The organism is Natronococcus sp. A-GB1, from assembly GCF_029688845.1.
GTDB lineage: Archaea > Halobacteriota > Halobacteria > Halobacteriales > Natrialbaceae > Natronococcus.
The window spans coordinates 112,392-169,522 of record NZ_JARUKW010000011.1; the positions used below are offsets into that span (position 1 = coordinate 112,392).

53 protein-coding genes and 1 tRNA gene (2 of these 54 cut by a window edge) are annotated in these 57,131 nt (G+C 64.4%); 32 read left to right on the forward strand and 22 right to left on the reverse strand.

Features of this window, described 5'->3' with window-relative positions:
* Window positions 1–160 carry the beginning of a DMT family transporter gene (locus tag QA600_RS13940; protein ID WP_005558186.1) on the reverse strand. Its footprint begins 266 nt before the window's first position, so 160 of the gene's 426 nt are visible here — the first part of the coding sequence; its start codon is at window positions 158–160; the stop codon falls past the left edge of the window.
* Between the two features lie 513 nt (window positions 161–673).
* Between QA600_RS13940 and QA600_RS13945 the strand changes: the two genes are divergently transcribed.
* Window positions 674–1,339: a helix-turn-helix domain-containing protein gene (locus QA600_RS13945; RefSeq protein WP_345782032.1), complete on the forward strand. Its 666-nt coding sequence runs from the start codon at window positions 674–676 to the stop codon at window positions 1,337–1,339.
* 81 nt (window positions 1,340–1,420) lie between these two features.
* Here QA600_RS13945 and QA600_RS13950 read toward each other — a convergent pair whose 3' ends face one another.
* The 3 genes from QA600_RS13950 to QA600_RS13960 are packed head-to-tail and all read right to left on the reverse strand — an operon-like array spanning window position 1,421 to window position 4,406.
* Window positions 1,421–2,437: a hypothetical protein gene (locus tag QA600_RS13950; protein WP_278292552.1), complete on the reverse strand. Its 1,017-nt coding sequence runs from the start codon at window positions 2,435–2,437 to the stop codon at window positions 1,421–1,423.
* Window positions 2,434–2,946 carry a hypothetical protein gene (locus tag QA600_RS13955; protein ID WP_278292553.1) on the reverse strand — a complete coding sequence of 171 codons (513 nt, stop codon included), beginning with the start codon at window positions 2,944–2,946 and terminating at the stop codon, window positions 2,434–2,436. The genes QA600_RS13950 and QA600_RS13955 overlap by 4 nt, the downstream gene beginning before the upstream one ends.
* On the reverse strand, window positions 2,943–4,406 hold the full coding sequence (locus QA600_RS13960) for a DUF58 domain-containing protein (RefSeq protein ID WP_278292554.1): 1,464 nt from the start codon (window positions 4,404–4,406) through the stop codon (window positions 2,943–2,945). The genes QA600_RS13955 and QA600_RS13960 overlap by 4 nt, the downstream gene beginning before the upstream one ends.
* Before the next feature lie 92 nt (window positions 4,407–4,498).
* On the opposite strand from QA600_RS13960, the gene QA600_RS13965 reads away from it, so the two are divergent.
* Both QA600_RS13965 and QA600_RS13970 read left to right on the forward strand, forming a co-directional pair.
* Window positions 4,499–6,601 carry a hypothetical protein gene (locus QA600_RS13965; protein ID WP_278292555.1) on the forward strand — a complete coding sequence of 701 codons (2,103 nt, stop codon included), beginning with the start codon at window positions 4,499–4,501 and terminating at the stop codon, window positions 6,599–6,601.
* A 50-nt stretch (window positions 6,602–6,651) separates the two neighbouring features.
* Entirely contained in the window at window positions 6,652–7,740 is a 1,089-nt protein-coding gene (locus tag QA600_RS13970) for a DUF1616 domain-containing protein (protein WP_278292556.1), read from the forward strand.
* 377 nt (window positions 7,741–8,117) lie between these two features.
* Here the strand turns inward: QA600_RS13970 and QA600_RS13975 are convergent, their stop codons facing one another.
* From QA600_RS13975 to QA600_RS13985, 3 genes are all read right to left on the reverse strand, one after another.
* Entirely contained in the window at window positions 8,118–9,431 is a 1,314-nt protein-coding gene (locus tag QA600_RS13975; RefSeq protein ID WP_278292557.1) for a polysaccharide deacetylase family protein, read from the reverse strand.
* Between the two features lie 146 nt (window positions 9,432–9,577).
* Window positions 9,578–10,447 (reverse strand): UbiA family prenyltransferase, encoded by an 870-nt coding sequence (locus tag QA600_RS13980; protein ID WP_278292559.1) that lies wholly within the window; start codon window positions 10,445–10,447, stop codon window positions 9,578–9,580.
* Window positions 10,448–10,662: 215 nt separating this feature from the next.
* Window positions 10,663–10,785, reverse strand: a complete 123-nt coding sequence (locus QA600_RS13985) for a hypothetical protein (protein ID WP_015322074.1) — start codon at window positions 10,783–10,785, stop codon at window positions 10,663–10,665.
* 161 nt (window positions 10,786–10,946) lie between these two features.
* Here QA600_RS13985 and sucC point away from each other — a divergent pair, with 161 nt between their 5' ends.
* From sucC to bioD, 7 genes are all read left to right on the forward strand, one after another.
* A complete protein-coding gene (gene sucC / locus QA600_RS13990) occupies window positions 10,947–12,098 on the forward strand; it encodes an ADP-forming succinate--CoA ligase subunit beta (RefSeq protein ID WP_278292560.1) in 1,152 nt (383 codons plus the stop codon).
* Window positions 12,095–12,967 (forward strand): succinate--CoA ligase subunit alpha, encoded by an 873-nt coding sequence (gene sucD / locus QA600_RS13995; protein ID WP_278292561.1) that lies wholly within the window; start codon window positions 12,095–12,097, stop codon window positions 12,965–12,967. The genes sucC and sucD overlap by 4 nt, the downstream gene beginning before the upstream one ends.
* Before the next feature lie 1,030 nt (window positions 12,968–13,997).
* On the forward strand, window positions 13,998–14,153 hold the full coding sequence (locus tag QA600_RS14000) for a hypothetical protein (protein ID WP_278292562.1): 156 nt from the start codon (window positions 13,998–14,000) through the stop codon (window positions 14,151–14,153).
* 129 nt (window positions 14,154–14,282) lie between these two features.
* Complete coding sequence (bioB, locus tag QA600_RS14005) at window positions 14,283–15,404, forward strand: biotin synthase BioB (protein WP_278292563.1); 1,122 nt, start codon at window positions 14,283–14,285, stop codon at window positions 15,402–15,404.
* Window positions 15,405–15,432: 28 nt separating this feature from the next.
* Window positions 15,433–16,497: a transcriptional regulator gene (locus QA600_RS14010; protein WP_278292564.1), complete on the forward strand. Its 1,065-nt coding sequence runs from the start codon at window positions 15,433–15,435 to the stop codon at window positions 16,495–16,497.
* 78 nt (window positions 16,498–16,575) lie between these two features.
* Window positions 16,576–17,784 carry an 8-amino-7-oxononanoate synthase gene (locus tag QA600_RS14015; protein WP_278292565.1) on the forward strand — a complete coding sequence of 403 codons (1,209 nt, stop codon included), beginning with the start codon at window positions 16,576–16,578 and terminating at the stop codon, window positions 17,782–17,784.
* The gene (gene bioD, locus QA600_RS14020; RefSeq protein WP_278292566.1) at window positions 17,781–18,467 is read left to right on the forward strand and encodes a dethiobiotin synthase; all 687 of its coding nucleotides are present in this window, start codon (window positions 17,781–17,783) and stop codon (window positions 18,465–18,467) included. Before QA600_RS14015 ends, bioD begins: the two co-directional genes overlap by 4 nt.
* Window positions 18,468–18,474: 7 nt before the next feature.
* Here bioD and QA600_RS14025 read toward each other — a convergent pair whose 3' ends face one another.
* The 4 genes from QA600_RS14025 to QA600_RS14040 all read right to left on the reverse strand — a co-directional run bounded on the left by QA600_RS14025 (window position 18,475) and on the right by QA600_RS14040 (window position 20,898).
* A complete protein-coding gene (locus QA600_RS14025; RefSeq protein WP_278292567.1) occupies window positions 18,475–18,660 on the reverse strand; it encodes a hypothetical protein in 186 nt (61 codons plus the stop codon).
* Window positions 18,661–18,758: 98 nt separating this feature from the next.
* Window positions 18,759–20,249, reverse strand: coding sequence for a replication factor C large subunit (locus QA600_RS14030; protein ID WP_278292568.1), 1,491 nt, complete (start codon window positions 20,247–20,249; stop codon window positions 18,759–18,761).
* A 43-nt stretch (window positions 20,250–20,292) separates the two neighbouring features.
* The gene (locus QA600_RS14035; RefSeq protein WP_278292569.1) at window positions 20,293–20,667 is read right to left on the reverse strand and encodes a PIN domain-containing protein; all 375 of its coding nucleotides are present in this window, start codon (window positions 20,665–20,667) and stop codon (window positions 20,293–20,295) included.
* Window positions 20,668–20,898: an AbrB/MazE/SpoVT family DNA-binding domain-containing protein gene (locus tag QA600_RS14040; protein ID WP_278292570.1), complete on the reverse strand. Its 231-nt coding sequence runs from the start codon at window positions 20,896–20,898 to the stop codon at window positions 20,668–20,670.
* A 530-nt stretch (window positions 20,899–21,428) separates the two neighbouring features.
* On the opposite strand from QA600_RS14040, the gene QA600_RS14045 reads away from it, so the two are divergent.
* From QA600_RS14045 to QA600_RS14060, 4 genes are all read left to right on the forward strand, one after another.
* On the forward strand, window positions 21,429–22,685 hold the full coding sequence (locus QA600_RS14045) for a S8 family serine peptidase (RefSeq protein ID WP_278292571.1): 1,257 nt from the start codon (window positions 21,429–21,431) through the stop codon (window positions 22,683–22,685).
* Window positions 22,686–22,785: 100 nt separating this feature from the next.
* Window positions 22,786–23,541: a molybdopterin-binding protein gene (locus tag QA600_RS14050; RefSeq protein WP_278292572.1), complete on the forward strand. Its 756-nt coding sequence runs from the start codon at window positions 22,786–22,788 to the stop codon at window positions 23,539–23,541.
* A 79-nt stretch (window positions 23,542–23,620) separates the two neighbouring features.
* On the forward strand, window positions 23,621–24,331 hold the full coding sequence (locus tag QA600_RS14055) for a helix-turn-helix domain-containing protein (RefSeq protein ID WP_278292573.1): 711 nt from the start codon (window positions 23,621–23,623) through the stop codon (window positions 24,329–24,331).
* A 3-nt stretch (window positions 24,332–24,334) separates the two neighbouring features.
* Window positions 24,335–24,523, forward strand: coding sequence for a hypothetical protein (locus tag QA600_RS14060; protein WP_278292574.1), 189 nt, complete (start codon window positions 24,335–24,337; stop codon window positions 24,521–24,523).
* Here the strand turns inward: QA600_RS14060 and gcvH are convergent, their stop codons facing one another.
* The 3 genes from gcvH to QA600_RS14075 form a co-directional block, all read right to left on the reverse strand.
* Entirely contained in the window at window positions 24,524–24,907 is a 384-nt protein-coding gene (gene gcvH, locus QA600_RS14065; RefSeq protein ID WP_278292575.1) for a glycine cleavage system protein GcvH, read from the reverse strand.
* A 2-nt stretch (window positions 24,908–24,909) separates the two neighbouring features.
* The gene (gcvT, locus tag QA600_RS14070) at window positions 24,910–26,007 is read right to left on the reverse strand and encodes a glycine cleavage system aminomethyltransferase GcvT (protein ID WP_278292576.1); all 1,098 of its coding nucleotides are present in this window, start codon (window positions 26,005–26,007) and stop codon (window positions 24,910–24,912) included.
* A 106-nt stretch (window positions 26,008–26,113) separates the two neighbouring features.
* A complete protein-coding gene (locus QA600_RS14075) occupies window positions 26,114–27,712 on the reverse strand; it encodes a S8 family serine peptidase (protein ID WP_278292577.1) in 1,599 nt (532 codons plus the stop codon).
* Window positions 27,713–28,093: 381 nt separating this feature from the next.
* Here QA600_RS14075 and QA600_RS14080 point away from each other — a divergent pair, with 381 nt between their 5' ends.
* The 6 genes from QA600_RS14080 (at window position 28,094) to dpsA (QA600_RS14105) (ending at window position 33,055) form a co-directional block, all read left to right on the forward strand.
* Window positions 28,094–28,549, forward strand: coding sequence for an NYN domain-containing protein (locus QA600_RS14080; RefSeq protein WP_278292578.1), 456 nt, complete (start codon window positions 28,094–28,096; stop codon window positions 28,547–28,549).
* 72 nt (window positions 28,550–28,621) lie between these two features.
* Entirely contained in the window at window positions 28,622–29,473 is an 852-nt protein-coding gene (locus tag QA600_RS14085) for a TatD family hydrolase (RefSeq protein WP_278292579.1), read from the forward strand.
* Window positions 29,474–29,548: 75 nt separating this feature from the next.
* Window positions 29,549–30,130, forward strand: coding sequence for a DUF2150 family protein (locus QA600_RS14090; RefSeq protein WP_278292580.1), 582 nt, complete (start codon window positions 29,549–29,551; stop codon window positions 30,128–30,130).
* Between the two features lie 187 nt (window positions 30,131–30,317).
* Window positions 30,318–31,655, forward strand: coding sequence for a hydroxymethylglutaryl-CoA synthase (gene hmgB / locus QA600_RS14095; RefSeq protein WP_278292581.1), 1,338 nt, complete (start codon window positions 30,318–30,320; stop codon window positions 31,653–31,655).
* 253 nt (window positions 31,656–31,908) lie between these two features.
* A complete protein-coding gene (gene dpsA / locus QA600_RS14100; RefSeq protein WP_278292582.1) occupies window positions 31,909–32,484 on the forward strand; it encodes a DNA starvation/stationary phase protection protein DpsA in 576 nt (191 codons plus the stop codon).
* Window position 32,485: 1 nt separating this feature from the next.
* Entirely contained in the window at window positions 32,486–33,055 is a 570-nt protein-coding gene (gene dpsA, locus QA600_RS14105; RefSeq protein ID WP_278292583.1) for a DNA starvation/stationary phase protection protein DpsA, read from the forward strand.
* Window positions 33,056–33,073: 18 nt separating this feature from the next.
* On the opposite strand, the gene QA600_RS14110 is transcribed toward dpsA (QA600_RS14105), so the two are convergent.
* Entirely contained in the window at window positions 33,074–33,289 is a 216-nt protein-coding gene (locus QA600_RS14110; RefSeq protein ID WP_278292584.1) for a hypothetical protein, read from the reverse strand.
* Window positions 33,290–33,504: 215 nt separating this feature from the next.
* Between QA600_RS14110 and QA600_RS14115 the strand changes: the two genes are divergently transcribed.
* From QA600_RS14115 to gcvPB, 5 genes are all read left to right on the forward strand, one after another.
* Window positions 33,505–34,302: a sulfite exporter TauE/SafE family protein gene (locus QA600_RS14115; RefSeq protein WP_278292585.1), complete on the forward strand. Its 798-nt coding sequence runs from the start codon at window positions 33,505–33,507 to the stop codon at window positions 34,300–34,302.
* Between the two features lie 3 nt (window positions 34,303–34,305).
* The gene (locus QA600_RS14120) at window positions 34,306–36,780 is read left to right on the forward strand and encodes a cation-translocating P-type ATPase (RefSeq protein ID WP_278292586.1); all 2,475 of its coding nucleotides are present in this window, start codon (window positions 34,306–34,308) and stop codon (window positions 36,778–36,780) included.
* Window positions 36,781–36,915: 135 nt separating this feature from the next.
* The gene (locus QA600_RS14125; protein ID WP_278292587.1) at window positions 36,916–38,169 is read left to right on the forward strand and encodes an AI-2E family transporter; all 1,254 of its coding nucleotides are present in this window, start codon (window positions 36,916–36,918) and stop codon (window positions 38,167–38,169) included.
* 131 nt (window positions 38,170–38,300) lie between these two features.
* Window positions 38,301–39,638, forward strand: a complete 1,338-nt coding sequence (gene gcvPA / locus QA600_RS14130; protein ID WP_278292588.1) for an aminomethyl-transferring glycine dehydrogenase subunit GcvPA — start codon at window positions 38,301–38,303, stop codon at window positions 39,636–39,638.
* Window positions 39,635–41,125, forward strand: a complete 1,491-nt coding sequence (gcvPB, locus tag QA600_RS14135) for an aminomethyl-transferring glycine dehydrogenase subunit GcvPB (RefSeq protein WP_278292589.1) — start codon at window positions 39,635–39,637, stop codon at window positions 41,123–41,125. Before gcvPA ends, gcvPB begins: the two co-directional genes overlap by 4 nt.
* A gap of 7 nt (window positions 41,126–41,132) precedes the next feature.
* On the opposite strand, the gene QA600_RS14140 is transcribed toward gcvPB, so the two are convergent.
* Window positions 41,133–41,975: an acyl-[acyl-carrier-protein] thioesterase gene (locus QA600_RS14140; protein WP_278292590.1), complete on the reverse strand. Its 843-nt coding sequence runs from the start codon at window positions 41,973–41,975 to the stop codon at window positions 41,133–41,135.
* Between the two features lie 249 nt (window positions 41,976–42,224).
* On the opposite strand from QA600_RS14140, the gene QA600_RS14145 reads away from it, so the two are divergent.
* Window positions 42,225–42,746, forward strand: a complete 522-nt coding sequence (locus tag QA600_RS14145; RefSeq protein ID WP_278292591.1) for a VTT domain-containing protein — start codon at window positions 42,225–42,227, stop codon at window positions 42,744–42,746.
* A gap of 25 nt (window positions 42,747–42,771) precedes the next feature.
* Here QA600_RS14145 and QA600_RS14150 read toward each other — a convergent pair whose 3' ends face one another.
* Window positions 42,772–44,469 carry an inositol monophosphatase family protein gene (locus QA600_RS14150; RefSeq protein ID WP_278292592.1) on the reverse strand — a complete coding sequence of 566 codons (1,698 nt, stop codon included), beginning with the start codon at window positions 44,467–44,469 and terminating at the stop codon, window positions 42,772–42,774.
* A 129-nt stretch (window positions 44,470–44,598) separates the two neighbouring features.
* Window positions 44,599–44,763 carry a hypothetical protein gene (locus QA600_RS14155; protein WP_278292593.1) on the reverse strand — a complete coding sequence of 55 codons (165 nt, stop codon included), beginning with the start codon at window positions 44,761–44,763 and terminating at the stop codon, window positions 44,599–44,601.
* Window positions 44,764–44,874: 111 nt separating this feature from the next.
* Here QA600_RS14155 and QA600_RS14160 point away from each other — a divergent pair, with 111 nt between their 5' ends.
* The 5 genes from QA600_RS14160 to QA600_RS14180 all read left to right on the forward strand — a co-directional run bounded on the left by QA600_RS14160 (window position 44,875) and on the right by QA600_RS14180 (window position 51,068).
* Entirely contained in the window at window positions 44,875–45,408 is a 534-nt protein-coding gene (locus QA600_RS14160) for a cob(I)yrinic acid a,c-diamide adenosyltransferase (protein WP_278292594.1), read from the forward strand.
* A gap of 65 nt (window positions 45,409–45,473) precedes the next feature.
* Window positions 45,474–45,548: transfer RNA gene (locus QA600_RS14165), tRNA-Val, on the forward strand.
* A gap of 301 nt (window positions 45,549–45,849) precedes the next feature.
* Entirely contained in the window at window positions 45,850–46,728 is an 879-nt protein-coding gene (locus QA600_RS14170) for a hypothetical protein (RefSeq protein ID WP_278292595.1), read from the forward strand.
* A 970-nt stretch (window positions 46,729–47,698) separates the two neighbouring features.
* Window positions 47,699–48,265 carry a hypothetical protein gene (locus tag QA600_RS14175; protein ID WP_278292596.1) on the forward strand — a complete coding sequence of 189 codons (567 nt, stop codon included), beginning with the start codon at window positions 47,699–47,701 and terminating at the stop codon, window positions 48,263–48,265.
* A 1-nt stretch (window position 48,266) separates the two neighbouring features.
* Window positions 48,267–51,068, forward strand: a complete 2,802-nt coding sequence (locus tag QA600_RS14180) for a DNA primase family protein (RefSeq protein ID WP_278292597.1) — start codon at window positions 48,267–48,269, stop codon at window positions 51,066–51,068.
* A 1,873-nt stretch (window positions 51,069–52,941) separates the two neighbouring features.
* On the opposite strand, the gene QA600_RS14185 is transcribed toward QA600_RS14180, so the two are convergent.
* The 4 genes from QA600_RS14185 to QA600_RS14200 all read right to left on the reverse strand — a co-directional run bounded on the left by QA600_RS14185 (window position 52,942) and on the right by QA600_RS14200 (window position 55,419).
* Window positions 52,942–53,178: a hypothetical protein gene (locus QA600_RS14185; protein WP_278292598.1), complete on the reverse strand. Its 237-nt coding sequence runs from the start codon at window positions 53,176–53,178 to the stop codon at window positions 52,942–52,944.
* A gap of 332 nt (window positions 53,179–53,510) precedes the next feature.
* Complete coding sequence (locus QA600_RS14190; RefSeq protein WP_278292599.1) at window positions 53,511–53,855, reverse strand: hypothetical protein; 345 nt, start codon at window positions 53,853–53,855, stop codon at window positions 53,511–53,513.
* 744 nt (window positions 53,856–54,599) lie between these two features.
* Window positions 54,600–55,064 carry a hypothetical protein gene (locus QA600_RS14195; RefSeq protein ID WP_165161553.1) on the reverse strand — a complete coding sequence of 155 codons (465 nt, stop codon included), beginning with the start codon at window positions 55,062–55,064 and terminating at the stop codon, window positions 54,600–54,602.
* Between the two features lie 28 nt (window positions 55,065–55,092).
* Window positions 55,093–55,419 (reverse strand): hypothetical protein, encoded by a 327-nt coding sequence (locus tag QA600_RS14200; protein ID WP_165161552.1) that lies wholly within the window; start codon window positions 55,417–55,419, stop codon window positions 55,093–55,095.
* Window positions 55,420–56,069: 650 nt separating this feature from the next.
* Here QA600_RS14200 and QA600_RS14205 point away from each other — a divergent pair.
* Window positions 56,070–57,131: the 5' portion of a restriction endonuclease gene (locus QA600_RS14205; protein WP_278292600.1), read on the forward strand. Its footprint extends 885 nt past the window's final position; the window shows 1,062 of its 1,947 coding nt (coding positions 1–1,062); it begins with the start codon at window positions 56,070–56,072; its stop codon lies beyond the right edge, outside the window.

The window sequence follows — 57,131 nt, forward strand, 5'->3', positions numbered from 1 at the left end:
ATCCGAGCGCGAGGGGTCCCGCAACGAGATAGGAGATCGCGGCGGCCGTCCTCGGGTCGATAGACTCCGACGCAGCGTTGCCCAGGACGACCCAGATCCCCCACGTTACCATCGTAATCGAACCGAAGAATACGGCCGAATCTATCTCAGGAAGCCCCATTATGACGACTCAGCGTAACGACTGAACAGTGTCGCCCAGAGACGCTCGAAGTGACTGGCGTAGAACGGTGGGGTATCCCCGGCGGGGAGGTAGAAGCTCGGTTCAGTGTCGCCGCCTCGGTCGTCGGCATGATGTCTCTGTCCCATACGTACTCCGTACCACCTATACCCGGATCGGTCTCTCTCTTAATCGAATAATCCATTTATATCGGGTCCAAAAGATTTCGTACACTCCTGACTGCTTTCGACGGTTGCTCGGTGGCTGTAGTGAGGCCGACCGGCGCACGCAAAACGGGGACGTATCGCCCGACAGCTCCACGAAAGACGTTCGACACGCGTTCGTCCGCGTCTCGAGTAGTGTTCCCGACTCCTCCGGACCCCTGCTTGTACCGTTCCTACCAGCCTCCGTTCCACTGAGTGCAAACGTCGCATGCGACAAACCCGTTCTGAGCGGGACGACTGGCTTCACCAGATATACATGCTCATATATTATAGACGCCTATTCCGTAGAACAGTGACTGACATCAAAGCGGTTGTCCGAATCGAGCATCCCGACATCGTGCTCACGAAGACAGTCACTCACGACCAGAGCGCGAACGTCAAGTCTGTGTTAGAGGCAGGAACCGACCCTACGTCGGGGAAGTTCTTCTACCGCATCCGGTCGTCCGATTTTCACCGGTTCGAGGACGGATTGCGGAGCGATCACACCATCGGCGAGTTCGAACGAGTGATCGAGACCAGAGACGAGAAGGCGATCTACAGCTTCGAGTATACCGACGAAGCGAAGATCATCTCGCCGATCATTTCGACCGCGAACGGCGTCATACTCGATATGAAGAACGACGGCAACGGATGGATTCTAACGGTATGGGTGCCCGAACGGACGAACCTGGCTCCGTTGTGGGAGTACGCGGATCGGAATGACATCGAGATCGAGTTACTGCGCGTAAACGAGTACGCCAGTTTGGGGAGTACGGATGCAGGGTTGACCGATAGCCAGCGGGAGGCACTCCTCGTCGCACTCGAGAGAGGATACTTCGAAGATCCACGGAGCGCAACTCTCAGCGAAGTCGCCGCTGATCTCGAGATCTCTCAACCCGCAGCCAGCGGTCTCCTTCGACGTGCGACCAAACGACTCATCGTCTCTTCCCTGTTAGACGACGGTGAAAACTCGAATTGAGCAGCGGCTACTCGGTGCAGTGTCGGAGAGATCACCCGGAAGCCACGATCTGTCTTCGCCAGCGTCTCGACGTACTCGCGTTCACGGCTCGGAGCGAGAGGCCAGAGGCCTACTGCCAACCACACGGACAGCAGCCGTCCTACTCGCCGTCGTCGAACTCGAGGCCTCGCCGGGCTCCTCGTCGCTCGGCCCGCCCTCGTCCGTCCCGTCCTCCTCGGCGGCGTCCGGCTCGAACCGACACGTGACGAGCCAGTCGGCGCGGTCGTCGCCGGCGTCGACCTCGAGCGTGACCGGGCGGTCGAGTCCGACCGCCAGTCCGACGGCGAGAAACGAGGCGATCGGGTGATCGAACCGATCGACGGCGCCGAAGGCGCTGTCCGTGATGCCGACGGTGATCCGTCCCGCGGCCGCGTCGACGTCCGGATCGGCGCCGTCCGCGAGTTCGAACCCCTCGACGAGGCCGTCTGCGAGCTGTACCGCGAGCGGCTCGGGTCGGGTCGCGAGTTCGCCCGACAGCGTCCGCTGGAACTCGTCGAACAGCGTCGCTCCGGTCGGCGCCACGAGCAGCCCCCGCTGATCGCGTTCGACGATCACCGGCCCGTCGGCGTCCGTCGGCGGCTCGACCCCGGCACTGGCGGGAACGTAGAGCCGAGCGGTGTCGGCTCGCTCGTCGGGGACGTACACCCGGTCTTCGCGCAGGCCGAGCTCGGCCGCGAGCGAGTCACCGTTGGCCGCCCAGGCGGCGTAGACGCGCTCGCCGACCTCGGCGGCGACGAACTGGCCGGGCGTCAGGTAGTACGTGAGCAGGCCGCCGAACAGCCCCGTCGCCCCCAGCGCGAGGAGAATCTCGCGGCTCTCGGGAAAGATCACCCCGCCCGCGACCGCACAGAGGCCGATCGCGACGAGCCCGAGGGCTGTCCGTCGGTACTTCGAGCGACGCGCACGGGCGTTCTGGGCCCGGAGCCGTCGGTTCTCCTCGGCGAGCAGGTCCGCTCGAGCCTCGGCTTGCTCGAGTCGGTCGGCCGTCTCGGCCGCCGTCCCCTCGGGGGCAGTCTCCGTCTCGGTTCTATCGCGTGATTCGAAGTCGTGTGTACTCATTCGTCGATAGTGGAGGATGGTTCGTCGTCGACGAGGCCGAGCGCGACCAGCCCGTACCGGTACGCGCCGTAGCTCGCGAGCGCGACCGCTCCGGCGGTGACCCCGGCTGCCTGCCATAGCGACAGCGAGACGACCGCGAGCCAGCTCACGGCGCCCAGTCCGGCGACGGCCAGCAGCGTTCCGGCGGCGGTTCGAAGCGGCGCTCGGCTCCGCAGGACGGGGACGACGAGCAGCGTGACCAGCCCGGCCTCGACGATGACGAAAGAGATCGGATCGATCCCGTCCGGAAACAGCGCCAGCAACAGCACGTGGCCGACGGCGACGGCGTACGGCGTTCCGAACCCGTACCACAGCAGGGCCGTCGCGACCCCGGCGACGACGCCGGGCGGACCGGCCGCCGCGCCGAAGGTAGCGACGAGCGCGACCGCGCCGAGGGCGGTCGACCACGGCGAGGGTCGCTCCGTGAGGAACGTCGACTCGACGTAACTCCCGGTCGGGTAGTCGCTCATCGGATCGCACCCCGCGATCGTGAGCGCGTCGTCTCGAGGACCGCCGACAGCCGCTCCTGCGGGGCGACCTCGAACGCCGTAACCGCGTCCATTCGGTCGAGGTCGCGTCGCAGCTCCTCGAACTCGAGGTAGCTGTCAGCGACCCGGTCGGGGTCGCCGACGCCGTCGGGCGCGAACAGCACCGTCGGGGTCAGCAACAGCAGGACCTCGCTCCCGCGGGCGCGGGCGAACCGGACCGTCTCGTACAGCGTCTCCGGGTCCGAGTCGTCCGTACAGATAACCGTCCACTGGCGGCTGTCCTGGCCGCCGAGTGCCGTTCGGACCGCGCCCAGCAGCGGCTCGGAATCGAACCGAACGTCGTACCGAGTCCGAGCCGCGTAGTACGGCTCGAGCGTTCGCGCGAACGCGTCCCTCGAGCCCTCGAGGGCCGACAGGGCCGCCCGAGGACGGGTCGGCGACGGTGCCGGCCCCGGAATCGAGTGGCTGTGTCCGGTCGTCTCCGGAGGGGTTCCGTCACCGTCCGTTCCGGTCGGCTCGAGATCGAGCAGCCGTCGCCGGATCGTCAGGTACGCCGCCGGCCCCGTCGTGGGAGAGATTCGGGTCGTGATCCCCTCGTTCCCGACAGCGATCAGCCCGAGCGGGTCGTCGAGTTCGCGGGCGTTCGCGGCGACCGCGAGCGCGACCTCCCGGAGGTAGGCGAGCTTCGACTCCCCCGGCGGGCCCGCTGCGAGCCCACCGCGGTGGTCGACGATCAGCATCGTCGGGCGGTGGGTTTCGGTCTCGTACTCGCGGACGTGAAGCGTGTTGAGTCGCGCGGTCGCCTTCCAGTCGATCTCGTCGGCCGAGTCGCCCGGCACGTACTCGCGCAGCTCGGCCGGCTCGAGGCCGGGACCGCGCTGGCCGGCCTCGTGTTCGCCCTGGGCGATCGACACCTCGTCGCCGCCGCGGCCGACGTGGACGCTGTGGGGGCCTCGGGGTTCGACCGTCACCGATGGCCGCGACTCAGCGGGCATCGTCGCCGTGAACAGCCCGTCGCTCGCAGTCACCGAGACTGGGTCGAACCGGTGGCGACCCGCGACGGGCCAGGAGACCGTGGTGGTTTCGCGGGTCGTCGCCGTCCCGGGCTCGAGCACCGTCGACAGCGGCGCCGCAGCGCTCGCGCCCATCGGTACGCCGCCCTCGAACGACAGCAGCAGGCGGGCGGGCGCGTCGAGCGTCGCCTCGAGGGTGACCGGGATCTCCGCGCTCGCCCGGACGGTGTTTGCGGCCGGCAGCTGGCGAACCGTCAGCGAGTCGACCGTATCGGCAACGCCGCGAACGAACAGGAGCTGCCGAACGAGGATCCACGCGCCGAGTAGCACCGTCGCCGCGAGCAACAGCGGCCGGGCGAAGACGGCGGCGAGGACGGCGAGCGCTCCCGCGATCGCTCCCACCGCCCAGATCTGGCGCGTCGGTCGCATACTCCAGTGGTTTTTCGGTGACGTGTTGAACCTACTGGTTGTCCGTCGGGGCGAGCAGACAGGCTTTTGTTCGCCGGCGTGAATTACCGATCGTGAACCAGGTCGTCGTCCGTGCGCTCGTTCTCACGCTGTTGGCGTGTTCGTTGCCGCTCGCTGCGACCGCCGCGGGCGCCCCTGCCGGCGAGTCCTCCCAGTCGATTGCGGGCGACACGCTCGCGAGCGCTGGCGACCAGCCGGTGGCCAACGAGACGCCTCCCCACCAGAACCCCGACGAGTACGACGAGGCCGGCGACGACGAGGAACTCGAGTCCTGGCTCTCCGACCAGCTCTCCGATCAGCTCCAGGACAGTTCGGTCGCCCTGAGCGAGGGCCAGTACGACCAGGCCCGCGAGCATCTCGGCGACGACTACGACGAGCGCCTCGAGCAGTATGCCGAGGTCTCCGGATCGACCGGCGACGAGGACGATCCGGCCGAAGCCTACCGGAACGCCTCCGAGTCACAGGAGCGGATGGCGGACACCATCGAGGAGTACCACGAGACCCGCGCGGAGTACGAGGAGGCGCTCCAGGAGGGTGACCAGGAGCGCGCCCACGACCTCGCGCGCGAACTCGAGGCGCTGTCCGACGAGATCGACGAGGCCGGTGAGGACGCCGTCACGAGCTACGAGACGATCGACAACGAGACCGACGAGGACCACTCCGACTCGGCGGCGGCGGTCAACGAGAGCCGAAGCGAGATCGAGAGCGAGCAGACGGCAGTCCGCGACGAGCAGTTCGTCGAGACCGAACTCGACCTCGAGGTCGTCGACGAGACGGCGTCGCTCGAGGATCCGATGGTCGTCCGCGGCGAGGTACGAACCGCGGACGGCGAGCCGATCGAGGACGACCCCGAGATCCGGGTCGAGGACGAGCCCGTCGCCGTCGGCGAGCCGAGCGGTGACTGGTGGGCCGGCGACGAGAACGAGTTCGAGTTCGAGTACCGCCCGACCGATCTCGCGCTCGACAAGGAGACGGTAACCGCCGAGTACGTCCCCGACGGCGATACGAACTACCTCGGCGCCGAGCAGGAACTCGAGGTGACGCCCGAACAGACGACGGCGACGATAGACGACCTGACGGCGACCGACGAGGTCGCCTACGGCGATCCGCTGTCGGTCAGCGGAGCGGTGACCGCTGCTGGAGAGCCCGTCGACGACGTGCCGGTCGCGATCAGCGTCGACGGCGAACTCATCGGGACGGTAACCGCCTCGGAGGGGAACTTCGAGGGTGAGATGGAGACACCGGCGAACGTCTCGGCCGGCGAGGGGTCGGTAACCGCCTCGCTCCCATACGAGGATCGAACGCTCACCGCGACGCCCGCCGAGGCACCGATTAGCGTCGCCGAGACCGAAACCGAGCTGACGGCGACGGCGACGGCGATCGGCGAGGAGGAAGTCGCGATCGACGGCAGCCTCGCGACCGCCGACAGCGAGCCCCTCGACAACCAGACCCTCGAAGTCCGGGTCGACGGCGTGGCCGCGGAGACGATCGAAACCGACGAGGACGGCGGGATCGCCGGCACCGTCGACACCGGCTCGGTCGACGGCGAGGAGGTTACGGTCGCGATCAGCTACGACGACGCCGGATCGAACATGGCCGCGGCGGAGACCGAGGAGACCGTAACGATGCCGGACGGCAGCGACTCGCTGCCGGTGCCGCAGTCGGCCATCGTCGGCATCGGCGCGCTGCTCGGCATCGGCGTCCTCGGGCTGGCCGGCTGGTGGCGGCGTCGCTCGAGGCGGGACGACGTCGACCGGGCACCGTCGATCGCGGTCGGCGGACCCACACGCGGTCCCGATCCGGCGATGACGCAGGACCGCATCGACGCCCTGCTGGACCGGGCGGCCGAACAGCTCGCGGACGGCCGAACCGACACCGCGGTTCGAACCGCACACGCCGCGGTCAGACACGCCTACGGAAGCGCGGTCGGTCGGCCCGGCGCGGCGACTCACTGGGAGTTCTACCGCGAGCACGTCGACGACGCCGCGGCCGATGGGGTTCCCCTTCGAGAACTCGTCGAGACCTACGAACAGGCCGCCTTCAGGCCCGACTCGGTGACCGAGGAGCAGGCCGAACGCGCCCTCGAGACCGCCGAGCGGCTCTGCGAAGAGGCGGACCTCGAGGCGACGACCGGCTCGGCGTCGGCTGCCGCGTAGGACGGTTCGACCGACCGACTTTTATTGGCCGCTCGTCAACGACGTACTGAATGGACGATCGACGGTCGCTTCGGTTGCTGATTCCTCGCCCGATCCGCAGGCTTCCCGCCGACCTCGCGGCGATGCTCGTCGTGACCCTCCTCGTCAACGTCGCCGTCTTCGTTCCCATCGTTCGGGATACGCCGCTTCGGGCCCCGCTGGGACTCGCGTTCGCGCTGTTCGTCCCCGGCTACGTTTTCATCGCCGCGCTATTTCCCGAGGCCGGGGAGTCGCCGACGGCAGACGACCCGGACGACACCACCCGCTTTTCCGGCGAGTCGATCCGTGCGGGGATCGACGGCATCGAGCGCGTCGCGCTCGCGTTCGGGCTGAGCATCGCCATCGTTCCACTGATCGGCCTCATGTTGAACTTTACGCCGTGGGGGATCCGGCTGACGCCGATCATGCTCTCGCTGTCGGGCTTTACCGTCCTCGCGACGGCCGTCGCGGCCCACCGCCGCTGGGAGCTCCCCGCCGAGGAGCGGTTCGCGGTTCCCTACCGCACGTGGTACGCCGCCGGGCGCTCGGAGCTGCTCGAGCCCGAGACCCGCCTCGACGGCGCCCTGAACGTCCTGTTGGTGCTCTCGATCGTGCTCGCGGTCGGCGTGGTCGGCTTCGCGGTCGTCTCCCCGCCGGCCGGCGAGCAGTTCTCGGCGGTCTACCTCCTCACCGAGGACGACGACGGCGAACTCGTCGCCGACGGCTACCCCACCGAGTTCACCCAGGGTGAGAGTGCCGAGGTTATCGTCGGCGTCGACAACCACGAACACGAGACGACCGACTACACCGTCGTCGCGGTCGAACAGCAGACCGAAACCGTGGTCAACGAGAGCGCCGTCACGGAGGCCGGCGGCGAGGACGGGAACGAGACTGCGGTCAACGAGACGGTCGTTACCGAACAACAGGAGCTCGAGCGCTTCGAGACGACGCTGGGCCACAACGAGAGCTGGCACCAGACCCACGAGCTCGAGCCGACGATGGTCGGCGAGGACATCCGGATCGTCTGGCTACTGTTCCCCGACGGCGAGGTACCCGACGAGCCGACGACCGACGACACCGAGTACCACGTCCACCTCTGGGCCGACGTCGAGGAGCCCTGATCGGCGCTCGCGCCTCGAGTTCGGCCAGTGTCCCTGCCTCGATTCGGGTCGGTCGTACCCGAGGAAACGACGGGTATGTATCGACTAAGGTGGTCATATGAACTCATATTCTCCCTACCAGTTGCGACCTGACTAGTGGGAAAGCTTATTACTGGACGCGGACACGTCGAAGATACGGTGGTGATGACAACGAATACCACACTACTCACGCGACGTGACCGATCCCGTATCGAATACCGCGATCCCCTGGTACGACTCCTGTGGCGGCCGAACGCTGACTTCGGCCACACTCGACGTGCGCGTTTTGTACACCGCTGCCGCTCACTTTTCGAGCTCGACCCCGCGTCGGAACCGTTTCACCGTCGATCGGTGGGCGGCTACTCGTAGACGTACTTCTCGGCCATCTCGGCGGGCGTGATCACCTCGAGTTCGCCGGCCTCGAGGTACTCCTCGAGCGCACGAACCGTCTCCTCGAGCGCCTCGAGCGCGCTCTCCCCGTCCAGTTCGTAGAACGGGATCGCCGTGATCCCGCCCCACTCGGCGGTCCACTCGAGCAGATCCGCCGCGTCGTCCGGGTCGGGCGTCTCGGCCATCGAGCAGAGGTGGGGGTTCCCCGCGTACCCCTGCGAGCGCGAGCGGCCCGCGAAGGCGAGATCGTAGTTGTCACGGACAAGCTCGACGGACTCGTCGGTGTACGTCGAGCCCGGATAGGCGAAGACGCGGGTACCGTCCCCGTAGCCTGCCTCGGCGAGCCAGTCGATCGGGTCGACGACGGCGTCCTCGAGCGCGTTCGGATCGACGCCGTCGAGGGGCTGGCCGTTCGCCGACTGCGCGCCGATCGTCCAGCCGGCCGCGGCGAGGTCGTCGACCTGCTCGCGGGTCAGTCGGTCCCCCTCGGCGGCCTCGTTCTCGCGGAGTCGAGCGGTCGGGACGAACGCCGTCGCCGGGAGCTCGGCGTCCTCGAGGCGGGGCAGGGCCTCCGTGTAGTGCGTCTCGTACCCGCCGTGGAACTGGAGCAACACCGTTCCCTGAGTCGGTCGGGGGACGAAGTGGAAGTTGTCGACCCACTGGCGACCCTCGGTGTCGTCGCCGAACCAGCGGATCACCTGTAGGACGACGACCTTACTCAGGTCGGGTTCGCCCCGGATCCGGGTGATCCCGAAGTTGTGACGTGTCAGGGACGTTCCGCCCGCGAATCCCTGGCTGTACTCGACGTAGTGGGCGTCTGCGTCCTGGAGCTGGATGCGCACGACGCCGGAATCCGTGTCGGTGGCCAGATCGAGCCCGGGTGCGACCTCCCGCACGTCGATCGGCTCCTCGAGCTCGCGGCGAACACGGACCTGTCCCCGCGAGTCGGCCGACGACGTCAGCAGCGCCGACTGGGAGCCCAGCGAGGCGCGGCTCGAGTCGGCTTCGAGCGTGCCGATGTCCTGCCACTCCCACCACTCCTCGAGGTCCTCGAAGTCGTCGAAGGTCCCGACCAGTTCGGGGAACTCCTCCTCGTCCTCAGAATCTCCCTCCTCATCACCGTCCTCGGAATTCTCGTCATCGTCCGGCGTCTCGTCGCTCGGCTCCGTACCGCCGTCGTCGGCCCGTTCGTCGCTCGTGTCCGGTTCGCCGGGGCCGCCGAGTTCGGTACAGCCGGCGAGGACGGTCGCCGCTCCGATCGCGAGGTAGGTCCGTCGGTCCATCGTTCGTCGAACCCAGACCCGGGACCGGGGGTTTGTTATGCTTCCAGTATCTCTGCCGGGTCGGTCCGTACGCCCCTCATACCTCGAGGGATCGATCTACCTGCCCGAACATGGTCGTCGGTCGCGGGGACGAACGTCGCCGTTCGCTACCAGACGAGCCACTCGAGTGCGAGCACGAGCGCGGCCAGAAAGACGTGTTCGCCGTCGACGATCCCGCCGTAGAACAAGGGGCCGCGATCCCGGCTCGCGAAGGGGATGTAACAGCCGACGTAGCCGTGGAACGCCAGTAGGACCAGGAATCTGGTGTCGAGGACGCCCGCTGCGACGACCGCGACGACGACGACCGCGACGACGACGTTGGCGAGCTGGGCAACGATGCGGGTCCAGCGCGGTCCGAACGCCGTCGGAATCGTCGCGATCCCCTCTTCGCGGTCGCCCTCGATGTCTTTGACGTCGAAGATCGCCGCGGCGATCGTGATCATGGCGCCGATGTAAGCGGCGAGAAAGAGCACCTCGCGGGCCAGCAGTTGCTCGTAGTAGACCCCGACGCCAAGGGGGATTACCGCCCAGGCGAAGCCGACGAAGAGGTTCTTGACGAGGAACACTCGCTTGATTCCGAGCGTGTACAGCCCGGCGACGACTGCGGGCAACAACAGGTAGCCGGCGCCCGGGAGCTCGAGTGCGACCGCGACGACGATGGCGGCGAGGTAGAGCCCGACGCCCAGCGCCAGCCAGACGAGGCCGGCGCGCTCGACGAACGCCGCGCGCCGGGGGACGTTCTCGCGGTCCTCCTCGAGGTCGGTGAAACGGTTTATCGTGTAGACGAACATCGCCGCCGCGAAGACGATGAAGGCGGGCAGCGCCTCGAGGGGCAGGTCGGCGAGGACGGCGGTCGTAACGACGACGCTCGCGGCCGCGAGCGAGATGAAGAGATTGCTGTGGACCAGAAACCGGAGCGCAGCGAGCAGCCACGCCGGCAGGCGGGGGCCCTCGCGTGCGGCCGTCGGGGTCGACACTACGACACCGCCTCCAGCCGCCGGTGTTCGGACCGGCTCCAGGGCTGTCCGTCCCGCGCGTCTCGATCACCGGGAGTACGGGGGAACACCGCTCGTCTCGTGGTAGGAACTGTACGGAGTCAAACGCTTCGGTACACTCACTCGAGCTACCGTCGGCTACCGGGTATCGAGGACAACAGGAACAACGCCGCGCTCACGACGAAGGGCTCGATCGACTACTGGTACTGGGACTCGCGTCGCGCTTGGTACATCAGCTCCCAGACCGCGTCCTCGATCGACTCGGGGTTCTCTTCCTCGAGCTTCTTGTACAGGGACTCGGAGACGGTTACTTCGGGCATCACCTGTGTCTACTGTAGCCGAGATAATAAAGGTACCCTAATACGGAACTGAGTTAATTTCGGTCGAGCGTCGAGGAGGCGCCGTGATACGGCAATCACTGCCGCAAATCGAACCGAAACTGGCAGGATTTAAGCAAGGCGGGGACGGCCGTTCGAATGGTATGAAACTACATGAGTACCAGGCGAAGCAGGTCTTCGCCGACGCCGGGATTCCGACGCCGGAGTCACAGCTCGCTTCGGACGTCGACGGCGTACTGACCGCAGCCGAGGAGATCGGGTATCCGGTCGCGGTCAAGGCACAGGTACAGGTCGGCGGTCGGGGGAAAGCCGGCGGGATCGAACTCGTCGAGAACGAGGAGGAGGCCCGCGAGGCGGCCGAGTCGATCATCGGGATGGATCTCAAGGGCTACCACGTCGGCCAGGTCCTCGTCGAGGGCGCGGTTGACTTCGTCGACGAACTCTACGTCGGCATCACGATGGACCGCGGCGAGGGCAAACCCGTCGCAATGGTCTCGACGAAGGGTGGCGTCAACATCGAGGAGGTCGCCGAGGAGGACCCCGAGGCGATCGCCCGCGAACACATCGACCCCTCGTTCGGGATGCACCCCTACCAGGCCCGCAAGGCCGTCTACGACGCCGGCGTCGACAAGGCCGTCGCCCGCGACGTCTCGAGCGTTCTCACCACGCTCTACCAGCTCTGGGACGACCGCGACGGCTCCGACGCGGAGATCAACCCGCTGATGGTCACCGGCGACGACGAGGTCATCGCGGCCGACGCCGTGATGAACATCGACGAGGACGCGCTGTTCCGCCAGCCCGAGCTCGCCGAGATGGAGGCCGAGGCCGCAAGCGGCGGCGACGAGCTCGAGCAGAAGGCCGACGAGTACGACTTCGACTACGTTCGGCTGGAGGGCAACACGGGCATCATCGGCAACGGTGCCGGCCTCGTGATGACCACGCTCGACCTCGTCGACCACTACGGCGGCGAGCCCGCGAACTTCCTGGACGTCGGCGGCGGCGCGAAGGCCGACCGCATCGCGAACGCGCTGGATATGGTGTTCTCGGACGACAACGTCGATTCGGTCGTCTTCAACATCTTCGGCGGGATCACCCGCGGCGACGAGGTCGCCAAGGGGATCAACGAAGCCTTGGAGCAGTTCGACGAGATCCCCAAACCGGTCGTCGTCCGCCTCGCGGGGACGAACTGGGAAGAGGGGATGGAAATTCTGAACGAGGACCTCGTGACGGTCGAACAGACCCTCGAGGACGCGGTTCAGCGTGCCGTCGAGTACGCTGAGGAGGGACAAGCATGAGTGTACTAGTCGACGACGACACGCGCGTCGTGGTACAGGGCATCACCGGCGGGGAGGGCAAGTTCCACGCCGAACAGATGATGGAGTACGGCACGAACGTCGTCGCGGGCGCCGTGCCCGGCAAGGGCGGCCAGGAGGCCGCCGGCGTTCCGGTGTACGACACGGTCCACGAGGCCGTCGAAGAGGAAGACGCCGACACCTCGGTGATCTTCGTCCCGCCGGCCTTTGCCGGCGACGCGATCTTCGAGTCCCTCGACAGCGACCTCGAGCTCGCGGTCGCCATCACGGAGGGCATCCCGACCCAGGACATGGCCCGGGTCAATAAGCGTCTCACCGAGACCGACACGCGACTCATCGGCCCGAACTGCCCCGGCCTCATCACGCCGGGCGAGGCCAAGCTGGGCATCCTTCCCGGTAACATCTTCGCCGACGGGAACGTCGGGCTCGTCTCTCGCTCTGGTACCCTGACCTACCAGGTCGTCGACAACCTGACGAACCGCGGCATCGGCCAGACCACCGCGATCGGGATCGGCGGCGACCCGATCATCGGCACCGACTTCGTCGACGCCCTCGAGCTGTTCGAAAACGACGACGAGACCGAAGCGATCGTCATGTGCGGCGAGATCGGCGGCGAGGACGAGGAGGAAGCTGCGGCGTTCATCGACGAGAACGTCGACACGCCGGTCGCCGGCTTCATCGCCGGCCGCACGGCCCCGCCGGGCAAACGCATGGGCCACGCTGGCGCCATCGTCTCCGGCTCCGGTACCGGTACCGCCGAAAGCAAGATCTCGGCGCTGAACGACGCGGGCGTCCCCGTCGGCGACACTCCCGAGGAGGTCGCCGACCACATCGAAGAGTTCCTCGCGTAACCCGGGACGCCGTCGTTTCGTAGCGAGCGAACGCGATCGACAAACGGCTCGATCGTACGGTTTTTTCACGGTTCGTCTCGAGGCGAGTGCTCGAGTCCGACCCGTCCGTGAGTCCGTCGACCGTTCGCGGGGAGGAGACTCGAGCCGGCTGCAGGATCGGGGGGTCGTCGCCCACTCGAGATCGTCAACGCTGATCGGCAGTACCTTCGGAACGTAAGCTTTCGAGCCGCACTAGGAACCGTGTGGTTGTAAATCATCTCTCGAGCTGGACACGTAGCTAGCAACAAAGCTTATTACAGTACACGAACTCATCGATACTACGGTGGTGATGACAACGAATACCACGCTACCCGCACACACTGGATACGGCGATACCGCCCCTCTGTGAGTTCGTGAGGCTCCTGACGCCGAACCCACAATCTCGTTACTCATACTTCGACGTGCCGTCTTTTCGACCCGTTCGTCCGCCTTGAGCAACTGCGAGCGCAGCGGCCGTTTTCGTTCGTCCTGCGACGTATCTTAGCGCGGGAGTATGACTTCGGTATCGAGTTTCGACTACGATCTGGAGTGGTCGGTTCGTTGCGTGAAGAATGTACACGTACCTTTTTTTCGTCGGGTTCGCTCGCGTTGCTCGTTCACCACTCTCTGCTCACGGGCGCTTCGCGCCCTCTGTTCACGGACGCGCAGCGTCCGTTCACACGGCATGCGAGACCGTTGGTCTCGCACTATTCGCATGGTCAGTGGGACCGCCGGTCCCACTCGACTCCAAAAATCTACGCTAAAAAGCCGCCTCCGCGGGCTTCGCCCGCTCCGGCGGGGACCCGCTCGCTTCGTCTTCGCGCGGCGTAGCCGCGCGAACGGTCCGCGGAACGGAACGTTCCGCGCTACTCGCGGATGCTGGCCGTGATATCTGTTTCACCTGTACCGAACAGGAGTTTCGCTCGAGATTCCGAATACCAAAAACCGTGCTACGATCTCTGTTAGACGCTGTCATTCGGGATTCATCGGACTGCAGCACGTTCGGTACGATATGCCAGTCGACATCGAGTGCGACGCCTGCGGTCACCGACACACGATTCCGGAACGTCCGGACGACCCCGAGGGCGGCGGAACGGTTTGTCCCGCCTGTGGCGCGAAGCCCTTCACCGTCCAACGGAACGGCCTCGCGTGGCACCCCGACGGCTGAGCGACCCGTTTTCGATCGGCTTGAGTGAGCAGATCATAAACCGTCTCGAGCCTCGTGGGCACTACGTTCGAGTCGCGGCTCCTGACTGTCCCCACAATTATTATATACCCGTCAACCAGCTAGTCGAGTGTGGTTTACGAGACTGGAAATCCGACGGTCGACGACGCCCTCGAGCGGGTGCTGGCCGGCGAGCGGCTCGATCGCACCGACGGCCTCGCGCTGATGGCCCAGCCGGTCGAGCCCCTCGCCGAGGCCGGCGCGACGGTGCGGGATCATTTCGGCGACGGCACCGTCGACGCCTGCTCGATCGTCAACGCGAAGGCGGGCAACTGCGCCGAGGACTGCGGGTTCTGTGCGCAGTCGGTCCACTTCGACACCGGGATCGACACCTACGACTTCCTCGGTCCGGAGAAGATCCTCGAGGCCGCCAAACGGGCCGAACGCGACGGCGCCCAGCGCTTCGGGATCGTCGTCGCCGAGAAGGGCGTCTCGCGGGAGCACCGCCCCGAGGAGTGGGCCGAGGTCCTCGAGTCGATTCGACTCGTCCGCGACGAGTGTGACCTCGAGATCGACGCCTCCCTTGGAATACTCACCGAACGGGAGGCCGCGATCCTCGCCGAGGAGGGGATCAACCACTACAACCACAACATCGAGACCTCGCCGCGGTACTTCCCCGAGATCGTCGACACGCATAGCTTCGAGGACCGGGTGGAGACCCTCGAGATCGCCAAAGACGCCGGGATGGATCTCTGTGCGGGCGTCATCCTCGGGATGGGCGAGACGCCGACCGATCGGGTCGAGGCGGCTATCGCCCTCCAGGAGATCGGCATCTCCTCGCTGCCCGTCAACGTGCTCAACCCGGTCGAGGGAACGCCCCTCGCCGAGCGGGACGTCGAGATCACCACCGAAGAGATCGTCAGGACGGTGGCGGTGTACAAGCTGCTCCACCCCGAGTCGCGGGTGCGCCTGACCGGCGGCCGCGAGGTCAACCTCGCGCCCGAGGAACAGCACCTGCCACTCGAGGCGGGCGCCGACGGGCTGTTGACGGGTGACTACCTCACGACCGAGGGCCAGTCACCCGGCGAGGATCTGGAGATCGTCGAACGGGCCGGCCTCGAGCCCAATCGGGAGGTAAACGAGTTCGATCCCGAGGCAGTCAAGGCCCGTCACGACGGGTCGACGGACTCGACGAGAAGCGAGGGCGCGAACGACTCGAGTCCGAGTGCGGGCGCGGAACCGAGCGACGACTGACGACGAGCGAACCAACGAGAACACATTCATGAAGGAAACGACGTTTGCGGTACTCGGCACCGGCGGTATCGGACGACGAACGCTCGAAGTGAGCCGGCACAAGGAGGGGCTCACGCCCGTCGCGGCCTGCGATCGTCACGGCACCGCGATCGACTTCGACGGCCTGGACGTCGACGAACTGCTGGCGGCGACGGAGGGCAACATCGACAGCGATCCCGGCGACGTCGCGACGGACGGCGGCGCGGCCACCGCGGACGGCGAGGGGATCAAACAGCACGGCGAGGACAGGGGAGTAGTCGCCTCCGAACAGGCCCGTCCCAGTGACGACCCCATCCAGGACGTCATCGATCACGGCGACGAGATCGACGCGGTTCTGCTGGCGCTGCCGAACTACGAACACGACTTCATCCCTCGCGTCGCCGACCGGTTCCTCGAGGACGGCTACGGCGGCGTGATGGTCGACGTCCTCAAGCGCTCGCGCGTGATCGGCATGCTCGACGACCGCGAGGAAGCGTTCGAGGAGGCGGGGATCACGTTCGTCTGTGGCGCCGGCGCGACGCCGGGGCTGCTGACGGGCGCGGCCGCGCTCGCGGCCCAGTCGTTCGTCGAGATCGAGGAAGTGGAGATCTGGTGGGGTGTCGGCCTCGAGTCAGGGTACGAGGATAACCGCGGTACCGTCCGCGAGGACATCGCCCACCTGCCAGACTACGACATCGAGGCCGCACGCGACCTCTCCGCCGAGGAGATCGAGGCAATCGTCGACGACCACGACGGCGTCATCGAGTTCGAGGACATGGAGCACGCCGACGACGTGTTGCTCGAGCGCGCGGGCGTCTGCGACGCCGAGGACGTCACGGTCGGCGGGCTCCTCGACGTTCGCAGCGACGAGAAACCGACCACGACGACGGTCTCCGTGACCGGAACGACCTTCGACGGGGAGCGGGGAACGAACACCTTCCAGCTCGACGACGCGACGAGTATGGAAGCGAACGTCAACGGCCCCGCACTGGGCTACCTGCGAGCCGGCGTTCGCCGCAACCGCGCCGGCGAGTACGGCGTCGTCGGCCCGGCGGAGCTGCTGCCCCGTTTCTAAGACGACTCGAGCGAACCCTGCAGTCGCCTCGGCGCGAACCGTGACAGTGAAAGCACGCGGCTGACTCCGTTTACTCGAATGGAAGACCGCGGGTTCGACCTCGAGGGTCGACTCGACGCGCTCGTCGAGCACGACCTGAAACGATCGCTCGCGCCCGCCGACCGGGTCGCGGAGCGGGGGTACTTCGCGTCGCCGTCGGGAGGCGAGCTCCCGGTGCTCGACTCCGAGGAGGCGCTCGTGTTCGCCTCGAACAACTACCTCGGACTGACCGCCGACAAGCGCGTCCAGGACGCCGCGCGCCAGGCCGGGGCGACCGTCGGCACGGGCGCCGGCGCGAGCCGGCTCGTCACCGGCGACACGCTTGTCCACCAGGACCTCGAGCGGCTGCTCGCCGAGACCAAGGGCACCGACCGCGCGCTCGCCTTCTCGTCGGGGTACGCCGCCAACGTGGGCACGATCACCGCCCTCGAGCCGGACGTGATCTTCTCCGACGAGCGCAACCACGCGAGTATCGTCGACGGCTGTCGCCTCTCGGGCGCCGAGACGGTCGTCTACGATCACTGCGACGCTGCGAGCCTCCGGGCCGAGCTGGCCGCGCGCGCCGACCGACCGGGCGCCGCCGACGAGTCGTGGCTGATCGTCACCGACACCGTCTTCAGCATGGACGGCACCGTCGCCCCGCTCGAGTCGATCTGTGCCGTCGCCGAGGAGTTCGGTGCGTGGGTAATGGTCGACGAGGCCCACGCGACGGGGCTGTACGCCGACGGTGGTGGAATCGTCCAGGCCGAGGGGCTCGAGGATCGGGTCCACATCCAGCTCGGGACCCTCTCGAAGGCGCTGGCGAGCCAGGGCGGCTACGTCGCCGGCAGCGACGCGCTCGTCGAACTGCTGGTCAACGAGGCCCGTCCGTTCGTCTTCTCGACGGGACTGACACCGATGGCGGCCGCGGCCGCCAGCGAGGCCCTCCACCTCGCCCGCCACGGCGACGCCCGCGAGCGGCTCTGGGAGAACGTCGCCCACCTCCGCGACGGGTTCGAGTCGATGGGGTTCGAGGTGCCCGGCGAGTCCCAGATCCTGCCGATTGTGGTCGGCGACCGCGAGGACGCGCTGGCTCTCGAGGCCGGAGTCCGGGACCGAAACGTAGTCGCACCGGCGATCCGGCCGCCGACGGTCCCCGAGGGAGCCTGCCGGATCCGCGTCGCGCCGACCGCGGCTCACGACCGCAACGACGTCGTCGCCTGCCTCGAGGCGTTCCAGGCGGCCGGGACGGAGGTCGGACTCCTGTGAGCGACTCGACGACGGTCGCCGTCGTCGGCACCGACACCGGGGTCGGCAAGACCGTCGTCACGGCCGGGGTCACCCACGAACTTCGCGACCGCGGCGTCGGCGCCCGTGCCATCAAACCCGCACAGACGGGACACCCGCCCGACGACGACGCGGCGTTCGTCGCCGACGCCTGCGGGGCCGACGAGGCGGCGGTCTGTCTGCGCTACCTCGAGGAGCCCCTGGCGCCGCGGGTCGCGGCCGAACGTGCGGACGACCCTCTCGAGTACGAGCCGCTGCTGGCTGACTGCCGTCGCGAGTGCGAGCAGGTGCCAGTCGCCCTCCTCGAGGGGATCGGCGGGCTCCGGGTTCCGCTGGCGGGCGACCGCGAGGTGATCGATCTGGTCGCCGACCTCGCCTCGATCGCGGTCGTCGTTACGCGATCGGGACTGGGCACGCTGAACCACACCGCGCTCACCGTCGACGCCCTCGAGCGACGCGGGGTCGACGTTCGCGGGATCGTCTGCAACGAGTACGAGGGGGCGTCCGTCGCCGAGCGGACGAATCCCGGGGAGATCGAGCGCATGACCGACCGCCCCGTGGAGACGGTGCCGCCGCTTTCGGGTTCGGACCCGACGGCGCTCGCGGACGGCGTTCGCGACGAGCTCTCGCAGTCGTTCGCCGATCGGCTCGTCGAAAAAGCGTAGCTACCGGTTACAGCCTCGGTGCGGGTCGGTCGCCCTCCAGAACGGGGTCGTCGGTTCCAACCGCCGAGTCGGTCGTTGCCTCTACGAGCTGAGAGACGATCGCCGACTTCCGGTGGTTGACCTCGAGGTGGATCCGGAGATCCGTACGTTCCTCGTAGCCGTTCGAGCAGAGCGGACAGTCGTAGTCGGTCATTATTCTACACTCACCAGGAGTTGGTGTCCACATCGACTGCCGTAATAGTGTCGATAGACTCACATTCGGACATGTCAGGTTGACAATAGCAGCCGCAGCTACATGAAATCAGAGAGACCGGACTGGTCATCGTCGGGTTCCGCGGACTCGTCGGCCGCCCCCTCCGAGGGTGACTCATCGTCTCCGGTCTCGGCGACGACCTCGAGCGACCGCTGGTCGTCGCCGTCGTCCTCTTCGGCGTCCGCGTCGACGTCCTCGAGGTCGGCGTCGCTCAAGGTGCTCCCGAAGAACGCGCCGCCGGAGTGTTCGACCGCCTGCTCCTCGCGGTGTGCTTCGGCGTCGGCGACGATCGACTCGACCTTGTTGGTCGTCTTCCCGCTGCCGGTGACGAAGGAGACCTCGCCCTCGTCGAGTTCGTAGACGGCGGCCATCCGCACGGTCAGCTCGCGGTTCTTGCAGTGGTGGGTCATCGCCGAGAGGAACGGCAAAATCTCCCGGCGGGCCGTCGCGACGCTGGTCCCCTCGCGTTCGGCGATGCGTTCGGCGATGGCGTCGCGAGTGTTTCTGGTCCCCTTGGTGCGGCCGAGCTTCGACCAGTAGCTCGGGGGTCCGTAGCGGGTCCAGCCACCCTTCGGCTCGCGGCGGGAGGCCGCGACCCCCGCGGTCATGTTATCGGTGGCGTACCGCCAGAACGAGTAGTTTTGCGTGGCTCGTACCCGGCCGAGCCAGCGGTCGGCGTTCGAGAGGAAGCCGTAGGCGTCGGCCAGCTCCTCGCCCGCGTAGTCCTTCGGAACGTTGTCCTCGATCCAGTTCAGCAGGTCGTCGGGCGTCTCGTCGACGTCGTAGGAGGCGTACAGTGCCCCCTGGGCGTCTTCCTCCTTGATCAGCGCGTCGAGGAAGTCGAAGATCCCCTCCGTGGTGTCGCGTTCGCCCGTGACGACATCCTCGACGGTCAGTCGCTCGGCCTCCTCGGCGATCGCCTGAAGGTCGTTGACCGCCGACCGGAGGTCGCCGCTGGTCGACTCGGCGATCTGTTCGAGGGCTTCCTCCTCGAACTCGACGCCCTCGCGCCGGCAGATGTCCCGCAGCACCGGGACGATCGACCGCTTGGAGACGTCGCGGAACTCGATCGTCTCGCAGGCGTTGCGCAGCGACTGGCTCATGTCGTAGAACTCGTTTGCGATCAGCACCACCGGCTGGCTCGCGTCCTTGACGACCCGCGTGACCTCGCGGGAGCCGCCGTAGTCGGCGTTGCCGTGGAAGTTGTCGGCCTCGTCTAAGATTACGAGCCGACGCCCGGAGCCGCCCGCGGTGAGGGTGCCGCTCTTTGCGGCCTCGCCCGCGACGCGCTCGATCACGTCGGCGCCGCGGCTGTCGCTGGCGTTGAGCTCCATCGCGGGCCAGCCCATGTCGTTGGCCAGCGCGTGGGCCGCGGAGGTCTTCCCGACGCCGGGGCTCCCGTGGACGATCACCGCCTTTCGGTGATCGTCCCAGCTCTCGGCCCACTCCTTGAGCTGGTCCCGGGCCTTGTTGTTGCCGCGCACCTCCGACAGCGTCGTCGGGCGGTACGTTTCGGTCCAGTCGCTCATTGACTCGTGGTTGGGACGAGCCGCGTTTAGTGGTTGCGGAGCGTCACTCCTCGGCAACCCTCTTTAGGTCGAGACGGGGTGCAACGTCCTCGTACGCGTCGTCGCTCGAGACGATAGTATCGCCGTCAGATTCGACGAGGTGGAGCGCGTCGAAGGGCGTGAAGCCGTGATCTTCGACGTAGGTCGCCGCCGCGACGACGGTATCCACGTCGCCTCGTACTTCGACGAGGGTAGCAGCGTTCGTGACGACGCGCTCGGTATCCCGGTCCTCGCGGTAGGCGACCAGTAGAAGCTCGATGAGCGTGAACTGCGAGGTCCACAGCTCGTCGCGGTGCTCACGGTACACCGTTTCGGCAGCGGCTCCCAACCAGTCGTCGTCCTTGATGAGCGCAAGGAGGAAATCGGTTTCAGCGTACATTTACCGTCCCGCTTCGTCGAGTGCGGCCTCTCGTGCGTCTTCGCGAAGTTCGTCGGCAGATTTGTCGACGTCCGCGAACTCGTCTCTGAGCGCCTCGAGCGGATCGTCGGCGATCGGAACGAGCTTGATTCCATCGGGGAGCTGAACGATGTGATACTGGTCGCCGTATCGCTCTCGGACTTCCTTCGGGAGCGTGAGACGGCCGCGGTCGTCTAGCGACGCTTCGGACATGTCTCGTCGTACGGTGGGTAAAGTCAAAAGTTTTCCCCGAAGGATCCAAGGTGCCCATTAGTAGTAGAAATCTGGTCTGCTACGCTCGTTCGTGGGCCATAGTCCCAGCTATCCATCGAACCATCACCATATCATGCAGACCGCTTCGTCCAGTCGCTTACCCGTATGTGCTTAGGGTGGGCCGCGTTCGGTACTTACGAAGCGTTACTCGACGACCACCTGCAGGCCGCACAAACTCCACGACTTCTCTCGCTGAGTTCGAGAAACTGTTTGAGGGCGTTCCCGGGTCAGTCCCGTCTGCGAGATAAAAAAAGGAAGAACCAGTGTAGAGCCCTATCTGTTGCTGTCTCGTACGTCTCCACGGGGCTGATCTACTCGCGTCTCGAGGCCAGAAAATCCGGCCTTAGCGGCGGGCTCCCGTCGGATGCGGAAAATATATCCTATTGTTTTTGGTAATAAAATTATGCGTACGCTGCTTACTTTGATACGAGATTGGAGTTATAAATGACCTGTCTACTACGTACGAATATATGGTACACAATACCTCGCGGCGGGCAGTGCTAGTGGGAACAGCAGGTCTCGGACTGGGAGCAGTTGGAACGGTAGTCGCGGACGACGACGACGACCTCGCACAGTACGTCGTCACCGGTGGCAACGCGGCACAGCTCGAGCGCAAGGGGTTCACCGTGGCCCACGAAATTTTGGACGCGAACGTCTACCTCGTCTGGGGACCTGCGGATTCGGATCCCAGCACCGCGAACGGTGTCGACGCGGCGTTCGAGGACTTCAGCTACGAACTCGACGATCCGGAGCTATCGTCCGCGGTCGATACCGACGGGGCGCTCACCGACGAACAGTGGGACAAACACCTGATCGACGCCTTCGACGCCCACGAGTACGCGACCGGTGCAGGAACCCGACTCGGCATCATCGACACCGGGGTCGATCACACGCATCCGGACCTTGGAAACGTCGACGTCGACGCGAGCCGAACGTTCGTCGGCTGGGAAGAGTCCGATCACACCACCGATCGCGGGTTCCACGGCACACACGTCGCCGGTATCGCCGGGGCAACCGGAGCCGAAGGGATCGTCGGCGTCGCACCGGAGACCGAACTCGTCTCGCTTCGGGTCTTCCCCGACGAAGGCGGCGCGAACGTGGGCGACTCCTTCCTCGCACTCGAGTACGCGGCCGAACAGGGACTCGACGTCGTCAACATGAGCATCGGGAGCCCGCCACAGCTCTCCGAGGACAACCAGGAGGGGTTCCGGATCGCCCGCCAGCGGGTCGTCCAGAGCGTCCGTCGCCGCGGAACGACCGTCGTGACGAGTGCCGGCAACGATGCGACGAACCTCCAGCACGGAAACGAGTGCCGGACGTTCGAAGACGAGGACGACGAGGAGTACGAGATCTGTGGCAACTGGCTCAGCCTCTGGGGCAGCCTCCCGGACGCGACGTCGGTCAGCGCGACGACCGAAGACGACGAACTCGCCGACTTCTCGAACTACGGGGCGAACGAGATCGCGGTCGGCGCACCCGGCGAGTCGGTTCTGTCGACGATACCCGAGACGCTTGATCAAAACGATATCTACGGCCTGGCATCCGGCACATCGATGTCCGCTCCGCAAGTCGCCGGACTCGTCGGCCTCGTGCGCGAACTCGAGCCGGACGCCAACGCGAACCAGGTCGAGAACGTCATCGAGCGCGGGGCGGAGGGTAGCGGTCGAGGCGACCCCGAAACGGGTGCCGGACGAATCAACGCGCTCGAGACCGTCAGAACGATCTGAAAGCCCGGTTCGCTCTTCTTCGCCGAAGCGGAATCGATCGTCGGCGGCTGCCGGAAACAGCGAGCGCAGTCGCTAACTGACTCGAGCCCCAACCCGATCCATGAACGTCGCGATCGTCACCGTCGGCGACGAGTTGCTGGCGGGGACGACCACGAACACGAACGCCGCCTGGCTGGCCGAACAGCTGACCCAGCGAGGCGCGACCGTCGAACGGATTCTGACGATCCCCGACGACCGCGAGCTTATCGCCGACACCGTCGCCGACTGGAGCGAGACCTTCGACGCCGTGCTGGTCACCGGCGGACTCGGCGGGACCCCGGATGACGTCACGATCGAGGCCGTTGCCGAAGGACTCGACCGGGAGCTTGTCGTCCGCAAGGAGATCTACGACAGCCTGACCGAGAAGGCCCGTCGGTTCCGCGAGGAGAACCCAGATCTCGTCGCGGAGTACGACCTCGAGATCGATCTCGAGGCCGCAGCCTCGCTTCCGGAGGGGGCGGTGCCGATCGTCGTCGAGGAGGCGTGGGCGCCGGGCTGTACGGTCGAGAACGTCTCCGTCTTCGCGGGCATCCCCGAGGAGATGCGGGCGATGTTCCGCGAGGTTGCCGGAGAGTTCGCGGGTGAGGCGCGCTCCCGGACCGTCTACACGCCGGCCCCGGAGGGATCGCTGACGGCCGTCCTCGAGGGCGTGACCGACGAGTTCGACGTTGCCGTCGGGAGCTACCCCCGCGGTGAGGATCGGCCCGGACGGATCCGCCTCTCCGGGTCGGACCCGGAAACGCTCGAGGCCGCCGCGAGCTGGATCGACGCGCGGATCGAGACGGTCGATCCCGCGACGCCGGCGTCGACCGACTGACCGTGATCCCGCCGACGGCCGCCGGTTTCGGGGACGCCGACTCCGGTAGCTACTTGGGCCGACCGGACGACCGTCGCGTATGGGCGGCCGTGGACCCAAGCGAGAGCTCGCCGAGAAGATCGCCGGAGAGATCACGCTGAGCGACGACCCCGGCGCGACGTTGCGCAAGTGGCGTACCGATTTCGGCGTCTCCCAGACCGACCTGGCCAGCGAGCTCGAGGTATCCTCCTCGGTGATTTCGGACTACGAGAGCGGGCGCCGGGAGAGTCCCGGAATCGGTGTCGTGGGGCGACTCGTCGAGGGGTTGCTCGCGATCGACGAACGGCGCGGCGGCGACCGAATCCGCCAGTACGGCCGCGTGCTCTCGGCGGGGTTCGAAAGCGACGTCGTCTACGACCTCCGGGAGTACGCGACCTCGAAGCCGCTCGTGCAGCTGTACGACGAGATCGCCGCGACCGAGGTCGCGGCGGGCAGCACCGATCAGGTCAGCGGCCACACCGTCATCGACAGCATCGGGGCGATCACCCGCCTCTCGAGCGAGGAGTTCTTCCGGCTGTACGGCCAGAGCACGAACCGCGTACTGGTCTTTACCGGCGTCACGCGAGGCGAGGCCGTCGCCGTCGCGTTGCGAGTCGTCAACCCGACCCCGAACGCCGTCGTCCTCCACGGGATCGAGGAGGACGATCTCTGGGAGCATGCCGCCGATCTCGCCCGGATCGACGGCTACTCACTGGCCGTGACGACCGAACCGCTCGAGGAACTGCTCGATCATCTCGTCACGCTCGAGTAAGGGATGTCCGAGACACTGGCCCGGCGAAAGGATCTGTGGACGGCGGCGCTGACCGCCGTCTTCCTCGCGACGCTCGTCGTTGTCTATCTCGTCGACGAGCCCGAACTGTGGCTGGTGTGGGCGGTACTTACTGTCGTCGTCTCCGGAACGGTGATGGTGCTTTTCAACCGGGAGACGCCCCAGGAACCCTGATCAGGCGATCTGGTCCTCGTACTCGTCGGCCGACAGCAGCGCCTCGAGTTCGGTCTCGTCGGCGCCCTCGACCTCGAGCATCCAGCCCTCGCCGAACGGATCCTCGTTGACGAGTTCCGGCGAGTCGAACAGCGCCTCGTTGACCGAGAGCACCCCGCCGCCGACCGGCGCGTACAGGTCGGAGACGGCCTTGATCGACTCGATGACGCCGAACTCCTCCTCCTGGGCGATCGACTCGCCCTCGTCGGGGAGCTCGACGAAGACGACGTCGCCGAGTTCGTCCTGTGCGAAGTCGGTGATACCGATTCGGAACCCGTCGTCCGTCTGGAGTGCCCATTCGTGCGATTCGAGGTAGTGTCGGTCGTCTGGTACGTTGAAGCTCATAGTTATGCTGTGTCGATAAACGGCGTGGTCTCAACTCTTGCCTTCTTGGATCGGCCGCGAACGACGACCTGAAGCGTCGTTCCCGGATCCGCGTACTTGACCGGGACGTAGCCGAGTCCGATCGGCTGCTCGAGGGTCGGGCTCATCGTGCCGCTCGTGACCTCGCCGACGACTCGGCCCTCTGCGTTCGTGATGTCGTAGCCGTGACGCGGAACGCCGCGGTCGATCAGCTGGAAGCCGACCAGCTGCTCTTCGATGCCGTCCTCGTTCGCCTCGATCAGGGCGTCCCGGCCGACGAACTCGGTGTCGAGGTCGACCGCGAAGCCGATCCCCGCCTCGTAGGGAGTCCGCGGATTCGACTCGAGATCGAACTCCTGGCCGGCGAGCAGGAGTCCCGCTTCGATCCGGAGCGTGTCGCGGGCGCCGAGCCCGCAGGGCTGACACTCGAGTCGGGACCAGACCGTCTCGGCCTCGGACCACGGGACGACGATTTCGAACCCGTCCTCCCCGGTGTAGCCGGTGCGGGCGGTCCAGCACTCGACGCCGGCGACGGTTGCGCCGGTGGCCTCGAACCGACCCAGCTCGGTCGGCGCGTCCTCGGAGACGTCCTCGAGCAGGTCGGCCGCGTTCGGTCCCTGCAGGGCGAACATCGCGTACTCGTCGGTCTGGTTGTCGACGGTGGCCTCGAGATCGAACTCGTTGCGGTAGCCGATCCAGCGCTCGTGGGTCGCCTCGTCGGTGCCCGCGTTGGGGACGAAGAGGTAGGTCGCGTCTCCGTCCTCGTCGGGCAGCCGGTAGACGACGGTGTCGTCGATGATCACGCCGTCCTCGTCGGTGATCGCGGCGTACTGGGCGTCGCCGACCTCGAGGCGGGTCACGTCGTTGGTCGTGAGCCGCTGCATCAGCGTCGTGGCGTCCGGGCCGGTGACGTGGATCTGACCCATGTGAGAGACGTCGAAGATCCCGACGTCTTCCCGGACCGCCCGGTGTTCCGTCTGGATCGAGTCGAACTCCACGGGCATGTCCCAGCCACCGAACTCCGTAAACTTCGCTCCACGATCGGCGTGGATCCCACGCAACGGCGGCGTCTGAAGCGGCATAGTCGGCTTGACACTCCGGGGGTAGTAATGTCTTTTCGTCGGTCGTAGCCACACCACAACCGGCGTCGTCGAGGCGCTCCGAGAAGATCCGACGGAAGCGAGCTGTTCAGCCCTCGTACTCGGTGATCGTCAGCGTGTAGTCGCCGCTGCCGCTGTAGGCGTCGACGAGCACGTGCAGGTCCGCCGCCGTATCGGGATCCTCGATGACGATCTCCTCGTCGCTGCCCCACGTGTAGGAGATGTGATCGTAGTCACTGGTCGTCGGACACTGGTCGCGCTCGTTCGCATAGAGGTCAAACGTGGCGTCGCTTGGCCCCTCGAGGTCGACGATGACCCGACTTGTGGAGTCGAACTGCCAGCCGTAGGTCCAGCAGTCGCTGTCCCAGGAACTCGAAAGCGAGTCCGTTACCGTAGTTGTCTCCTCGCCGTCACCGGGATCGTCTCCGCCGTCGTCGTCATCGTCGTCGTCGCCGTCACCCGGATCGGTGTTGACGGCGTTGTCGGCGTCGACGCGACCGGACCCCTGCTCGTCCTCCGGAAGTCCGATGTCGACGGCGGTCGCCCGCAGGTGGTCGCGGAGATCCTCGTTCGACAGCCCCTCGTGAGCCGACAGCGCCAGTCCCGCGACGCCAGCGGCGACCGGCGACGCCATCGACGTTCCCGAGTACTCGTCGTAATCGTCCCAGTTGACCGCCGAGAGAACGTTCGATCCGGGCGCGGCGAGTTCGATCTCCGGGCCCGTGTTCGAGAAACTCGAGAGCGACTCGTTCTCGTCGAGCGAGGAGACCGCCACGACCGTGTCGTACGCCGCCGGGTAGGAAACGCTGCCGCCGTGGTCGTTGCCCGCCGCGGCGATCGGCAGCGATCCCGCGTCGAAGGCGTACTGGCAAGCGTCGTCCATCGTGCTGGAGTAGCCGCCGCCACCGAGCGAGAGGTTGATGATCTCGGCGCCCTGGTCGGCCGACCACTGGATGGCATCGGCGATGTCCGACAGCGATCCCCCGCCGCTATCGTCCAGCGCCCGCGCCGACAGCATCGAACAGTTCGAAATACCGGCGTGACCGGTTCCGTTATCGGTGACGCCGGCGGCGATCCCGCCGACGTGGGTACCGTGATCCTCGCCCTCGCTGACGGGATAGGGATCGCTGCCGCTACCGGCGAAGTTCTCCCCGAAGTCCGAAACGCTGTCGTCCATGTTCTCCTCGAGGTTCGGATGATCGTACTGGATTCCCTGGTCGACGATCGAGATCGTCACGTCCGAATCGCCCAGTGTTGTCTCCCAGGCGCCCTCGCAGTTGACCTGCTGGGGCGCGTACTGGTCGCCGTACTGGGGATCGTCCGGGGTGTAGAACGCCTCGACGGTCGCGTTGTCCTCGGCGTATTCGATGTCACGGTCTTTCAGTACGTTCTCTTTGAAGTTCTCCCTGGCCTGTTCGTCGGCGTTCGAGGGGAACTCCACCGCGACGTAGCCGAGCGTCTCGTTGGCGTGGACGATGGCGGCGTTGTTCGGGATCTTCGGTTCGACCGTCTCCTCGGCGTTCGAGATCGTTTCGTCGACACCGACCAGGATCTCGTCCTTCTTCGGTCCCGGTTCTCGACCCGGTGTCGCCGTCGCGACGCCACCGAGCCCGAGAACGGCACCCAGTGTGCCCGTCGCTTGTAGTATGGTTCGCCGACTCGTATGGTGGATGCCATCTTCTGACATGATACGAATGGTCAGATGATAACACCATATTAAATGCTTATGGAACAGCATACAATTTACTCTCATAATATCAATACTATCGTAAGTATGGCGAAGAATCCCTCTCCCACTGGTTTGGTAGTAACGTGTGAATTCTCAGTTCCTCATCCGTGGAAATTAAATCTAGTGAGTGTTTATTTGAGTGCGTGATTTTTGCCAACGGTCGAAAGTAAGCTATCCCGGGTTCGGTAAGCACGTCCTCGTAACCGTCCGTAAACCGAACCAAAATTACCGGTGATATCGGTACCCGATTTTCGATAGTATCGTACCGGGCCGGCCGAGACGACTCCAGGGGCGGATCGTTTCGTCACACCTTTTTTACGAGGGGTGAAAGCACCGGCCATGTTCGACCGCCTCCGGGCCCGGTTCGACGCCGGCGACGATCGCCAGACGGTCGGTCTCTTCGTTGACGGGCCGAACGTTCTTCGCGACGAGTTCGACGTGGACCTAGACGATCTCCGGACTGCAGCCGAGGATCTCGGCAGGGTTGGCGTCCTCAGGCTCTACCTCGACGAGCATGCTACGCCCGGGCTCATCCAGGCCGCGGAGGCTCGCGGCTTCGAGGTGATCGTTACCAGCGGCGACGTCGACGTCAAACTCGCCGTCGATGCGACCGCCCTGGCCGGCGAGGACGCAATCGATCGGCTGGCGATCGCCTCGCGGGATACCGACTTCAAGCCCGTCCTCGAGCACGCCGGCCGGACCGGTCTCGGGACGATCGCGATCGCGCCGGGCAGCTACGGCCGTTCGGACGCGCTGCGAAACGCCGCCGACGAGGCGGTAACCCTCGACGAGTAGCGGGTGGGGAAGTACCGATTCCGAACGCTACGAGTCGGTGACTTTTCACCCGCCGCGCCCCCATCTGCGGATATGATCGACGACGATCAGCCGGTGCTGGACAACCACCTCCACCTCGATCCGGACAACAACCGCGGGATCGATGCCGTGCGCGATTTCGTCCGCGTCGGGGGCACTCACATGCTCGTGGTGAACAAACCCTCCTGGCACCTCGGGATCGAGGCCGACGCTGGCGAGGATTTCAGACCCGTCTTCGAACGAACCCTCGAGATTGTCGCCGACACCTCGGCCGAGTTGCCGGGTCGAGCCTGGCCCGTCCTCGGCGTCCATCCGGGTCTGATCTCGCGGCTCGTGGACGAACGAGGGTACGCTCCCGAAGAGGCACGAAAGATCATGCGGGGCGGGATCGACGTCGCCGCGGAGTACGTCGAATCGGGCGACGCGCTGGCGCTGAAATCCGGTCGACCCCATTATCCGGTCGACGACGACGTCTGGGCAGCCTCGAACGCCGTCATGCGTCGGGCGTTCGAGCACGGAGCGGAACTCGAGTGTGCCGTCCAGCTCCACGCCGAGGGCGGCGAGGATCTCACCGAGGTCACGGAGTGGGCCGTAGAGGCCGGGCTCCCCGCCCAGAAGGTGGTCAAACACTACGCGGGCGGGCGCCTCGAGGGACCGATCCCGAGCGTCATCAGTGAGAAGGACGAACTCGAGCGCGCGGCCGAACGCGGCGATCCGTTCCTGATGGAGACCGACTACATCGACGATCCGGACCGTCCGGGCGCTGTGCTGGGTCCGAAGACGGTCCCCCGGCGGGTCGCGTGGCTGCTCGAGAACGGGTACGACGACGCCGTCAGAAACGCCCACGTCGAGACTCCGAAGCAGGTGTACGGTATCGACACCGAATCGACGCTCGAGAACGACTGAACCGCCCGTTTGGGGACAGTCGTCACGGAATACAGGTAGAGAAAGGCATTTCAAGCGGCCGGTGTAGGTGTCTGTATGAGCAATCCCCCCACCGAGTACTACTCGGCGGAGCGCTGGCAGAACTGGATCGATCGTATCAAAGACGAAGAGATCGATCCGGAAGACGAGGACTCGGCACGACTCCTCTTGAATCTGCAGGACGACACCGCGATCGCGATCGCGAAGATCGTCGCCGACTACGACGACGGCGAACTCGAGCAAGAGGAGGCGCTCGGCGAGATCGAGGACGTCCGCGAGGTCGTCCTCGGCGAGGTCGATATCGAGGATGAGGAGAAGCTGATCCTCGTCGACGGCGTCCAGACGAGTCTGGTCTGTGTCTTCTTCGCTGCCGAGGAGTACGTCGCTAACGGTCCGGCCGAGGAGGGGACCGTCGCCGACTACCTCGGGGCGGCCGCCGACGCCGAGGCCGAGGAGAACCTCGACGCGGCGCTGGGGTACGCCGCCCAGGCCGGCACGCTCGTCATCGACGACGAGGAACTCGATATGGGCGTCGCCGAGGAGTTCGAGTACGGACTCGTCACCGAGTGGATCAACGGCCTCGACAGCCTCCAGAGCGCGATGAGCGATCCCGAGGTCGTCGAGGAAGACGAGGACTGACTCTCGTAGCGCTTTCTCTCCGATCGGTTCGACAGCCGACGAGCGATTCTCCCGCGATACCCGTCGTCCGGACCGACCGGTTCGTCGATCGTCGCTCCCGGAGCGACTCGCACCGTCGACGCGGTGTTCGACGACCGTCGAAACGACGAACGACAATATCATATAGATCGGACAGTACTCCCATACTATGACCACAGTCGGTATCGACGCCGTCGAGATCTGGACCGGGAACCTCAAGCTCGACCTCCCCGGCACCTTCGCCCCCCAGAAGGGCGAGGATCCGGAGAAGTACACGAAGGGGCTGGGGCTCAACGCCAGCTCGTTCCCCGACAGCTACGAGGACATCGTCACGATGGCGGCGAACGCGGCCCACCGACTGATGGACCGCAAGGGCCTCGAGCCAGACGACGTCGGCCGGATCGACGTCGCGACCGAGAGCGCCTTCGACAACTCGAAGCCCGTCTCGACGTACGTTGCGGGCTGTCTCGAGCAGGTGTACGACGGCGACTTCCACCACGCCAACAAGGGCGAGCGGAAGTTCGCCTGCATCGCCGGTACCCAGAGTTTGGACGACGCCTACAACTGGATCCGCGCTGGTCGCAACCGGGGTCGGGGCGCGATCGTGATCGCGACCGACACCGCGCTGTACGCCCGCGGCGACGCCGGCGAGGCGACCCAGGGTGCGGGCGCCGTCGCGATGTACATCGCTGAGGACCCCGATCTGGTCGAGCTCTCGCCCGAACAGGGGTACGGCTCGGCCGACGAGACGGACTTCCTCAAGCCCAACCAGCAGTTCCCCTCCGTCGACGGGAAGCGATCGGTGCAGGTGTACCTCGCCCGGATGCGCGAAGCCCTGCAGGACTTCGAGAGCGTCGCGGGCGACGTCCACCCCGACGACATCGCCTTTATTCCGTTCCACACCCCGTTCCCCGGAATGGTTCGCAAGGCCGGCCTGCTCGGCTACCGCTACATTACGCGGGATACCGCCATCGAGGACGAACTCGCCGAGGAGATCGGCCGCCAGCCTCGAGAGGAGGCGTTCGACACCGAGGACGACTACCACGAGGCCGTTCGGGAGTACACGGACGCCCTGAAGGGGACCGACCGCTACCAGCAGTGGTACGCCGAGACCATCGACCCGACGCTGACGGTCTCCCGGGAGGTCGGCAACTGGTACACCGGTTCGGTCCACATCGCCCGCATCAGCGCGATGAAACACGCCCTCGAGAACGGCCGGGACCTGACCGGCGAGACGCTGCTGGTCGGCTCCTACGGCAGCGGCGCCCAGGCCGAGATCCACGCCGAGACCGTCTGCGAGAGCTGGAGCGAGGAGATCGAGGCGCTGAACGTCGACGAGCAGCTCGCGGCCCGCTACGACATGAGCTGGGAGGATTACGAGGAGGTCCACGACGCCCACAACCACGAGATGGACGTCGACGTCGAGGAGTTCACGACGCCTGAGGAGGAGTTCGTCTTCGACGGCTGGGGCCGAATGGGCGAGCGTAAGTATCGGTACGTCGAGTAGCGGTTTTTTAGCGTAGATTTTTGCGAGTCGAGCGCGTTTGTGAGCGAGGAAAAAGGTACGTCGGTATGGGCGAGCGCAAGTATCGGTACGTCGAGTAGCGGTTTCGAACTCCGTTCGGCGATCCCGAAGGACTCGCCAGTCGGCCGGGAACCGGATCAGGAATCAGTCTCGGCTGGGTGGGACGGACCGTGACGTAGACGACGATGTACCTGCCGGCGAGAGAATATAAGTCGTCCGGCGAAAGACATCAGATATGTCGAGACGAGAGATCGGGTTAGTCCGCGAACCGGAAACCGGCGACCGCCGTCAGGAGTGGAGCACCGTCGGGACGAACGACCTCCGGATCGAGCCCGAGGCGGCCGAGGCGATCGTCGACGCCCTCAGCGTCGACTGTGCCGGCTCGTTCAACCTCTTCTACCTCCTTCGCAAACACTACTGGACCGCGGAGGGGGCGGAGTTCCGCGAGGTCGCCGCGTTCCTCGAGGGAGCGTACAAACGGGTCCGTGCGATCAACGACGACCTCGCGATCCGGATCGTCGAACTCGGCGGGATCCCGCCGAACACGCCGCCGACGATCCAGGAGCGCGCCGCGGTCCACCTCGAGGCCGAGGACCTGTACGATCTGCGCGCGTCGCTCGCGGGCGACCTCGAGGGGTACGCGACGCTGGTCGCGAGCGTGCGCGATCACATCGAGTTCGCCCGCGAGGTAGGCGACTTCGGAACGGCCGAGCGACTGGACGACCACCTGACGACCCTCGAGGACGACGCCCACGCGATCGAGCAGTTCCTCGAGAGCGACACGCTCGTGCTAACGGAGGCGACGAAGTAACATGGCGAGCGAGCCACACCTCCGAAGCCACGGCGCGGACCGCGTCCGCCAGGAGTGGAACACGATCGGTGAGAACGAACTCGGAATCGATCGGGACGTAGCGGAGGAGATCGTCGACGCGCTGAACGACGAGCTCTCGGGACTGTACATCCTGTTCAACCAGGTACGCAAACACTACTGGCTGCTCGAGGGAGCCGAACGCGAGGATCTCGGGGGCTTTCTCGAGGCCGCCGCCGATCGACTCGCGGAGACGACCGACGCCCTCGCGGTTCGCGTCCACGCCCTCGGCGGGGTGCCGGTCTGCGGTCCGATGGGGATCCGCCAGCACGCCCCGCTCCATATCGAAGCCCCACACCACTACGACGTGCGATCGTCGCTCGAGCGCGATCTCGACGGCTACGCGACGCTCGCGGCGCTGTTTCGCGACCACGTCGAGCACGTCGAGCGAGTCGGTGATACGGCCACCGGCGAGCTGCTTCGCGAGCGTCTCGTGGTCCTCGAAGAGGACGCCCACGTCCTCGAGCGGTATCTCGCCGAGGACACGCTCGTTCGGCGCGAGGCGCTCGACTGACGGCTCGTCAGGACCGACTTACTCCCGCCACCGCTCCCGCTCGGCCGCCCGCGCCCGCGACTCGAGTTCGTCGGCGTCGGTGTCGTGCTCGAGCGTGACGTCTCCGCCGTGGGCGTGTACCACGGACGCGTCGAGTCGCGAGCCCGCGAACTCGGAGTTGGCCTCGTCCGGATCCGAGTTCGTCTCGCCGTCGTCGGACCCGGACAGCACGCGCGCGAGAAGGGTTCGGAGCATGGCCCCTCGTTCGGACGCGAACGTGATAGCTGTTTGTCCGTTTCGGTCGTGACGTGGTACCGGTTCGAACCTGAACCCGAACGCGTACGGCCGTTCGGGACTCGGTCGCTCGAGCCCGAAGCCGAGCGTGGCTCGAGGCGAAACCGATTACCCTGTCCGGCGGATAGCTCGAGCAACGAGTACCGCTTCCCGATCGCCCTCGACTCCGACCACACATGGATCCGTTTACCCTCCTCGGCATCGACGTCGCGCTGTTTTTGCTCATCGGCCTGCTGGCCGGTGCCCACTGTATCGGGATGTGTGGCCCGCTGGTCACCGTCTACGCGGGCCGGATGGACGCCGGCGCGGCGACCGGGAAACGCGGTTCGCACCTCTCGACCTACGAGGTGCGCCAGCACGCGCTGTTCAATCTCGGTCGAACCGCGAGCTACACGCTCCTCGGTGCCCTCTTCGGTGCGCTCGGCGGTCTCCTGTTCGTCACGACCGACTCGCTGACGCCCCTGGTCGAACCGATCCGGGGCGGCGTCGGCCTGCTCGTCGGCGGCTTCGTCATCGCCACCGGGATCTACTACCTGCTCGGCCGGACGACGGGGGGGATCCACCTGCCCGGCCTCGAGCGCCTGACCGGCTGGCTAATGGGCCGCGTCGATCGGCTCGCGAACGGCCCCGGCATCGTCGGGCTGGGGGCGATCCACGGGCTGCTCCCCTGTCCGATTCTCTACCCGGCGTTCCTCTACGCGTTCGCGACCGGGTCGCCGGCCGGGGGAGCCCTCGCGCTCGCGGCGCTGGGGATCGGGACCGTTCCCGCGGTGTTTCTCTACGGCACCGTCGTCGAGTCGGTCGACGTCGTCCACCGCCAGCGAGTCCACCGCCTGCTCGGGGTCGCGTTCGTCGTGCTGGGCTACGTCCTCTTTGCCCACGGGCTGATGAGCATCGGGATCCACCTGCCCCATCCCGAACTCCCGTTCTACGACGGGATCGACGCGCCGGGCGCGGACGGCCACGATCACTAACTCATGACCGACTACACTCACGAAGCCGGTTGCACGCTGTGTGAACTCCCCGTCGAGGGCAGCGACGTCACCGACGACGAGGGGAACCGCTTCTGCTGTGTCGGTTGCCGGGACGTCTACGACGCGCTCGGGGACGTCGAGGACGTCGCCCCCGAGGACGTCCGTCGTCAGCGCGAGGACGACGGGACTCGAGAGGTGCCTGCCCATCACGAGTCGACCTATCTCGAGGTCGACGGGATGCACTGTGCGACCTGTGAGGCGTTCATCGAGTCCGCGGCGCTGCGAACCGAGGGCGTCAGTAACGCCGACTCGAGCTACGTCACCGACACGGTCCGGATCGATCACGATCCCGACGCCGTCTCACAGGCCGAACTCGAGGAGGCGATCAGCGGGCTGGGCTACAGTGCCTACGACCGCGAGGACTCGTTCATGCGACGGAAGGCCGACAACTGGATGATGGGCCGGATCATCGTCGGCGTCCTCATGGGGATGATGGTGATGATGCAGTACCTGCTGATCATCTACCCGACCTACTTCGGCGGGCTGTTCTACGACCAGCGGACGTACGAGTTCCTCAGTCAGGCGCTGGCGAGCGAACTTGCAACGCCGTTCTACCTGATGATCGCCGCGCTGACGACGATCGTGCTGGGCGTGACCGGCAAGCCGATCCTGCAGGGAGCCTACGTCGCCACGAAGACCCGGTCGCCGAACATGGATCTGCTGGTGACGATCGCGGCCGTCAGCGCCTACCTCTACAGCACGCTGTCGATCGCCGTCGGCGGCGACCACATCTACTACGACGTCACCGTCGCGATCATCGTCATCGTCTCGGTCGGCAACTACTACGAGTCGACGATCAAGGAGAAGGCCACCGAGCGCCTCTCGGATCTCACCGCCGTCCAGATCGACGAGGCCCGTCGCGTCGGCCCGGACGGGAGCCACGAGGAGGTCGCCGTCGACGACCTCGAGCCCGACGATCGGCTCCTCGTGCGGGCCGGCGAGCGGATCCCCGTCGACGGCGAGGTCGTCGAGGGTGAGGTCGCCGTCGACGAGGCCGTCGTCACCGGCGAGTCCCTGCCCGTCGGGAAGACGGCCGGCGACCAGGTCGTCGGCGGCTCGCTGGTCACCGACGGCGCCGTCACCGTCCGCGTCGGCGAGGACGCCACCAGCAGCCTCGATCGGGTCACCGAACTCGTCTGGGACCTCCAGAGCTCGAGCCACGGGATCCAGAAGCTCGCGGACAAGCTGGCGACGATCTTCGTCCCGCTCGTCCTCGTGCTCTCGGTCGTCGTGACGACGATCTACCTCCTGACCGGTGCAGGCGTCGCCGAGGCCCTGCTGATCGGGCTCACCGTGTTGATCGTCTCCTGTCCGTGCGCGCTCGGGCTGGCGACCCCGCTGGCCGTCGCGGCGGGGGTTCGGGACGCCCTCGAGCAGTCGATCGTCGTCTTCGACGACACCGTCTTCGAGCGCATCCGCGACGCTGATACTGTCGTCTTCGACAAGACGGGGACGCTGACGACCGGAGAGATGACCGTCGTCGAGACCGATCTCGACGAGGAACTGCTCGAAAAAGCTGCCCGGCTCGAGCGCCGTTCGGCCCACCCGATCGGGCGGGCGATCGCCGCCGAGCGCCCCGTCGCCGACGGCGGCACGCTCGAGGCCGAGTCGCCCCCGGACTCGGCTCGGGCCGACGACGAGCCCGAGGACGCCCTTGCGACTCGGGGGGCAGCCGACGACGGTATCGAGTCCTTCGAGAGCCACCGCAACGGCGTCTCGGGCCTCGTCGGCGGCGACGAGATCGTCGTCGGCCACCCCGACCTCCTTCGCGATCGGGGGGTGACGGTCCCCGACGACGTCGCCCGCCGTATCGAAGCGGGTCGCGAGACGGGACGCGTCCCGGTCGCCGTCGGCCGAAACGGCGTCGCCGAGGGCGTGATCGTCGTCGGCGACGACCTCCGCGAGGGCTGGTCGGAGACGCTGTCGGCCATCGCGGAAACGGACACCGAGGTCGTCGTCCTCACCGGCGACGACGCCCGCGCGGCCCGTCGGTTCCGCGAGGAGCCGTCGGTCGACCGGGTGTTCGCGGGCGTCCCGCCGGAGGGGAAAGCCGAGACCGTCGACCGGCTCAAGAAGACGGGCCGGACGGTCATGATCGGCGACGGAACCAACGACGCCCCGGCGCTGGCCGCCGCCGACCTCGGGATCGCGCTCGGCGGCGGGACGGCGATGGCCGCCGACGCGGCCGACGTCGCGCTCGTCGACGACGACCTCGGCTCGGTCGACACCGTCTTCGAACTCGCGCGGGCGACCGACCGCCGAGTGAAGGGCAACATCGGCTGGGCGTTCTGTTACAACGGGATCGCGATCCCGCTCGCGGTAACGGGACTGCTCAACCCGCTGTTCGCCGCGCTCGCGATGGGAGCCAGCAGCCTGCTGGTCGTCACGAACTCCTCGCGGTCGCTGCTCGAGGACTGAGACGGCCGCCTACCGGTTTCCGGGCGATCGGAGGACGGCTCGCGGTCGCTTTGGAACCGACCGACAGCACTCCTTCGGCGACAGCGGAGCGATCTCAACGCGAACTAATTAGTTCTGGACATCCAATCGGGGGCTATGTCTACGCGACCGGAGCTGTCGGAGTGGCTCTCCGACCGAGCGGGATTGGTCGTTCTCACTCTCATCAGCGTCCTGCTCGCGGCGCTCATCGTCCTGCCGTATCTCCAGTACGTCCTGCTCGGCGTGATCCTCGCGTACATTCTCATGCCCGCCCAGCGCCAACTCGAGAGGTACGTCCGGTCGATGACCGCCGCGCTCGTGCTCGTCGTCGTCGCGATCCTGACGATCCTGCTGCCGGTGATGTACGTGCTCGCGGTCGCGCTGGGGCAGGCACTCGACATCGCCATGGATGTCCAGGACGGGACGCTCAACGTCCAGGATATCGAACAGCAGATCGAAACGGAGTTCGGCTACTCGGTCGATCTGCAGGAGACGTACACGACCTACCAGGAACCGATCGCGACCGGGCTACAGGAGGTCGCGACCGGTGCACTCGAGTTCGTCGGCGGCGTTCCGTCGATCGCCATCGGACTGACGGTGACGGTGTTCGTGCTCTTTGCACTCCTCCGGGACGGCGATCGGCTCGTCAGCTGGGTGCAGTACGTCCTCCCCGTCGAGGACCACGTCCAGCGCGAACTCCTCACCGAACTCGATCAGCTCATGTGGGCGTCGGTCGTCGGCAACGTCGTCGTCGCGATGATCCAGGCCGTCCTGCTGGGCGTCGGGCTCATGTTCCTCGACGTGCCGGCAGTCGTCTTACTCACCGTCGCCGCGTTCGTCGCCGCGTTGCTTCCCCTGGTCGGCGTCTTCGCCATCTGGATGCCGGTTTCGATCTACCTGGCGGTGATCGGCGAAACCATCCCCGCGGCGATCCTCGTCGGCTACGGCCTGCTCGTCAGCGCCTCCGATACGTACCTTCGACCCGCCCTCATCGGGCGGACGAGCGCGTTCAACTCAGCGATCGTCGTCGTCGGAATCTTCGGCGGCCTCGTCGTCTTCGGTGCGGTCGGGCTCTTTATTGGCCCCGTCGTCCTCGGCGGCGCGAAGATCACGCTCGACCTGTTCGCCCGGGAGTGGGCGATCAGCGAGGGGAGCCCACCGGTCGGACCGCTTCCCGCAGCCGATCCCGCGGCCGACACGGCTCCGAACACGGGGATCACCGACGAGTCGCTGATCCCCGACGTGGAGGGCGACGACCCGGACGAGGAATCGACCCCGGAGCCTCCGGCCGAGTCTGAACCCGAACCGGAGTCCGGAGTCGACCCCGATCAGCCGGAGTCGCCGGGTTCGGAAACGGACTCCGCGGAGTGATCGTCGCCTCCGCGAAGAGGTGCGTTCATTACCCCGTGTCCGTAACTACCACGTATCGTGTCTCGGAACGAAACCCGGATTCGACGCGATCGCACCGGGCGGAGCCGAGACGATCGGGACCCTCGCTACACATGAACGGATCACACGCTACCGGGAGCCCCTACGCTCCCTACACGGACGACGAACGGACGGCGATGCTCGAGTCGGTCGGCGTCGATGACGTCGAGGAACTGTTCGACATCCCCGACGACGTTCGCTTCGACGACGCCTTCGGGATCGACGCGCGAAGCGAGCGGGAGACCCGTCGACTGGTACGATCGGTGCTGGGACGAAACGACGAGCTAACCGAGCTGCTCGGGCGGGGCCACTACGGCTACTACGTCCCCTCGCTGATCGACCACCTGGCGGATCGCTCCGAGTTTCTCACCTCCTACACGCAGTACCAGCCCGAGGTCTCACAGGGATTCCTGCAGGCGCTGTTCGAGTACCAGTCTCTTTTGGTCGAGCTGACCGGCCTCGAGGTCGCGAACTGTTCGATGTACGACGCGGCCACCGCGCTGGGCGAGGCCGCAACGCTCGCGGAACGGGTTCGGTCGACGAGCGGCCACCGCATCCTCGTCCCCGACCTCCTGCTCGAGGGACGGCGGAGCACGCTCGAGAACTACGTCGCCGGCACCGACCTCAAAGTCGAGACGTACCCGACCGACGACGCGAACGCCGATCTCGACGCGCTCGCGGATGCCGTCGACGAGGACACCGTCATGGTCTACGCCGAGAACCCGACGGTGCGAGGGACGATCGAGGAGCGACTCGCCGAGATCGGCGACCTCGCAGGCGAGGCCGACGCGCTGTTCGTCCTCGGCTCGGACCCGGTCGCACTCTCCGTACTCCAGCGCCCTGGCGACGTCGGTGTCGACGTCGTCATCGGCGACGCGAGCGTGCTCGGGCTGCCGACGAGCTACGGGATGGGCCTCGGCCTGTTCGCCTGCCGCGAGGACTACCTCCGACAGGTACCGGGCCGGCTCGTCGGTGCCGGCGAGGACGCGACCGACCGACGGGCGTACACGCTGACGCTGCAGACCCGCGAACAGCACATCCGTCGGGAGCGCGCGACGAGTAACATCTGTACGAACCAGGCCTGGGTCGCGTTACGAACCGCGATGCACGCCGCGTACCTCGGGCCGGACGGCATGGTCGACCTCGCGAACCGCGGAGTGACGCGCGCGGACGACCTCGCCGAACGACTCGACGGCATCGTCGGCGTCACGGCGCCAACCCACAACCGACACCACCTCCGGGAGTTCGTCGCCCGCGTCGATCAACCCGCACGGGCTGTCGCCGACGACCTCGAGAAGCGCGGCTTCGCCATCCACGTCGTCGGCGAACACGAGATTCAGGTGTGTGTCGCCGGCGTCCCCGACGAGCGGATCGATCCGTTCGTCGACGCCTTTGCGGAGGTGGCCCGATGAGCCGCGACGAATCCGAGCCGGCGACCGACGACCAGGTCCGGTATGATCAGGCCCGATACGTCGAGGACGGCCAGTACGAACCCCTGCTCTCGGAGAAGGATCGGACGCGAGTCGAGATCGGCGGCGACGACTCCCCGCTGCCCGACGACCTGACGCGGGACTCCCTCGAGCTGCCGGCCCTCTCCGAGCCCGAGCTGGCCCGCCACTACACGCGCCTCTCGCAGATGATCTACGGGATCGACACCGGCCCCTACCCGCTTGGCTCGTGTACGATGAAGTACAACCCCAAGTTCACCGAGGACGTGGCGGCGCTGCCCAAAGCTGCGGTCCATCCCGACCGCTCGGAGCGCTCGACACAGGGAACGCTCGAGCTCATGTACCGGTTACAGGACTATCTCGGGCGGATCGGCGGGATGGACGCGGTGACCCTTCAGCCGCCCGCGGGTGCGGCCGGAGAGTTCGTCGGCATCCGCGTCGCCGCGGCCTACCACGAACACAACGGCGAGGGCCACCGCGACGAAGTGATCGTTCCCGAGAGTGCCCACGGGACGAACTTCGCCACGGCCGCACTGGGCGGCTACGACGTCGTTTCCCTGCCCAGCGACGACGAGGGGCGGGTCGACCTCGAGGCACTCGAGGCCGCCCTGAGCGAGAACACCGCAGCCCTGATGTTGACGAACCCGAACACGCTCGGGCTGTTCGAGCGCAACATCACCGAGATCGCCGAGATGGTCCACGACGTGGGCGGCCTGCTGTACTACGACGGGGCGAATCTCAACGCCCTGCTGGGACGGGCCCGACCGGGCGATATGGGCTTCGACGTGATGCACTACAACGTCCACAAGACGTTCGCGACGCCCCACGGCGGCGGTGGCCCCGGCGCCGGCCCGGTCGGCGTCGTCGACGAGCTGGCGCCGTTTCTGCCGGCCCCCCGCGTCCGCGAGGCTGGCGACGACTCGAGCGGCTCCGAACCGGCCTACGAGCTGTTCGACCCCGATCACACCATCGGCAAGGTCCACGGCTATCAGGGCAACTGGCTCGTGCTCGTCAAGACGTTCGCCTACATTGCCCGGCTGGGCGACGAGGGCCTGTTAGACGCCAGCGCGACGGCCGTGCTCAATGCGAACTACCTCGCGAGCCGCATCGAGTACGACGTCCCCTACGAGCCGTTCCACCACGAGTTCGTCGCCAGCGCGGGCGACCAGGATGCGGCCGACGTCGCCAAACGAATGCTCGACTACGGCGTCCACCCGCCGACGACGAAGTGGCCCGAGATCGTTCCCGAGGCGCTGATGACCGAGCCGACGGAGGTCGAGAGCAAGGACACGCTGGATCGGCTCGCCGCCGCGTTCAACGCCGTCGCCGAAGAGGACGACGAGATCCTCGAGGCGGCCCCCGAGCGAACGGCCGCCCGTCGGATCGACCAAACGGCCGCGGCGCGGAGCCCGCGCCTGTCCTGGCACGCCCTCGAGAACGACGCCTCCTGAAAACGGACTACGTTCGGTACGGCTCGAGCATCGCCTCGTCGAACGCGACTGGCGCCCCGGAGCGGTCGAAACAGCCGTACTCGGTGATCCCCTCGATGTTCGTCCGGCCGTCGCTCGAGAGCGCGTGGGCGATCCGGATCGTCTCGTCGGTAATTTCGAGGACGTCGCAGTCGACCCGCAGCGTCGTCCCGAACAGAACTGGCGCCTTGAACTCCCAGCGCCAGTCCCGGATTCGGTAGGGTTCCTTGTCACCCCGCAGGTCGTCGAGGGGTGTGTCGTGGGTCTCGAGGTGACGCTCGAGGGCGACGTCGGCGAAACGTGGATACTCCTCGAAGTAGGCCAACTCGGCGCCCTCGATGTGTGGACTGTGGATCTCGAACGACGAGGAGAACGATGCCAGCCCGTCGCCCGTATCGGTGCCGTCGTGGGGGCCGACCGACGGATCGCGATCGACGCTGGCGTCCGCGAACGCTGCCTTAACGTCCTCGGGCAGTTCCAGTGCGGCGCCGTCGGGCCCGATCGTCACGTGGGTCATTCGGGCGGTCGCCAGTCGCTCCCCGTTGCCGTCGTTGATCTCGTAGACCAGCTCCACGCTCGAGTCCCCGACGCGTCGGGGGACCGTCTCGACCGAGATCGTCTCGCCGATTCGGGGGTAGCGGTCGACGGAAGTACTGACGACCACCGGAGCGTAGGGGATCCCGTCGTCGGCGAGGATCTCCGCGAAGGAGTAGTCGAAGGCGGCGGCGATCTCCTGGGTCGAGATCAGCTGCCAGTCGAAAAACGACGCTCCGTGCGCGAGGGGGCCGGCGAACTCGCCGAACTGTACCCGGCGGTCGTCGATCGTTTGCATGTGTGTGGCTGTACGTCCCCGCCCGTTAGGATCGTACAGGAACCGGCAAGCGATGCTCGAGGGAAGGGAAACGGGGACCGACCGTGGTCGGCGACCGCCCCCGGATCGTCCCGTCCCCGTTCGAGTCGGCCAGTTAGATCGTTGTTAGGATCACCACAAAATAAATAACGTGTCGGGCAGGAACGAACAGTTAACGGGAATGTCGGTAGTGAAACAAATCGTCCGAACGGGGCCGGCCGAAGTCGAGCGATGATCGGATCGACGGCGACGTCCGTCGACGTCCTCCAGGCCGCGATCCGAGCCTTCGGCCTCCCGGTGCTGTTCGGGGTGTTCGTGCTGAAGGGAGCGCTCGTCGGCAAGGTCTTTCCGACGAGCGTCTTCCTCCCCGGCTACGTTGTCGGGGGCGGCTTCACGGGTCGCGAGGCCGCGCTCGTCGTCGTCGTCGTCACGATCGCCCACGTCCTCGGGCAGCTGGCGCTGTATCTCGCCGTCAGCCGCTACGGCTGGTCCGTTCTCGAGGAGCTCCCGTACGTCGAACTCGACCCGCAGTCGCCGCGGTACCGTCGGCTCGATCGCTGGTTCCAACGGTACGGCGGGCTCGCGATCTTCACGACCAACGTCGTTCCAGTGAGTCGGGGCATCATCGCCGTTCCCGCGGCGTTGAGTTCGTACTCGGCGGGTCGGTACGCGTTCCATATGTCGATCGCGACCGCGCTCTATCACAGCGTCTACGTCGGCGCCGCGCTCGCCAGCGTGGCGGTCCTGGCCTGAACCGCCGTCGGCGCTCTCCGGCCGGCTACCGCCCGCAGCCGTCGTGCCCACCCTCGAGGTGTTCGAGCAGAGCCGGATGAAGCGGGCCGTTCGAGCCCAGCAGGGCCGACCGCCCCTCCGTCTCGAGTTCGAAGACGAACGGTTCGCCCCGCTCGTCGGTGAGCCGGGCGCCAGCCTCGCGAGCGATCACCAGTCCAGCGGCGACGTCCCAGGGGTAGGTGTCGTACTCCCAGGTGGCGTCGGCACTCCCACTGGCGAGGTAACAGAGATTGAGCGCGGTCGAACCGAGCCGTCTGACGCCGCGTGTCTCCTGGTAGAACCGCGTGAGAAAGGAGCCGTCGGGATCGTAGCCGGAGATGAGCATGCTCTCGTCGAGGCGGTCCCGGCTGGTGGTCTCGATCGGATCGCCGTTCCGGCGGGCCGTCCCGCCGGCGATCGCGCTGAACAGCTCGTCGGTCTCGGGGACGTAGACGACGCCGACGACGGGATACTCGTCCTCGAGCAGCGCGATCGCGATCGAGTAGTTGGGGTTGCCGTGGGCGAAGTTCCCGGTCCCGTCGAGGGGGTCGACTACCCAGGTGTAGCCGCCCTCGCGGACGTCTCGCGGCTGTTCTTCGGAGACGATTCCGTGGCCGGGGAACTCGTTTTCGATCACCGTCGTAATGATCCGGTTGGCCTGGTAGTCGGCCTCGGTGACGATGTCGGACTTGTCGCTTTTGACCCCGACGGACTCGACCTGCCCGTGGAGCTCCCGGAGCGGTTCGCCGGCCGCCTCGGCCGCCTCGGTGGCGATCGTCCGCGCGCGCTCGAGGAGGCCGTCACCGTCGACGCCGGTTTCCGACCGCGACGCGGGAACCCGCGGGGGCTCGTCGTCGCCGCGAACGTCCCAGCCGAGCTTCTTCGAAATCGCGGTGAAGAAGTGGTCGTCGTGGCTGGTGTGGACGACGTGAGCGAGCTGTTCGGCACCGGTAACCAGCACCTCCTCGCCCTCCTCGAGGAGCGCGTTGGCTCGTCCGCCGTCGACCAGCAGGCTCGCGGGCCCCTGGGTACGGATCCGGAGTTCGGTCTCGGGCGAGACGACGATCGGTCGCACTCCGAGCTGGTGGGTGTGCAACGGAACCAGCTGGAGGGTGTGGTTGTTCGCGGGGTAGTGGATCGGACCGTTGGCCGACAGCGAGACGCCCGTCGACCCCGTCGGCGTCGAGACGGCGATCCCCGTTCCCTCGAACTCGCCGACGTACTCGTCGTCGGCGTAGACGTCCAGTCGGGTGATCTTCCGGTCGATCGGGTTCTCCGGCGGGACGTGCTCGATCATGACGTCGTTGATCCCGGTCGCCTCGAGGCCCGATCCGCGGACGGCGACCTGCTGGCGGCTGTCGATCGTCGCCCGACCGTGGATCACCTCGTCGAGGGCCGCCTCGAGGTCTTCGGGCTCGATCCGCGAGAGGAACGCGAGCGTTCCCGTGTTGACGCCGAGCTGGGGAACGCCTCTCGGGGCGAAGGTCTTGATCCCCTCGAGGAAGGTGCCGTCGCCGCCGATCGTGACGCCGAGGGTGGCCCGGTTCCCGTCGTAGACCTCGTCGATCGACTCGCCGACGTCGACCGTCGAGAGCCCGATCCCGCGGTCGTCGGCCCAGGCCGCGAGGCGGGCGACGACGTCGTCGCTGTCGGGGCTGACGATCGCGATGATCTCCTCGGTGGTTGCGAGCCGACGTCCTTGCATCGAGTGGGTCGTCGAACCGCGAGACTATGGGTCTGGCGCTCGCCCTCCGATCGACCGAAAGCCGCGTTCGACGCCGCAAGAAGGCGCTCCGCGCCGTCCGAAACGCCGAAGTCGAGCGTTCGATCCGTTTCAGGCCGCACTCGAGTCGATGCCGTTGATCTGCACGAAGCCGTAGTCGCAGTCCGGACAGTGCCACTTGACCTTCTTGCCGAGGTGCAGCGTCGTGCTCGCGGCGCGGTAGAACGTCTTCTCTTCGCCGCAGTTCGGACACTCGTGGTCGAGTTCCAGGGCCATACCGGTCACTACCGAATCGAGCGTGTTTAACGTACTGATTCGGGCGAGCGGGGACGATCGACCGCCGTCGCGGACGGCGAAGTTAAGTGCGAACCGTCCGTCGATCCCGTCATGGCGATCTACACCGGTCGCGGCGACGACGGCGAGACCGACCTCCGAGACATGACTCGCGTCCCGAAGACGGATCCCCGAATCGAGGCCTACGGCACCGTCGACGAGCTCAACGCGCTGGTTGGCACCGTTCGCCCCACCGGGTACGACGACGTCGACGAGCGACTGCGAACGGTCCAGAACCACCTCCACGTCGTTCAGGCCGATCTCGCAAACCCCGACCCCGACGACGACGACCCCGAGATCCGGGCCGACCACGTCGAGACGATCGAAAGCTGGATCGACGAGTACGACGAGGAACTCGAGCCCCTGACCTCGTTTATCCTGCCGACCGGCAGCGATCACGGTGCGCGGCTTCACCACGCCCGCGCGGTCTGTCGGCGCGCTGAACGCCGCACCGTCGGGCTGGCCTCGAGCGAGCAGATCAACGAGCGGACCGTCGAGTACCTCAACCGCCTCTCGGACGGGCTGTTCACCGTCGCCCGACTGGTCAACCAGCGCGAGGGCGAACCCGAGGAAGCGCCACAGTACTGATCGCTCGAGCGAAGCTCGGGAGTGAAAGGAAGGCTTAAGTCGAGCGCACGGATATCACGGGATGCGGGTTGGTGATCTAGTCCGGTTATGATACCTCCTTCACACGGAGGAAGTCGGCAGTTCAAATCTGCCCCAACCCACTCGAAATAATCCGTTTTTGCAGGAGCGAATTCGAACGGTTGAGGGTTTGATCTTCACGTTTTCACTTCCTCTGAGCTGGGCCGGTGGAATGCATTGATGCATCCCGCGGGCGATCCTGTCGCGCGCCCCGCCGCAGGTAGCGATTACGTTGAAGGACCGTGCACTTAGTGCCACCGACCGACGCGCGATCGGGACGACAGCGATCTCGACACGAGCCCCGTCTCTCGACACCAGATCCAATGATAGACCGTTCGAAGGTTGCTAAGGGGGTTTATCGGGGTTTAGAACCTAAATCGAGTAATGCCTCCCAACCAGCACACACCCGAAGAGATTGAGGATATGGAGCACTGGCAGAGACAGTCAATCGCCAACCAGTATGATGCGAATCCGAATGCCGGGAAGACAGAATTGAAAGAGGAGTTGATAGAAGCTGTTGAGACCCCGGCAGAACCCGACGTCGTCGAGCACTCTCCAGAAGAAATCCGTGAGATGGAGTACTACGAACGGCAGTCGATCGCTTCCGAGTTCGACGTCCATCCCAACTTACCGCCTAGTGAGCTCGAAAATGAACTACTCGAAAAAGTGAGTGACGGGAATGTTGAAAATGAAGAGAAGGAAACGCCAGACAGCGGAGGGGATCATGAAGACGACGAAAGCGAGAGTGAAGACAATGTAGAAAGTGAAGAGCGAAAAACGCCAGGCAGCGACGGGGAGTATGAAGGGACCGGGGATGTTGAAAACGAGGAACGGTCTACGATTGACGCCGGGGACACCGAGCAGTCGTCACTATCGAAATGGGAACCCGAGACGATTGATTACCCCGAGTTCAATTCCACCGTGAGTGACGACGAGATGAGCACACGAGTCGAACTCACTGACGAGGAGTGGGGGGACTCACCCACCGGCGACAGTGACGGGTTTGTCAACGACGATCGTAACAGGGACGGGGGCGGCCACGGGGCGGAGCGGCTAGCCGAAGCAATTGTTCACTCAGGCACGGCGCTCACCGGGAGCGACCGGTGCCCGAATTGCACTCATCAAAAGGATAACACGATATTTTACGACAATACTCACGCCGCTTGCCTGGGGTGTCGATCAATATACCCCCTTAGCAAACTCGGACTCACCCCGCCCGACTCATCTAGCAACGACACTCACCACTACCACGAATTCCACTAACCCACCCCCGCGGTAAGTCACCCCTCACACGAGCATATTGTAGGCACCCTCTTCGGAAAATATGCCGCGTTCGCCGGGGGGTGAATCACCCCGAATAGAGGTATTAGAATCGTTTTTAGACTCTAAAAACACCGCAGAAATGGTAAGAGTCACCCCCCGGGGGGTGATGCAGGGTACAAACCCCACCCCGGGGGCAGGGTCAACCCCGGTTTGGACAAACCATTCACCCCCACTCCCGCGCACCCACCGCGCCGCGACGGCGATGGTTGACTGGCGAGGAGGATCGATGACCGGTCCGACTCTTCTTTTAATTTCGACAAGTCACCACACCCTTTCTAAGTTCGAAATACCCGGGCGTGGTGAGGATCGAGAGGTTCAGACCCTCTTACTAGTTAATTCCGTAGCCCACCACACCTAAACAGGATATTGGAGTTAAAGTAGGTATAGAGGGGGGGGTAAAAGTACCCCTTGGGGGTAAGATATGGGCGTATCCCGCGGTGGTTGTGGTAGAGCACTTGATTTGCTGGTTAGAGACCCTGTAGTCATCGATCCTTGCCACAACCGGTTTGAATCGTCTCTGTATGGGTGTGGTGGTCTCATCGGTCCCCTTCGATAATTTACCATCGTCGTCGCGGGTGGGTGAGGTCAGTTGCGTAAATTGCGCGGGTTCTTCGCTCATAGTGTGGGCATTCTTCATTCGTCAACTCAATGTGGTGAATGATTTGTCCAAACGCAGACCCTCAGCCTATTTCGTGGAGAAATAACGCGTATGATCTTGGTGAGCAGTCAATCGTCCAAAAAAGTTTATAGCCATCCGGTTCCAAGGAATGATCAAGCAGCAACCAAAACCCAACCACGCTCGCTACACTCTGGATCCCAACCAATCCCTGGATCCCCTAAAACTCGATCCCGCGCGGTGCAACGCGCGGGAGCGTGTTGGTCGCTGCGAGCCTTAACCAGGTGCCAACACATGCGAGCTAACAACACCGACAGACTTGATAACGTCGATCATGACCGATCGAAACCCGCTCGAATCAAACTTCGAAGCGGAGAATTACTAGAAGTCGAAGGTTACGACACTCACGACGGGTGGGTTGTTATCCTCGAATCCGGGCAGACCGGTGTAATCGGTAAAATCCCGCGCGAGAACGTCGCGTGGATCGACCGCGACGGAACCACCCCCGTCAGCGAGTTAGAAGCGCAGACCGAAACCAGTGAGTCAAGTCGTGAAATCCGCGCTGACGGCGGAACCATCGACACGGACTGGGGACTCGCCGGGAGCGAGGAGTCCGCTGAGCGAGATTTATTCTCGCGCGAGCAGCGCGCTTGCGACGATCCAGCCGAAGCGCGCGCAAAGGAGGAGGAATGGCTCGATCGAGCGGAGGACTGTCCAGGGCCCGAGCGAATAGATTACTTGGGTGAGTCGGCGGCTTGGATGCAGCGCGCCGAGTGGCTTGAAGCTGATGAGGAGGAGCGGAAGAAAATGTACCGTGCACACGATCGAGTGGATAACATCGGGTTGGATCCCAGGTGGTAGAATGTCGGGCGAAGACACGATCGATGCGGACGCGCACGGAAGCGACGACGCGGTAGACCTCACCCCCGGTGATGGAGACGGTGAAGATGCCCCTGAGGAGTTCGCCGAGCGATTCCCCGGCCACGACGACAGTGGGGAAGAGGAGTGGGCGAGTGAGTTAATGGACTCTCTCGACGATGAGACCGACGACGAGTCCGACACCAGCGACGGTGAGGAAGAGGAAGAGGAAGAGGAAGAAGAGGGGTTGATGAGCGACGAGGACCGCGAGCAGCTTGGAGCGGTCGGTGACGATTACGAGCACGAACCGGTGGACGTCGATCTGCGATACAATATCGATTTCTCCGTAAAAGCGGAGCTCGACACCGCGGCGTACAACGTCTCCGAATCGACGACCCGGCTGAAAACCGCGTCGTACCGGCCCGAAGATGGTGATGTGCTCTCGATTCAGGCGAGGATTCTATCAGCGGACCGCGTGGATACGAAAGAATCTGCGGTCGGCGGGCAAGCTGCTTTGAGGATCCTAATCGCGGACGGCGGTGCGGCGACGCGGATCCAAATCCCAGGGCAGATCGGTGTAGAGCCCGGTGAAGACTTTGAGATTGGAGATGAAGTCGTCGTCACAGATCTCGAAGTGACCGAGAAGAAGGGGGACCGGTTCCCGGCGCTCGAATGGCAGGCAACGAGCTCAATCGAAGTAGTATCGAAGCCGAGTGTCCCGTTATCGGATAAAATCACGATCACTCACGGGATCGAGCAAGCCGCGCGGATGTACTTGAACACGGACCGTGCATGGGCCCGTGAGGAGCTGGTGAAAACGATCCTCGAAGAAATGCACGTCTTAGCGCCTTTCGGGGAGGATGAAGTGTGGCTGTATATCGACGACGAGGATAGGAGCGATCACGGTCTCTGGGTGCCGAACGGCGACGAGAGGCTCCGATCCAGACTCTCCGAATGGCTACCAGCTGACGCGAAGACGGGGGGTGAGAAGGGCAAAATTGTCAACGAGCTTGTTGACCGCGCCAGGTGTGAGCGCGAGGAAATGGCCGCGGGAGTCCCCGACGACGCCGATCTCAAGTGGATGGTCGGAGTCGAGAACGGTGTGATCGATCTTCGAAACGGTGAGGTGCACGATCACGACGCGAAGTGGCGGCTCCGCTCGAAGATCCGAACCGAGTACAAACCAGACGAGTACGATGGACTCGGAGGCGGGCTCGCGGAATTCTTAGACGATGTGACGAAGACCGACGATGACCGCGAATTATGCTTAGCAATGGCCGCACACAGCTTGATGCGGAATCACTCGATTAAAGCCTCATTCCCCATCTTAGGCCCATCGAACTCTGGCAAGTCGAAGTGGCAGGGCGGGGTTCGGAAGATGCTGGGGGGTGAGAACGTCAGGTCGGTGAATTTTGAAAAATTCGCCGCGGGGAAAGGCTTCGAAAGCGGGAAAGTCCGCGGCGCGCACGCTGTGATTGACGACGACGCGAGCGGTAACGAGATCCAAGATCTGAGCTTCTTTAGAAAGGTGACTGGCGGTGAAGACGTCTCGATTAACCAAAAGTACGAGAAATTGGAGGATTACGCGCCGTACGCCACAGTGTCGCTGGCGACGAACGAGCCGCAGCGGTTGAAGGACCCGAAATCCGGTGTGAAGAGTCGAATTTATCCAATAATCATGCCTCACCGCTACACCGACGAGGACGACGAACACCGCGATAAAATCCCGGTGAGAGAGCTTGAAGAGCAGATTTACGCTGACGAGGAAATCGAGGCGCTGCTGGTCGCCGCTGTTGAGAAAGCGCAGGAAATGTTCGAGACCGGGAAACCGGGTTGCGACCGCACTGAGAAGGAGCGCTGGTCCCTGTACCAGCAGTGGGCGGACTCAGTGCAGCGATTCTTCAACGAATGCGTCGTATCGAGCCCAGACCACACCGCGCCGAAAAGCGCTGTATACGAAGTATACAAGCGGTGGTGCAAGGATGAGGGCGTTGACGCGCTCGGTCCAAGTAAATTCTGGAAGGTGGCGAAGCGCTCAGCGACCGTGTACTTCGAAGCAGGCGGTACATGGTTCGATTCGAACACGCGAGGAGTTGATCATATCCAGATTGGCCCAGACGGTCTCGATTACGCGCCGGACGCGGTGTTAGATGGATTAGACGCGAACGGGACGGCGAAAAGCAGCCTCGACACGGTGACTCCAATAGGAGAGATCAGTTGGTTTAGAGGACCTAGCTTCACGACGATCGAAGGTGAAGTTGTGAAGGCGAGCGAGGAAATCGCGCTTATTGAAGATGACGACCAAGCAGTTGAATTGATCAATGTCTTCGACGCGGGCACGTCTCTCGAAGCCGGTGACAGGATCCGTGTTGAGCGTGCGAAGATCCGAGGTAAGGAGAAGCGATTAGAGTGCTACCCGGATTACACAGAGATTCAGATCCTCACAACGAGACCTGAGGATGAAGATCAATCCCGCCTCGATGACAGCGACGACGGCGACGACCACGACGACACCGGCGACGATCCAGACGACGACGGTGACGACGGCGGTGAGGATCTTGTCAACGGCCCGGACGCGGGGATCGATGTGGAGACCGTCGATAACATAATCCGTAGCATGGCGCGAGAGGACTTATCGCGGGCGAGGTTAGCGGGGCACGTTTATGGTCAACTGGCCTCGCGCGTGGATAAAACCACAGTGAGGGCCAGGATCGATAAACTCGCCGCGCGAGGTGACATAATAGTCGCCGACCCGATCAAACCAGACGACGAGGAAGAGCCTGAGGAGGGGGTGAGTGAGTCATGAGTCTCTCCACGTCCCCGTCACCGTCAGAAACTCACCTCACCGGGGGGAAACTCAAAGAGACCAAGTGGACAATCGACACGCACGCGAGCGAGCTCTGCGAGGACCTCCCTCGCAGTGACCGTGTTTGGCGGTGGGTGGATTGTCCACTCAGGTCGCGGTTGAAGCAGTGGTTGAGGCATCACGGGTTGGTCGAGCACGTCGTCGTACGTTACTGGCGGACGGTAGAGGAGCTCGAATCGTACTTAGAGGAGGTTCACGGGGGGATTGAGTGCGATGCAGGGCAGGTCCTACTCGCCGACCCACCAACTCACTCCCGGTCGAAGAATCGGCGTGATTCACGACGGACAGGGACCGACCCTGTTTGGCGGGCGACAGACCAACTCACGATCACCGGTGAGCGGACTCACTTACCCACGCCGGTCACAGGACCGGACCACCGTGAAGCTGGTCAGAAAGGGGCTGAGGCGCGTCACGCGGATCCGTGCGAGTTAGTTCACGAGGATCAACTCACTGTCACCGAGTTCAACCAGAGACCGGAAGGGCAACTCACGCTCGACGACTTCCGCTGACGACGGTGGTTAGCTTGTCAACGGGGCGGAATCGTAGTCTAAATCCCCCTGGTACTCCCATTCTATTCGATCATATCCGATCGAGTCGTCCGGTTTTTCGTAGCGTCGCCTTGCGTTGTATCGATTGATTCGCCCGGTCATGGTCGATCACCCGGTGCATTCATCGAGGGTCACGAGGAGGCGTGCGAGGCGCTTCGAGACATGGGGTGGAGCGAAGATGGGATTAGAGAACTCGAAGAGTACGCTGGGCCCGAGGAGTTCACCAGGTGTGTTTGCGATGAACGGAAGCGCGCTGAAGCGTGATTCACTCATTTTCTAACCCGGTGGAGTGGTGTTTCTAAGGTGATACCAGGGTTCGAGCCGACATGAGCTGGTTTGTCAACGGTTTGTTTTGGACTCACGCTCGCAGGCGCGAATAGCCCCCTGTCACCCCCTCTACCCGTCATGGTGAATCCAGTGGCGAGTGAGTGAGTGAGTTGAGCAGGAGTGGTGAGTTAGCCAACCCGTGTTATACTCTTCCAGTTCCTATGAATCATTAGAGGGGTTCTTGGTTGGGTCCCCTCAGGTGCCGGGCGACACCGAACGGGTCTTTTCTCACGCCCGGCACCCTCAGAACTCGCAACTCACAAAAAGGGAAACTATGGGCAGGTGACCAACCCCCGCCTGCATGCCCCAATTACAACCTTGGCGCACGCCGCTCGTCGATTACCCACAAAGCATTGCAAAAGGCTGGAATCTCGTGTCTAAGGTTAGCTAACCTGTCTTACAGGAGTCCAGCACCTATCTACTATCATGACGACTCGCCCCGTGTACCAAGAGCCACAGAACCGTTTGAGGATTGAGAACCGATTCCTCGAAAAATGCGATATCCTTGTGTCCGAAGACGGCGAGCGCGACGAGGAACAATGCTGGATATGAACGCTGATACGTTTCGGTGAGGGACGCCGAAGCGACGCTTGAAAGTTTGTTAACGTAACCTAACCAACCCGTCTCCTCCCCAACCCATACGAACTACGTACGGTTTGTAACTCCGTCGTTTTTCGCATCCTCAGCACTCCTACCAGCCGAATAGTGGTTTTCATCGGCCGATTTCGAGTCACGATATTTCGTGAACCCATACAACTGTTTCACGCGGGTCGCCTCTCTCTGGGAATCCGGGTAATTGAACGGCTATTACACATAAATAAGTAGTGGTGGAATTCACTCACAACCGTGCAGCAGTTGTGGGAATTACGTCGGTTCGATGACGCTCTCGTCGATCCGTTCGAACCGTGGTCGTTTCGGCAGCCGGACCGGTATGTGCGTCACTCGGAGTTGTCAAGTCGGTCGGCGAGTGCGTCCATCACTTCCCACAGGAGCCCGGACACTGAGCGTGCACCGAACGAGATCGGCTCGTACGTGTACGCGTCGTTCGTGTCATCGCGTTCCTGATAGTGGAGTAATCCATCGACGTGAGGGTTCGGTTCACAGTGGAATCCGCAGTCGAGCCCGTCCGATTCGCTGTAATGGATGGTGTAGTACGCCTGTATCGGGCTCCGCATCCAGGCATCGTTCGTACGGTCGGCTGCTTCGGGACCGGGTGATGGATTCGGGATCCACGTTACCCGGAGAGACGCGGTCTCTGTTGGTCGCCTGAACCACGATGGATCGAGCGTGGCCCGTAATTCCCGGTACTCGTCCGGTGGTTCCCCCACAATGGATCGAACCGCAGGGTGTCGCGCCAGTTCGCCACGTAACTCCCGCAAAATGCGATGTCGATCACGACCCGGTTCCGAGCCCCCATCGAAGCGAACACGTCCTCGGGAGGAGTCAGAAGTAGCGCGTCGGTGGATGCCACCGTCAGACTGGTTATTCGACACACCCCGGTAGCCGGTCATACGGTGATCGACGACGGGTCAGACGTCCAGGTGTCGTAGTTCTTGATCGCGTCCTGCACGAGCGAGAGCCGATACCGGTCGAGTTCCCAGTCGCTTGCTGCCCGCGTCAGTTCGTATGCCAGCTCAGCAGAGACCTCGTCCACGGCTGCTCGTTCACGGAGTGTGTCGGGGGAGTCAGCGTCATACTCGGCTTTCCACTCCGCGATATCTTCTTTCAACGCCACTGCCTGCTCTGCAAGTTCCCGTTTTGTCGTGTCTTCGAGTAACTCCCGGACGTCTCGGAGTCGTGTGTACAGCGGATCCGGATAGTAGTGGCGGACTCCGTCCTGCTCGGTCGCCATCACGACACCAAGATCGATGAGTCGGCGCAGATGGTCCCGCGCGGTATTCGGAGAGACGGCTGCCTCTTCAGCGATCCAAGAGGCGGGTCGGGGCTCCGAAAGCGTCATCGTGACCGACTTCACCCGATCGAACGCCGACGCGTGCTCCTTCCACGCCCCTACCCATTCTGGCTCGTCGCCGGACGCATTTTCGGGCGGCATACGCGACAGTAGTCGCTTGAGCACAATAATTCTACTCCTCCTCAAATTATTGCGCACTATCTGCTAGCTCTCAGGGAGTTGCAGTCCTTCCCTGCAATGGGAAAACTAAAATCGGCCGGCCTGCAATAATTTTCGAACAATTAGGTGGATCTGTCTACGTAATATTTGACTCAGACTACGATGATGAGTCAGAGGCTATCATCAATAGGCAATTACTCCGTCTTGTTGACGCTGAAGAGGAAGACTGGCCCTCGGGAGTCTATGATCGCCACGCTTGCTTCCAAGAGAATCTAACTGAATGTATTCGAACCTCTCTTGGACCTGATTTCTACGATGAGGCACTCCGAGATGGCTGCGACAAATACGGATATCACAAACAGTCTCGGGGAGCAAAGAACCCGACAGTCATGTCTAGTGTATTCAAGACTGCAAAAGAGGATGATCGGTCTGTCTCGAAGATTGACGAAATTATTGATCACGCCCTCACTATGATTTAATTAAAGCCCTGGGGTTTTTATGCTCCGCTCTGCGCCGCGTTGGTGATTACTCCTCCTCTTGTAGTGTCGATTTGATTTCATCCCTTGTCTTCCCCAACTTCCACCGGAGACGATCAAGCCCGTCTTCAACCGTGATTGGGTCAGCATATTCAACATCGTCAGATCGGTACACTGGCGTTATGTTAACGGTCTCCGTTGCAGCAGGGTCGTCCGTGATGATGTGGATGTCGTACAGGATGCCAACCTGATCTCCATCCTTGAGGTCGATCACCGCTTCGGTGACCGTCATGTGTTGCATCGGATCAAGCATTGGGTTGCTTCGATCGTCAGTGTGGACGATGATCTGCATCGAGTGCATCTCCTCTTTCGGCAGTGGGTGGCTCAGCGTGATCGCAGCGATGCCATCGACTGACTTCTCGATCTCATCGATAACCGCCTTGATCGGCTCTGATAACGCCCGTCTTCGTGCTGTCTGGTCGTCTTCGTTGCTGTCGAGGTTATTTTGTTGCATTTTGGTATAAGGGATTGGTTGGCTGGTGTTACTGTGCGGTGTTGACGTTCTCGATGAGATCAGCAAACTCCTCAAGGACTGTCTCTGAGCTGGCAGAGCGTTTCTCGCACCAGTCGAGGGCTTCTTCTTTCGTGAGCAACTCTAACGTTTCACCGTACGTTGTCCCATTTGGGGTCTGTTCGGCGTACTCCGTAGCCGCACCGCCTTGACAATGCAGGAAGTACTCACCGTTCGAGTCTTTGTACAGCGTTTCTGCGAGGGCGTGGAAGTCACCCTTGTCTACTATGGCCCCATGCTTGGCAATTCGGTCCGCACTGTCCGTGTCGTAGACCTTTCGGTTGATCACGCGTTGCATTGCAAGCCGGACTTAGACGCATTGTTTAAAAACCCTCGTAGCAGGCGGGTAATCGACCGGCTAAGACGTTTATTTAGTTAAAATAATCTTGGACTATTTGTTTCACAGGAGGCTGGAGCGCGCGTATTCTTGTGATTTTGGAGATATCATTCACTATTGTCGCGTAGAGCAGACCAACCGAGGATGTTGATTGTAGTAGGATACGCGATGCGACGTTCAGATCTCGCTGCCAGACTAACTCGATGGTGGGTCCTCTAGTTAGATAAGCAATAACTCTGGACAAATCGTACTTCCCCCTACAATAGACAGACCAATCTTGTCCGCAACGTGAAGAGCGTCATTTCGCCTTTTGAGGTACCCGAACACGTCTATTGGTTTGTTTGGTGTTTTCACCGGAATCGATAACTTGTGTCAGTCCACAACACAGCAATATGAAACGGTTCCTTCGCTACTTCCTCTACCGCGAAGTGTATCGGTTAATCCGCAAATCGATGCGCGACTCGGGTTCGGATTCGACGTCCAACTCTCAGCCGGTCGAGCCAGGAAAGGTAATTGAAGAAGGGCGGCATTCAGTCGGAAATGCGCAGGGCTTTCCGGCTGACGGCGGTCGGATCGAATCACCGGCGCAGCTCAAAGCCGTCCTCCAACGAATGGATGCGTACGATTTCGAGCACTTTGTCGGTGATCTCTGGGAACGGATGGGGTGGGAGACGGAAGTCTCGACAGCCGCCGCGGACAAGGGTGTAGACGTCACCGCACAGAAGGCTACGCCGTACGAGCAGACGCTGCTCATTCAGGTGAAGCGATACGGACCGAACACGACCGTTGGATCACCCGAGGTACAACAGTACGCGAGCCTTCGCCACCAGTACCACGGCGTCGATAAGGTGTTGCTCGTCACGACCAATGGTTACAGTCGCCAGGCGAAGGAAATCGCCGACCAACTGAACGTCAAACTCATCAACGGAGACGAGCTCGTCCAACTTGTCCTCGAACACGACGCCCTCGACCTGGTCGTCAAGTATCTCGACTTCGTCGAAGCCGTTCCCGAGGAGGACACCTCGCAGTCAGCGGAGCAATCGGCCGATCGACCGGAAACCCCGTCCGAAGCAGGAGCGCCGTCGTCGGAATCAGACGCTTCGGCACCACAACCGACTCAGATGGGGAGTCCGCCTTCCACGCGCTGGCATAAGATGGTGATGGGGGCGACGATCGGCTGGGTCGTCGTCTTTTTCAGCGTGGTGGCGATCCCGGAGGCACTCTGGGGTCTACTGTTTCTGGCGACGTGGGTCGCGCTTCCGGCGGCGCTTTACCTCGATGCTCGTGAGATTGGCGACGTTACCGACTGGCCGAAGTACACGTGGGTCTACGTCCTCACGTCATTGCTCTGGTTCGTCGCGGTCATTCCCGGCCTCATCTACCTCTGGCGTCGTCGATCCGTTCCGGTCAAAGACGAGAAGTATTCGGCGTCTGGCGAGCAAGCGTCGTCGATCGATACGTCTCAGCCCAGTACTGAGGAGCAGCGCACGGAAGCATCGAACGAGTCGAAGTCATACGCAGACGTCGAGGGGTCAGCGTCGGAATCACGGTCATCAGGAACGGATTCCGATGATCGGGATCACGCTCGCGTCATTGGCTACGAGGAGGAACGCTACACGTGCCAAGTGAAGCGATCGCCCAACGGCGAGTGGCTCGTGGCGTACGGTCGTGGT

Excerpts from the sequence above, each read along its gene's own strand:
- QA600_RS13950 (WP_278292552.1), bottom strand. The coding sequence starts at position 2,437 with ATGAGTACACACGACTTCGAATCACGCGATAGAACCGAGACGGAGACT.
- QA600_RS13955 (WP_278292553.1), bottom strand. The coding sequence starts at position 2,946 with ATGAGCGACTACCCGACCGGGAGTTACGTCGAGTCGACGTTCCTCACG.
- QA600_RS13960 (WP_278292554.1), bottom strand. The coding sequence starts at position 4,406 with ATGCGACCGACGCGCCAGATCTGGGCGGTGGGAGCGATCGCGGGAGCG.
- QA600_RS13970 (WP_278292556.1), top strand. The coding sequence starts at position 6,652 with ATGGACGATCGACGGTCGCTTCGGTTGCTGATTCCTCGCCCGATCCGC.
- QA600_RS13975 (WP_278292557.1), bottom strand. The coding sequence starts at position 9,431 with ATGGACCGACGGACCTACCTCGCGATCGGAGCGGCGACCGTCCTCGCC.
- QA600_RS13985 (WP_015322074.1), bottom strand. The coding sequence starts at position 10,785 with ATGCCCGAAGTAACCGTCTCCGAGTCCCTGTACAAGAAGCTCGAGGAA.
- sucC (WP_278292560.1), top strand. The coding sequence starts at position 10,947 with ATGAAACTACATGAGTACCAGGCGAAGCAGGTCTTCGCCGACGCCGGG.
- sucD (WP_278292561.1), top strand. The coding sequence starts at position 12,095 with ATGAGTGTACTAGTCGACGACGACACGCGCGTCGTGGTACAGGGCATC.
- QA600_RS14000 (WP_278292562.1), top strand. The coding sequence starts at position 13,998 with ATGCCAGTCGACATCGAGTGCGACGCCTGCGGTCACCGACACACGATT.
- QA600_RS14010 (WP_278292564.1), top strand. The coding sequence starts at position 15,433 with ATGAAGGAAACGACGTTTGCGGTACTCGGCACCGGCGGTATCGGACGA.
- QA600_RS14015 (WP_278292565.1), top strand. The coding sequence starts at position 16,576 with ATGGAAGACCGCGGGTTCGACCTCGAGGGTCGACTCGACGCGCTCGTC.
- QA600_RS14025 (WP_278292567.1), bottom strand. The coding sequence starts at position 18,660 with ATGACCGACTACGACTGTCCGCTCTGCTCGAACGGCTACGAGGAACGT.
- QA600_RS14030 (WP_278292568.1), bottom strand. The coding sequence starts at position 20,249 with ATGAGCGACTGGACCGAAACGTACCGCCCGACGACGCTGTCGGAGGTG.
- QA600_RS14035 (WP_278292569.1), bottom strand. The coding sequence starts at position 20,667 with ATGTACGCTGAAACCGATTTCCTCCTTGCGCTCATCAAGGACGACGAC.
- QA600_RS14040 (WP_278292570.1), bottom strand. The coding sequence starts at position 20,898 with ATGTCCGAAGCGTCGCTAGACGACCGCGGCCGTCTCACGCTCCCGAAG.
- QA600_RS14045 (WP_278292571.1), top strand. The coding sequence starts at position 21,429 with ATGGTACACAATACCTCGCGGCGGGCAGTGCTAGTGGGAACAGCAGGT.
- QA600_RS14050 (WP_278292572.1), top strand. The coding sequence starts at position 22,786 with ATGAACGTCGCGATCGTCACCGTCGGCGACGAGTTGCTGGCGGGGACG.
- QA600_RS14055 (WP_278292573.1), top strand. The coding sequence starts at position 23,621 with ATGGGCGGCCGTGGACCCAAGCGAGAGCTCGCCGAGAAGATCGCCGGA.
- QA600_RS14060 (WP_278292574.1), top strand. The coding sequence starts at position 24,335 with ATGTCCGAGACACTGGCCCGGCGAAAGGATCTGTGGACGGCGGCGCTG.
- gcvH (WP_278292575.1), bottom strand. The coding sequence starts at position 24,907 with ATGAGCTTCAACGTACCAGACGACCGACACTACCTCGAATCGCACGAA.
- gcvT (WP_278292576.1), bottom strand. The coding sequence starts at position 26,007 with ATGCCGCTTCAGACGCCGCCGTTGCGTGGGATCCACGCCGATCGTGGA.
- QA600_RS14075 (WP_278292577.1), bottom strand. The coding sequence starts at position 27,712 with ATGTCAGAAGATGGCATCCACCATACGAGTCGGCGAACCATACTACAA.
- QA600_RS14080 (WP_278292578.1), top strand. The coding sequence starts at position 28,094 with ATGTTCGACCGCCTCCGGGCCCGGTTCGACGCCGGCGACGATCGCCAG.
- QA600_RS14085 (WP_278292579.1), top strand. The coding sequence starts at position 28,622 with ATGATCGACGACGATCAGCCGGTGCTGGACAACCACCTCCACCTCGAT.
- QA600_RS14090 (WP_278292580.1), top strand. The coding sequence starts at position 29,549 with ATGAGCAATCCCCCCACCGAGTACTACTCGGCGGAGCGCTGGCAGAAC.
- hmgB (WP_278292581.1), top strand. The coding sequence starts at position 30,318 with ATGACCACAGTCGGTATCGACGCCGTCGAGATCTGGACCGGGAACCTC.
- dpsA (WP_278292582.1), top strand. The coding sequence starts at position 31,909 with ATGTCGAGACGAGAGATCGGGTTAGTCCGCGAACCGGAAACCGGCGAC.
- dpsA (WP_278292583.1), top strand. The coding sequence starts at position 32,486 with ATGGCGAGCGAGCCACACCTCCGAAGCCACGGCGCGGACCGCGTCCGC.
- QA600_RS14110 (WP_278292584.1), bottom strand. The coding sequence starts at position 33,289 with ATGCTCCGAACCCTTCTCGCGCGCGTGCTGTCCGGGTCCGACGACGGC.
- QA600_RS14115 (WP_278292585.1), top strand. The coding sequence starts at position 33,505 with ATGGATCCGTTTACCCTCCTCGGCATCGACGTCGCGCTGTTTTTGCTC.
- QA600_RS14120 (WP_278292586.1), top strand. The coding sequence starts at position 34,306 with ATGACCGACTACACTCACGAAGCCGGTTGCACGCTGTGTGAACTCCCC.
- QA600_RS14125 (WP_278292587.1), top strand. The coding sequence starts at position 36,916 with ATGTCTACGCGACCGGAGCTGTCGGAGTGGCTCTCCGACCGAGCGGGA.
- gcvPA (WP_278292588.1), top strand. The coding sequence starts at position 38,301 with ATGAACGGATCACACGCTACCGGGAGCCCCTACGCTCCCTACACGGAC.
- gcvPB (WP_278292589.1), top strand. The coding sequence starts at position 39,635 with ATGAGCCGCGACGAATCCGAGCCGGCGACCGACGACCAGGTCCGGTAT.
- QA600_RS14140 (WP_278292590.1), bottom strand. The coding sequence starts at position 41,975 with ATGCAAACGATCGACGACCGCCGGGTACAGTTCGGCGAGTTCGCCGGC.
- QA600_RS14145 (WP_278292591.1), top strand. The coding sequence starts at position 42,225 with ATGATCGGATCGACGGCGACGTCCGTCGACGTCCTCCAGGCCGCGATC.
- QA600_RS14150 (WP_278292592.1), bottom strand. The coding sequence starts at position 44,469 with ATGCAAGGACGTCGGCTCGCAACCACCGAGGAGATCATCGCGATCGTC.
- QA600_RS14155 (WP_278292593.1), bottom strand. The coding sequence starts at position 44,763 with ATGGCCCTGGAACTCGACCACGAGTGTCCGAACTGCGGCGAAGAGAAG.
- QA600_RS14160 (WP_278292594.1), top strand. The coding sequence starts at position 44,875 with ATGGCGATCTACACCGGTCGCGGCGACGACGGCGAGACCGACCTCCGA.
- QA600_RS14170 (WP_278292595.1), top strand. The coding sequence starts at position 45,850 with ATGCCTCCCAACCAGCACACACCCGAAGAGATTGAGGATATGGAGCAC.
- QA600_RS14175 (WP_278292596.1), top strand. The coding sequence starts at position 47,699 with ATGCGAGCTAACAACACCGACAGACTTGATAACGTCGATCATGACCGA.
- QA600_RS14180 (WP_278292597.1), top strand. The coding sequence starts at position 48,267 with ATGTCGGGCGAAGACACGATCGATGCGGACGCGCACGGAAGCGACGAC.
- QA600_RS14185 (WP_278292598.1), bottom strand. The coding sequence starts at position 53,178 with ATGCGGAGCCCGATACAGGCGTACTACACCATCCATTACAGCGAATCG.
- QA600_RS14190 (WP_278292599.1), bottom strand. The coding sequence starts at position 53,855 with ATGGCGACCGAGCAGGACGGAGTCCGCCACTACTATCCGGATCCGCTG.
- QA600_RS14195 (WP_165161553.1), bottom strand. The coding sequence starts at position 55,064 with ATGCAACAAAATAACCTCGACAGCAACGAAGACGACCAGACAGCACGA.
- QA600_RS14200 (WP_165161552.1), bottom strand. The coding sequence starts at position 55,419 with ATGCAACGCGTGATCAACCGAAAGGTCTACGACACGGACAGTGCGGAC.